Annotated in this window: 50 protein-coding genes and 3 pseudogenes (1 of these 53 running past the window's edge); 30 read left to right on the forward strand and 23 right to left on the reverse strand. The window is 64.2% G+C overall.

What is annotated here, in order from left to right; genetic code table 11:
* Positions 1-44: 44 nt before the first annotated feature.
* Positions 45-422 carry a sigma factor gene (locus P7F60_RS26645; protein ID WP_277920676.1) on the reverse strand — a complete coding sequence of 126 codons (378 nt, stop codon included), beginning with the start codon at positions 420-422 and terminating at the stop codon, positions 45-47.
* Positions 423-571: 149 nt separating this feature from the next.
* Here P7F60_RS26645 and P7F60_RS26650 point away from each other — a divergent pair, with 149 nt between their 5' ends.
* The gene (locus P7F60_RS26650; RefSeq protein WP_277920677.1) at positions 572-805 is read left to right on the forward strand and encodes a hypothetical protein; all 234 of its coding nucleotides are present in this window, start codon (positions 572-574) and stop codon (positions 803-805) included.
* Between the two features lie 11 nt (positions 806-816).
* On the opposite strand, the gene P7F60_RS26655 is transcribed toward P7F60_RS26650, so the two are convergent.
* The 5 genes and pseudogenes from P7F60_RS26655 to xsc all read right to left on the reverse strand — a co-directional run.
* The gene (locus P7F60_RS26655) at positions 817-2124 is read right to left on the reverse strand and encodes an Nramp family divalent metal transporter (RefSeq protein WP_277920732.1); all 1308 of its coding nucleotides are present in this window, start codon (positions 2122-2124) and stop codon (positions 817-819) included.
* Positions 2125-3291: 1167 nt separating this feature from the next.
* A pseudogene (locus P7F60_RS26660) lies at positions 3292-3426 on the reverse strand (IS3 family transposase); the annotation flags it as partial.
* Positions 3427-3439: 13 nt separating this feature from the next.
* Complete coding sequence (gene pta / locus P7F60_RS26665; protein ID WP_277920678.1) at positions 3440-4438, reverse strand: phosphate acetyltransferase; 999 nt, start codon at positions 4436-4438, stop codon at positions 3440-3442.
* Positions 4438-5475, reverse strand: coding sequence for a YeiH family protein (locus tag P7F60_RS26670; protein ID WP_277920679.1), 1038 nt, complete (start codon positions 5473-5475; stop codon positions 4438-4440). The genes pta and P7F60_RS26670 overlap by 1 nt, the downstream gene beginning before the upstream one ends.
* 71 nt (positions 5476-5546) lie before the next feature.
* A pseudogene (xsc, locus tag P7F60_RS26675) lies at positions 5547-6908 on the reverse strand (sulfoacetaldehyde acetyltransferase); the annotation flags it as partial.
* On the opposite strand from xsc, the pseudogene P7F60_RS26680 reads away from it, so the two are divergent.
* Positions 6908-8164: pseudogene (locus P7F60_RS26680) on the forward strand (PLP-dependent aminotransferase family protein); the annotation flags it as partial. The pseudogenes xsc and P7F60_RS26680 sit on opposite strands and share 1 nt — an antisense overlap.
* A gap of 235 nt (positions 8165-8399) precedes the next feature.
* On the opposite strand, the gene P7F60_RS26685 reads toward P7F60_RS26680, so the two are convergent.
* Positions 8400-10571 (reverse strand): alpha-ketoacid dehydrogenase subunit alpha/beta, encoded by a 2172-nt coding sequence (locus P7F60_RS26685; protein ID WP_277920681.1) that lies wholly within the window; start codon positions 10569-10571, stop codon positions 8400-8402.
* A 137-nt stretch (positions 10572-10708) separates the two neighbouring features.
* On the opposite strand from P7F60_RS26685, the gene P7F60_RS26690 reads away from it, so the two are divergent.
* Positions 10709-11848, forward strand: coding sequence for an acyl-CoA dehydrogenase family protein (locus tag P7F60_RS26690; RefSeq protein ID WP_277920682.1), 1140 nt, complete (start codon positions 10709-10711; stop codon positions 11846-11848).
* 2 nt (positions 11849-11850) lie between these two features.
* Here P7F60_RS26690 and P7F60_RS26695 read toward each other — a convergent pair whose 3' ends face one another.
* Positions 11851-12681 (reverse strand): IclR family transcriptional regulator, encoded by an 831-nt coding sequence (locus tag P7F60_RS26695; RefSeq protein WP_277920683.1) that lies wholly within the window; start codon positions 12679-12681, stop codon positions 11851-11853.
* A gap of 118 nt (positions 12682-12799) precedes the next feature.
* Here P7F60_RS26695 and P7F60_RS26700 point away from each other — a divergent pair, with 118 nt between their 5' ends.
* Positions 12800-14020 carry a CaiB/BaiF CoA-transferase family protein gene (locus P7F60_RS26700; protein WP_277920684.1) on the forward strand — a complete coding sequence of 407 codons (1221 nt, stop codon included), beginning with the start codon at positions 12800-12802 and terminating at the stop codon, positions 14018-14020.
* A gap of 77 nt (positions 14021-14097) precedes the next feature.
* Here the strand turns inward: P7F60_RS26700 and P7F60_RS26705 are convergent, their stop codons facing one another.
* A complete protein-coding gene (locus P7F60_RS26705; protein ID WP_277920685.1) occupies positions 14098-15216 on the reverse strand; it encodes a helix-turn-helix domain-containing protein in 1119 nt (372 codons plus the stop codon).
* Positions 15217-15313: 97 nt separating this feature from the next.
* On the opposite strand from P7F60_RS26705, the gene P7F60_RS26710 reads away from it, so the two are divergent.
* The 10 genes from P7F60_RS26710 (at position 15314) to P7F60_RS26755 (ending at position 25484) form a co-directional block, all read left to right on the forward strand.
* Entirely contained in the window at positions 15314-16942 is a 1629-nt protein-coding gene (locus tag P7F60_RS26710) for an ABC transporter substrate-binding protein (RefSeq protein ID WP_277920686.1), read from the forward strand.
* 80 nt (positions 16943-17022) lie between these two features.
* Positions 17023-17214, forward strand: coding sequence for a hypothetical protein (locus P7F60_RS26715; protein WP_277920687.1), 192 nt, complete (start codon positions 17023-17025; stop codon positions 17212-17214).
* Positions 17211-18224: an ABC transporter permease gene (locus tag P7F60_RS26720; protein ID WP_277920688.1), complete on the forward strand. Its 1014-nt coding sequence runs from the start codon at positions 17211-17213 to the stop codon at positions 18222-18224. Before P7F60_RS26715 ends, P7F60_RS26720 begins: the two co-directional genes overlap by 4 nt.
* Positions 18225-18228: 4 nt before the next feature.
* Entirely contained in the window at positions 18229-19071 is an 843-nt protein-coding gene (locus tag P7F60_RS26725) for an ABC transporter permease (RefSeq protein WP_277920689.1), read from the forward strand.
* 3 nt (positions 19072-19074) lie between these two features.
* Positions 19075-20085 (forward strand): ABC transporter ATP-binding protein, encoded by a 1011-nt coding sequence (locus P7F60_RS26730; protein WP_277920690.1) that lies wholly within the window; start codon positions 19075-19077, stop codon positions 20083-20085.
* Positions 20082-21140 (forward strand): ABC transporter ATP-binding protein, encoded by a 1059-nt coding sequence (locus P7F60_RS26735; protein ID WP_277920691.1) that lies wholly within the window; start codon positions 20082-20084, stop codon positions 21138-21140. The genes P7F60_RS26730 and P7F60_RS26735 overlap by 4 nt, the downstream gene beginning before the upstream one ends.
* On the forward strand, positions 21137-22465 hold the full coding sequence (otnK, locus tag P7F60_RS26740) for a 3-oxo-tetronate kinase (protein WP_277920692.1): 1329 nt from the start codon (positions 21137-21139) through the stop codon (positions 22463-22465). Before P7F60_RS26735 ends, otnK begins: the two co-directional genes overlap by 4 nt.
* A 37-nt stretch (positions 22466-22502) precedes the next feature.
* Positions 22503-23126, forward strand: a complete 624-nt coding sequence (locus P7F60_RS26745; protein ID WP_277920693.1) for a class II aldolase/adducin family protein — start codon at positions 22503-22505, stop codon at positions 23124-23126.
* Positions 23127-23141: 15 nt separating this feature from the next.
* Positions 23142-24377, forward strand: a complete 1236-nt coding sequence (locus P7F60_RS26750) for an aminotransferase class III-fold pyridoxal phosphate-dependent enzyme (protein WP_277920694.1) — start codon at positions 23142-23144, stop codon at positions 24375-24377.
* 96 nt (positions 24378-24473) lie between these two features.
* Positions 24474-25484, forward strand: a complete 1011-nt coding sequence (locus P7F60_RS26755) for a helix-turn-helix domain-containing protein (RefSeq protein ID WP_277920695.1) — start codon at positions 24474-24476, stop codon at positions 25482-25484.
* A 121-nt stretch (positions 25485-25605) separates the two neighbouring features.
* On the opposite strand, the gene P7F60_RS26760 is transcribed toward P7F60_RS26755, so the two are convergent.
* Genes P7F60_RS26760 through P7F60_RS26770 form a run of 3 tightly spaced genes read right to left on the reverse strand, consistent with a single transcriptional unit; the run spans position 25606 to position 27579 of the window.
* Complete coding sequence (locus tag P7F60_RS26760) at positions 25606-26892, reverse strand: cytochrome P450 (protein ID WP_277920696.1); 1287 nt, start codon at positions 26890-26892, stop codon at positions 25606-25608.
* Between the two features lie 29 nt (positions 26893-26921).
* Positions 26922-27242 carry a 2Fe-2S iron-sulfur cluster-binding protein gene (locus tag P7F60_RS26765; protein WP_277920697.1) on the reverse strand — a complete coding sequence of 107 codons (321 nt, stop codon included), beginning with the start codon at positions 27240-27242 and terminating at the stop codon, positions 26922-26924.
* A 55-nt stretch (positions 27243-27297) separates the two neighbouring features.
* Positions 27298-27579: a hypothetical protein gene (locus P7F60_RS26770; RefSeq protein WP_277920698.1), complete on the reverse strand. Its 282-nt coding sequence runs from the start codon at positions 27577-27579 to the stop codon at positions 27298-27300.
* Positions 27580-27939: 360 nt separating this feature from the next.
* On the opposite strand from P7F60_RS26770, the gene P7F60_RS26775 reads away from it, so the two are divergent.
* From P7F60_RS26775 to P7F60_RS26785, 3 genes are read left to right on the forward strand one after another with little or no spacing between them, the layout of a single operon-like run.
* A complete protein-coding gene (locus tag P7F60_RS26775) occupies positions 27940-28470 on the forward strand; it encodes a MarR family transcriptional regulator (protein WP_277920699.1) in 531 nt (176 codons plus the stop codon).
* Positions 28467-29243 carry a DNA alkylation repair protein gene (locus P7F60_RS26780; RefSeq protein ID WP_277920700.1) on the forward strand — a complete coding sequence of 259 codons (777 nt, stop codon included), beginning with the start codon at positions 28467-28469 and terminating at the stop codon, positions 29241-29243. The genes P7F60_RS26775 and P7F60_RS26780 overlap by 4 nt, the downstream gene beginning before the upstream one ends.
* A 20-nt stretch (positions 29244-29263) precedes the next feature.
* Entirely contained in the window at positions 29264-29602 is a 339-nt protein-coding gene (locus P7F60_RS26785; RefSeq protein WP_277920701.1) for a DUF6616 family protein, read from the forward strand.
* 137 nt (positions 29603-29739) lie between these two features.
* On the opposite strand, the gene P7F60_RS26790 is transcribed toward P7F60_RS26785, so the two are convergent.
* From P7F60_RS26790 to P7F60_RS26810, 5 genes are all read right to left on the reverse strand, one after another.
* Positions 29740-30663 carry a sensor domain-containing diguanylate cyclase gene (locus tag P7F60_RS26790; RefSeq protein WP_277920702.1) on the reverse strand — a complete coding sequence of 308 codons (924 nt, stop codon included), beginning with the start codon at positions 30661-30663 and terminating at the stop codon, positions 29740-29742.
* 11 nt (positions 30664-30674) lie between these two features.
* Positions 30675-32165 (reverse strand): globin-coupled sensor protein, encoded by a 1491-nt coding sequence (locus P7F60_RS26795; RefSeq protein ID WP_277920703.1) that lies wholly within the window; start codon positions 32163-32165, stop codon positions 30675-30677.
* Positions 32166-32295: 130 nt separating this feature from the next.
* Entirely contained in the window at positions 32296-33627 is a 1332-nt protein-coding gene (locus P7F60_RS26800; protein ID WP_277920704.1) for a GGDEF domain-containing protein, read from the reverse strand.
* A gap of 297 nt (positions 33628-33924) precedes the next feature.
* On the reverse strand, positions 33925-34866 hold the full coding sequence (locus tag P7F60_RS26805) for an HD-GYP domain-containing protein (RefSeq protein ID WP_277920705.1): 942 nt from the start codon (positions 34864-34866) through the stop codon (positions 33925-33927).
* Between the two features lie 342 nt (positions 34867-35208).
* Positions 35209-36117 carry a LysR family transcriptional regulator gene (locus tag P7F60_RS26810; protein WP_277920706.1) on the reverse strand — a complete coding sequence of 303 codons (909 nt, stop codon included), beginning with the start codon at positions 36115-36117 and terminating at the stop codon, positions 35209-35211.
* A gap of 117 nt (positions 36118-36234) precedes the next feature.
* On the opposite strand from P7F60_RS26810, the gene P7F60_RS26815 reads away from it, so the two are divergent.
* Entirely contained in the window at positions 36235-36735 is a 501-nt protein-coding gene (locus P7F60_RS26815) for a nucleoside deaminase (RefSeq protein WP_277920707.1), read from the forward strand.
* Between the two features lie 48 nt (positions 36736-36783).
* Positions 36784-38178 (forward strand): nucleobase:cation symporter-2 family protein, encoded by a 1395-nt coding sequence (locus P7F60_RS26820; protein ID WP_277920708.1) that lies wholly within the window; start codon positions 36784-36786, stop codon positions 38176-38178.
* 78 nt (positions 38179-38256) lie between these two features.
* On the opposite strand, the gene P7F60_RS26825 is transcribed toward P7F60_RS26820, so the two are convergent.
* Positions 38257-38949: a GntR family transcriptional regulator gene (locus tag P7F60_RS26825; RefSeq protein WP_277920709.1), complete on the reverse strand. Its 693-nt coding sequence runs from the start codon at positions 38947-38949 to the stop codon at positions 38257-38259.
* A gap of 223 nt (positions 38950-39172) precedes the next feature.
* On the opposite strand from P7F60_RS26825, the gene P7F60_RS26830 reads away from it, so the two are divergent.
* Genes P7F60_RS26830 through P7F60_RS26855 form a run of 6 tightly spaced genes read left to right on the forward strand, consistent with a single transcriptional unit; the run spans position 39173 to position 45084 of the window.
* Entirely contained in the window at positions 39173-40363 is a 1191-nt protein-coding gene (locus P7F60_RS26830) for an ABC transporter substrate-binding protein (protein ID WP_277920710.1), read from the forward strand.
* Positions 40364-40420: 57 nt separating this feature from the next.
* Positions 40421-41230, forward strand: a complete 810-nt coding sequence (locus tag P7F60_RS26835; RefSeq protein ID WP_277920711.1) for an ABC transporter ATP-binding protein — start codon at positions 40421-40423, stop codon at positions 41228-41230.
* Complete coding sequence (locus P7F60_RS26840; protein ID WP_277920712.1) at positions 41227-41937, forward strand: ABC transporter ATP-binding protein; 711 nt, start codon at positions 41227-41229, stop codon at positions 41935-41937. Before P7F60_RS26835 ends, P7F60_RS26840 begins: the two co-directional genes overlap by 4 nt.
* Complete coding sequence (locus P7F60_RS26845; protein WP_277920713.1) at positions 41934-42947, forward strand: branched-chain amino acid ABC transporter permease; 1014 nt, start codon at positions 41934-41936, stop codon at positions 42945-42947. Before P7F60_RS26840 ends, P7F60_RS26845 begins: the two co-directional genes overlap by 4 nt.
* Positions 42944-44263: a branched-chain amino acid ABC transporter permease gene (locus P7F60_RS26850; protein ID WP_277920714.1), complete on the forward strand. Its 1320-nt coding sequence runs from the start codon at positions 42944-42946 to the stop codon at positions 44261-44263. Before P7F60_RS26845 ends, P7F60_RS26850 begins: the two co-directional genes overlap by 4 nt.
* Positions 44260-45084 carry an SDR family oxidoreductase gene (locus P7F60_RS26855; RefSeq protein ID WP_277920715.1) on the forward strand — a complete coding sequence of 275 codons (825 nt, stop codon included), beginning with the start codon at positions 44260-44262 and terminating at the stop codon, positions 45082-45084. The genes P7F60_RS26850 and P7F60_RS26855 overlap by 4 nt, the downstream gene beginning before the upstream one ends.
* 157 nt (positions 45085-45241) lie before the next feature.
* On the opposite strand, the gene P7F60_RS26860 is transcribed toward P7F60_RS26855, so the two are convergent.
* The gene (locus tag P7F60_RS26860; RefSeq protein ID WP_277920716.1) at positions 45242-46240 is read right to left on the reverse strand and encodes an ABC transporter substrate-binding protein; all 999 of its coding nucleotides are present in this window, start codon (positions 46238-46240) and stop codon (positions 45242-45244) included.
* A 156-nt stretch (positions 46241-46396) separates the two neighbouring features.
* Positions 46397-47653, reverse strand: coding sequence for a Xaa-Pro peptidase family protein (locus P7F60_RS26865; protein WP_277920717.1), 1257 nt, complete (start codon positions 47651-47653; stop codon positions 46397-46399).
* Positions 47654-47769: 116 nt separating this feature from the next.
* Here P7F60_RS26865 and P7F60_RS26870 point away from each other — a divergent pair, with 116 nt between their 5' ends.
* From P7F60_RS26870 to P7F60_RS26890, 5 genes are all read left to right on the forward strand, one after another.
* Complete coding sequence (locus tag P7F60_RS26870) at positions 47770-48630, forward strand: LysR family transcriptional regulator (protein ID WP_277920718.1); 861 nt, start codon at positions 47770-47772, stop codon at positions 48628-48630.
* 346 nt (positions 48631-48976) lie between these two features.
* Entirely contained in the window at positions 48977-51394 is a 2418-nt protein-coding gene (locus P7F60_RS26875) for a glucan 1,4-alpha-glucosidase (protein ID WP_277920719.1), read from the forward strand.
* A 30-nt stretch (positions 51395-51424) separates the two neighbouring features.
* Positions 51425-52441, forward strand: coding sequence for a phosphogluconate dehydrogenase (NAD(+)-dependent, decarboxylating) (gnd, locus tag P7F60_RS26880; RefSeq protein ID WP_277920720.1), 1017 nt, complete (start codon positions 51425-51427; stop codon positions 52439-52441).
* A gap of 38 nt (positions 52442-52479) precedes the next feature.
* Positions 52480-53856: a glucose-6-phosphate dehydrogenase gene (gene zwf, locus P7F60_RS26885; RefSeq protein ID WP_277920721.1), complete on the forward strand. Its 1377-nt coding sequence runs from the start codon at positions 52480-52482 to the stop codon at positions 53854-53856.
* A 14-nt stretch (positions 53857-53870) separates the two neighbouring features.
* Positions 53871-54578 (forward strand): ROK family protein, encoded by a 708-nt coding sequence (locus P7F60_RS26890; protein ID WP_277920722.1) that lies wholly within the window; start codon positions 53871-53873, stop codon positions 54576-54578.
* Positions 54579-54635: 57 nt separating this feature from the next.
* Here P7F60_RS26890 and P7F60_RS26895 read toward each other — a convergent pair whose 3' ends face one another.
* The 3 genes from P7F60_RS26895 to P7F60_RS26905 form a co-directional block, all read right to left on the reverse strand.
* The gene (locus tag P7F60_RS26895; protein WP_277920723.1) at positions 54636-55040 is read right to left on the reverse strand and encodes a hypothetical protein; all 405 of its coding nucleotides are present in this window, start codon (positions 55038-55040) and stop codon (positions 54636-54638) included.
* 77 nt (positions 55041-55117) lie between these two features.
* Complete coding sequence (locus tag P7F60_RS26900) at positions 55118-56362, reverse strand: Zn-dependent hydrolase (RefSeq protein WP_277920724.1); 1245 nt, start codon at positions 56360-56362, stop codon at positions 55118-55120.
* Positions 56359-56597, reverse strand: partial view of a BtpA/SgcQ family protein gene (locus P7F60_RS26905; protein ID WP_277920725.1) — the 3' portion only. It continues 595 nt past the right edge of the window; the window shows 239 of its 834 coding nt (coding positions 596-834); its start codon lies off the right edge, out of view; the stop codon is at positions 56359-56361. Before P7F60_RS26905 ends, P7F60_RS26900 begins: the two co-directional genes overlap by 4 nt.

Genomic DNA, 56597 nt, shown 5'->3' on the forward strand with positions numbered 1-56597 from the left:
GACGGTAGAGCGGATCACGGTCTGTCATGCCTCTTCATCGCCTATCAAGCCCCAAGTTCCGTTAACTTTACGATGCCGTTGAGATACACGGCGAGCCGGGCAAGCTGGTGGCGGTGCTCATAGGCGGCGAGCGTGCCGTCGGCGAGATCGGCATCCGTCAAAGCATCGAAATCAACCCGGCGCGACCATTCCCGCTGGCGGCGCAAGGTAAAATCGATCGCTGCGTTGCGTGTGGCGGCAAAGAGATAAGTCTTGGGATGCTCAATGGGAGCCGCATTGTCTCGAGCGGATATCCGCAGCCAGGCGTTCTGCACGACCTCTTCACCGCTATCTCGATCGCCGACGAGACGCGCGGCGAACCGGACCGCATCACGATTGTGCCGCCGGAAGAGGTCGGCGAGCCAGATATTGAGTGTACGCATCGTCATTTTGCTCAAAGGCGCGCCGTCGTTATGCGCTCCATTCGTAGCGAGAGCGCTATCCGCGCACAGAATAAAACTTTCAGAGGAAAATCAAGTTTATTCGGTCGGGGCGCTGAAGTCTCATTTGGGTGACGAATTCTTGCCCTAAGATGCTGCTGGCTCCAGGCGATCATGTGGCAAATTCCCAATTTTACGATAGTGGTCGGCATTTTATGGGGGCGCTTCGCGCTGGATTTCCCTTCCGCAATCAGGGCCCGCCTGCTGGCGTCGGCATTTTCGTTGCGGTGACGCTGTTCATCGACCGGCTTCTGCTGATCAGCCGCCTCGACCTCATCGCGCTTGCCACCGTCGGTCTCCTGTTGATTTACCGCCCATCAGAATGAAACCCGGTCCCTCAGAATATCAGCATTGCGATCGCGGCGAGCGCCATGACCGCCGTGGCGCCCCAGCCGAACAGACGCATCGACATCGGCGCTGCAAATTCCTTCATCTGCTTTTTGCTGCTGACGATGATCATCATCGCTGCCATGATCGGCACCGCCACGAAACCGTTGATGACCGCACTCCAGAACAGCGCCTTCACGGGGTCGAGAGGAACGAACTCCAGGAGAAGGCCCAATGTCGTTGCTGCGGCGATCACACCGTAGAAGCCGACGGCTTCCCAGGGTTTATGATCGAGGCCGATCTTCCAATCCTGGGTTTCGGCGAAAGCATAAGCCGCCGAGCCGGCGAGAACCGGTATGGAAAGAAGCCCAGTTCCGACAATGCCGATACTGAACAGCGCGAAGGCAAAGTTTCCTGCGATCGGCTTCAGGGCTTCGGCGACATCGGCTGCGGAATTGATTTCGGTTTTTCCGCTGGCGTGTAGCGTTGCAGCCGTACACATCATGATGGCGATCGCAACGATATTGGACACCGCCATGCCCGCAAAGGTATCGAGTTCGATACGGCTGAGCTCTTTCGGCGCCTGGTGCGGTGCCTCCTCGAGAGGTTCGGCCTCGTCTTTCCGATCGATCTCCTCGACCTCCTGGCTTGACTGCCAGAAGAAAAGATAGGGGCTGATCGTCGTTCCCAGGATGGCGACGATCACCGTGAAGCTGTCACTCGTCAACGGAAACGATGGCCATACGAATCCTTTCAACGTCGCAGCCCAGTCGATCTTGACGACGAAGAGCACGGCGATATAGGCGAACAGAACGAGGGTCAGCCATTTCAGCAGATTGGCATAGCGCTCGTAGGGTACGAACATCTGGAGCAGCAGCGACACGATGGCAAAGCAGATGGTGATCGGCAGGCTCGGGATTCCGAGCGCCAATTCCACAGACGCGCCCATTGCCACAAGGTTGGCGCCGATATTGATGCAGTTGGCGACGAACAGCAGACAGACGAGCCCGACGACCAGCTGTTTTGGCAGGATGGCAGCCATGTTGACGGCAAGCCCGCTTCCCGTCACCCGACCGATCCTGGCGCTGACGAGTTGGATTGCGGACATCAACGGATATGTCAGCAGCATCGTCCATAGCATGTTCGGGCCGAATTGTGCTCCGGCCTGCGAATATGTCGCGATACCACTGGGGTCGTCGTCGGCCGCGCCGGTGATGAGCCCCGGTCCGAGCTTCTTGAGCACGGAGCCGGATGTCGGTCGCGGTGTCGGGTGCTCGGCGGATGCAGAGGAAAGAGGTTCGTTCGATGAGGCGCTCACGAAGGTTGTCCGTGTAGGAGGAAAGGGCACCAGCACTGCCGCCGCAATGGGGACACGACCGAGGCTTTGCCCTCGCTGATGGGTTTCGTTCCTCCGCGCATGCGCGAAAAATCAACTCGTTTGCGGGCTCCGGGTTCCACGTCGGCGAGCGAAATCCACAAATGGGAATCGAGATGAGAGCGCCTTGTTAGACATCGAGTTGATGTGCAACGGCGGGGGCGTCCACAGTAAGCCGACACACATTGAGAACAACCTATTCGCTACTTCCATGCGACAACTGGCGCAATCGCGCACACTTTTCTCCAAGGCGCTCGGCTTCCGCCTTGATCGTTGCCATAGCGGTATCATGCGTGGCTTCAAGCCGCTGATTTCTGTCGGCCTCGGAAATTTTCGCGGGGCCGGTTCACTTTGGCGTCTTGTTGCTGATCTATGGCGATGGATTTAGCGCTGGCTGACGAGCGGACGAGGCAGACAATCTTCTGGTCTAATCTGCAATATTCTATCGTTCATATACGCGGCAACAGTTCACCTCGGAGATGGGCCGCGAAGTCTACCCCTTATGCTGGTTGGAAGATTTGAAGCGGTTTTGGATGTCCTTGGCGTCCTGGACCTCAAGAGCGATTCTCTCACATCGAGAGGGCGTTCCTGCATTCATTCGGTTGTTCCAAGGATGAGGGTGACAGTTCAGCCCGATGTTGGTAGCTATTCTGGGTCAATTTTGGCGTTGCTGGCTCCAGTTTGAATGGAATGCTCACGTGAACTCTACATGCTTTGCCGTTCCATGGCCCGGAGGTGCCGGGTAAATATCTCCCTTGGCGTCTGGAACCCCCCAGACTCAACTGCATAAAGAGCGGCCCATTCCATCCTCCTTAAACCATGGCCTTAGTGTCTTCGTTGCATTTGAAAATGGAACCTACCCGCATCGAACTTTCCGAATGCGTAATCGATCTTATGGAACCGGCTCGATGGCGGGGCATACGGTTGTAAAAGCAGGTTCAAATTTCGCACAGCAAGAAAACATCCGCAAAATCGCAGCCCGAAATTGTTTTCCGGGGTAAAGAACGACGGTCGCGATTATTGGCGAAGATTGGGAATGCCGAGTTCGGGCCGCATCGCGGGATCGACGGGCGGGCACTGATGACTGGCAGTGCGCTAGGCATTGGGCTACGAACGGCACCGTGCCCGAGCGTTCCGGCGGACGATGGCATGCCGCTAGCCGCAGGTGGGCATGTCGGCGATGACGGAGTTGATATCTTTCATCTGTTTGCGATCAGGAAGTGGCGGGCGCCCTCTGGCAGATGCGCTCATCGTGGCGTTACACCGCGCCTGCCTGCACCACGGTCACCGCGATCATGTGAAAGACGTCATTCGCGTTGCAACCACGGGACAAATCGTTGGCCGGCTTGGCAAGCCCCTGCAAGATCGGACCGATCGCCGAAGCCCCACCGATCCGCTGGGCGATCTTGTAGCCGATATTGGCGGCATCGAGGTTCGGAAATACGAAGACATTCGCCTGGCCATGCAGCTCGGAATGCGGCGCCTTAGCCGCGCTGACGGCCTCGACAAAAGCAGTATCGAACTGCAATTCCCCATCGATGACCAGATCTGGCGCGGCCTCGTGGGCCAATCGCGTCGCCTCCGTCACCTTGGAGACGCGTTCGTGCACGGCGCTACCGGCCGTCGAAAAGGACAGCATCGCCACCTTTGCCGGCAGGCCGGCGAGCGCCTCGTAGGAACGCGCCGAGGCGATGGCGATATCGGCAAGGCCGGCCGCGTCGGGATCGACGACAAGACCGCAATCGGAAAAGACGAAGGCACCTTTCTTCACATGATGGGGCGCGCACAACATCATCAGGAAAAAACTCGACACGAGGCTGACGCCCGGTGCCCGGCCGATGGTCTGGAGGGCGGCGCGCACGGTGTCCGCGGTCGTCGCCACCGCGCCGGCGACCGTGCCGTCCGCCTCCCCCTCCCGCACCATCATGGCGGCGAAGACGAGCGGCGCGCGCAGTGCCTCGGCTGCCGCCTCCGCATCGATACCCTTGCCGGCGCGAAGCGTATGATAGGCTTGAGCAAGACGCGCCGTGAGCGCCGACGTGGCGGGGTCTTCGATACGGATCCTGCCAGACGTCTCTCCTGCTTCCGCGAGCCGGGCTTCGACCATCGCACGACGACCGACGAGAATGATCTCGGCCAGGCCCTCGCGGGCGGCGCGCACCGCTCCTTCGACGATGCGCGGATCCTCACCCTCGGCGAGAACGATGCGGCGCGGCGCGGCCTTTGCCGCTTCGAGGATGCGGTCGAGCGGTTTCATCAGGCGTGCCCCAGGTAGTGAATGCCGACGAGGATGAAGGCGGCGATGAACAGGGTTTCAGCGACGATGAGCGCGACGGCGTCCCCGCCGACGTCGAGCACGCGGCGCAGCGACGTGCGCATGCCGACTGCGACGATGCCCGCGAGCAGCGCCCAGCGCGAGGCCTCCGAACCCGCCTTCGCCGCGACCTCCGGAATAACGCCGAAAGAATTGAGGGCGGCGAAAATGAGGAAGGCGATGACAAAGCCCGGAAGCAGCGGCGGGCGCTTGCCCGTCTCGCCCTCGCCCTGCGGCACGTTGCGCAGCACGACCGAATAGCTCAGCACGACCGGCGCCAGCATGGTGACGCGGATGAGCTTGACGAGCGTCGCCGTCTCCCCCGCCTCGGGCGACACCGAAAAGCCGGCGCCGACGACCTGCGCCACGTCATGGATGGTGCCGCCGAAAAAGATGCCGGTCGCCCGCGCGTCGAGCCCCATGGTCTGCGCAAGGATCGGATAGGCGATCATCGCCAGCGTGGAAAGCACGGTGACGGAGAGCACGGTGAAGATGAGGTTGCGCTCGGAAAACTCGTTCTTCGGCAGCACCGCGGCAATCGCCATCGCGGCCGACGCGCCGCAGATGGCGACGGAACCGCTGGTGATCAGCGCCAGCCGCCAGCCGCGCCCGAGCAGTTTCGCCGCCAGGAGGCCAAAGCCGATGGTCGCGGCGATGGCCGAGACGAGCAGCAGGATCGTGCTCGCACCGAGCCCGATCAGGAGGTCGACGCTGATGCGCATGCCGAGCAGCGCGACGCCGATCCTGAGCACATGCTTGGCGCAGAACTGGATGCCGGCGACGCACCGCCCCTCTTCGGACAGGAAGTGGAAGGCGATGCCGAGCAGCAGCGCCATCAACATGGCGGGCGCGCCGTAGTGATCGGAGAGGAACTGGGCGGCGACGGCCACTGCGGCGGTCACGGCAAAACCCGGCCAGTAGGCGGAAAATCCCGAGGGCAGAGCCCGGAAACGATCATGGACGGAGGCGGTGAGGCTCATGGTGTTGTTCCGTTCTCAGCGTAAGACTGCCCCGCCCGGCAGACGCCGGACGGGATGTTGCGAGAGGAGAATCAGGCGCGCTTCTGCGCGCGCATGTCGGCGCGGTCGATGCCGGCGACCGGCACGGGCTTCTTCATGGCGTCGCGGCGGAAGGGCTCGCCGAGTTCCTGGTTGAGGATGACTTCCACGAAGGTCGTCACACCGGCCTTCTGGTCCTCGATCGCCCTGGCCAGCGCTTCGGTCAGCGCCGCCGGCGTATCGACGGCGACGCCCTTGAGGCCGCAGCCCTCGGCCACCTTGGCATAGCTGAGATTGGGGTTCAGCTCGGTGCCGACGAAGTTGTTGGCGTACCACAGCGTCGTATTGCGCTTTTCCGCGCCCCACTGGTAGTTGCGGAAGATCACCATGGTGATCGCCGGCCAGCCTTCTCGACCGATCGCACCCATTTCGTTCATCGAGATGCCGAACGCGCCATCGCCGGCAAAACCGACCACCGGCACATCCGGGCAGCCGATCTTGGCGCCGACAATCGAGGGGAAGCCGTAGCCGCAGGGGCCGAACATGCCGGGCGCAAGGTATTTGCGACCCGTCTCGAAAGTCGGATAGGCGTTGCCGATGGCACAGTTGTTGCCGATGTCGGTGGAAACGATGGCCTCCTTGGGCAAGGCGGCCTGGATTGCCCGCCAGGCCTGGCGCGGCGACATGCGGTCCGGCTGGCGGCTACGGGCACCTTCGTTCCATTCCGTGCCCGGATCGTCGTCCTCATGGTCCATGGAGGAGAGTTGCTGCTGCCAGGCCGAGCGGGTGTGATGGATCGCCGCCTTGCGTTCCTCCCGGCCGGCATTGCCCGCCGCCGGCGAAAGCTGTTCGAGGATCCGGCTCGCCACCTGCCTGGCATCGCCGCAAATGCCGACGCTGACCTTCTTGGTGAGGCCGATGCGGTCGGGATTGATGTCGACCTGGATGATCGCGGCGTTCTTCGGCCAATAGTCGATGCCGTAGCCCGGAAGCGTCGAGAAGGGATTGAGCCGGGTGCCAAGCGCCAGAACCACGTCGGCCTTGGAGATCAGCTCCATCGCCGCCTTCGAGCCGTTATAGCCAAGCGGGCCGACGGACAGGCGATGGCTGCCGGGAAAGGCGTCGTTGTGCTGGTAACCGCAGCAGACCGGCGCATCGAGCCGCTCGGCGAGCGCCATGGACTCGCCGATGGCGCCGCCGATGACGACACCGGCGCCGTTGAGGATGACCGGGAACTTCGCTTCCGAGAGAAGCCTGGCGGCCTCCGTGATCGCCTGCGGGCCGCCGGCCGGGCGCTCGAAGCGCACGATGGATGGCAGGTCGACGTCGATCACCTGGGTCCAGTAGTCGCGCGGGATGTTGATCTGCGCGGGAGCGCAGCCGCGCCACGCCTTTTCGATGACCCGGTTCAACACTGGAGGCGGCCGGCCGCAGCGCCTATCGCATCGCCGGCAATCCGCCGGGCCGCGCCATGGAAAACATGCGCCTGCCGGCGGGCGCCCAACCGGTGGACTGGGACAGCAAGGTGACGATGGATTTCAATGTGGTCCGCCAGGTGGAAAAGCCGCTCGACTGGCGGCGCTATCCCTATCCGTTTCTCTATGGCCAGATGGATCCGTCCCTCTTCGATCTCAACGCGTGGCGTGACTGCGCCCGGCGCGCGCTCGCCCGTGAGGATTTCATCCTCATGGCAAGCGATTTCGCCGCTGCTGATGACGTCCGGCTCGTCAATTACATTTGTTCGCGCACCCTGCCCCGGCGCGGCATCCATGCGAACCCGGACGAGATTCTCGTTACCGTCGGCGCGCAGAATGCGCTCTGGATCGTCACACGGCTGATCCTTCAAAACGGTTCCAGCGCGGTCTGCGAGAACCCCTGCCATCCCGATATCAGCGCCTCGCTGCTCCTGAGCGGCGCGAGGGTGACGACCATCGACGTGGATGCGGAGGGCCTGCCGCCGGACAGCTTGCCCGAGGATGTCGACGCCGTCGTCGTCACGCCCAGCCACCATTCGCCGACCGGCGCCACCATGCCGATCGACCGCCGGGTCCGGCTGTTGCAGGCGGCGACTGAACGGGATTTCGTTATCGTGGAAGACGATTACGAATTCGAGATCAGCTTTCTGGCCCCGCCCTCCCCGGCGCTGAAGTCTTTCGATACGACCGGCCGCGTCCTCTATATCGGCAGTTTTTCCAAGTCGTTGTTTCCGGGCCTCAGGCTGGGCTATCTCGTCGCTCCGGCGCCATTCATCCGCAAGGCGCGCGCCCTGCGCTCGCTGATGCTGCGCCATCCGCCCGGCCATCTGCAGCGCACGGCGGCGTATTTCCTGGCGCTGGGCCATTACGATGCCGTGCTGCATCGCATGCGCACCGAATATCACGCCCGCCATATTGCGATGGCCGAGACGTTTCATCGCGAAGGCCTGACGATCGCCGGCGCCTCAGCCTTTGGCGGGACGTCCTTCTGGATGGAAGGTCCAAAAGGGCTTGATGCGGACCGGCTGGTGCAAATCCTGCGTCAGGATGGCGTACTCGTCGAACCCGGCTCTCCGTTTTTCCCAAGAAGCCGCGCCCCCTGCCGCTTCTTCCGCATGGGCTATTCCTCCATACCCAGAAGCAGTATTTCGGAAGGCGTCGCTCGCGTACGCGCGGCCATCGACGCGCATTTTTGACTGGATACAGGCTCGATTGCGGCCCATGGCCGCGCCGGGGCCTGCGGATAACGACCCGTCTCTGGCGGAAGCCAAGACGATCCTCGTCGACTATGTCGAGAAGGGCTCGGACCGTCGGTCGTGCGACGTGGTCGCGCCAAACTGAAGAATGCGCAAACACAAGAAGGAGCGGGCCGCGATGAAAGATGCCCGGCGTTGATGGAAACGGAACCGGGGCCCTACGAAAGGCCTGCTCTCAAGAACACATTTTCATCATGGTGTCGCGGATACCTTCCCTGGCGCCGAGGGCGGCGCGATTGAGGGGGGCGGAGACCGTCGGGGCCGCCAGACCGCCCGATACCCGGAGGATTTCGTGGTCGAGATAGTCGAAGAACCGTTCCTGGATCTCGGCGCACCACGTCGCGCCCATCGATAGCCGGCGCGCGGTTTGCTCAGCGATGAGCACCCGGTTCGTCTTTTTGATCGAGCGGCCAATGGTCTCCCAGTCCATGCCGTGATGGTCGAGATTGCGGAGATCGATGACCTCGGCATCGATGCCGCATTCTTCGGCAGCCTCAAGAGCGTGCTGGACCATGACCGATGTCGCAAGCACGGTGCAGGCCCCGCCCTCTCGCACCACGCGGGCGGAGCCGAATGGAATGCAGAATTCCCGATCCCCCGCGGGCACTTCGAATTCCCGCTGGTAGAAGGCGACATGTTCGAACACGACGACCGGATCGTCGCAACGCAGCGCCGAATTCATCAGGCCGATATAATCGAACGCCGTGGTCGGCATCACGATGCGCCAGCCGGGAAACATGCCGAAGAGCGCCGATGGATCGCCCGAATGCTGGGAGCCGTAGCCCGTATGCGGCGAAATGCGCACCCGAAGCACCAGCGGCACCGGAAAACCGCCACCGAACATGTGCCGCACCTTGCCGACACCATTGACGATCTGATCCGCGGCGGTGAAGCAGAAATCGCCGAACATGATCTCGACGATCGGCCGAAGACCGTTGAGCGCGGCGCCGAGCGCGACCCCGGTGAACCCGTTTTCGGCGATCGGCATCGGCAGAATGCGCTGCGGCCAGCGTTCCAGTGCGCCTTTGGTAAATCCGCTGACGCCGCCGCGCATCTGGTGCGCGTCCTCGCCCATGACGACGATGGTGGGGTCGCGATCCATTGCGGCTGCAATGGTTTCGGACGCGGCGGTGACGTATTTGAGTGTCTCGACCGCGCCCTCACGCATCCTGTCATGATCGAGGAAGCGGGCGTCCCGCAATTCGGCGAGCGTGCCGACGATCCCTTCATCCACGGTCGCAGGATCGGGATAGAGGCGAGCGGGGATCTGGAGCGTATTGCCGCCGGCCACGGGCTCGGTCAGGCGTGCGGCGGCCGCCGCGACGCGTTCGGTCACCAGACTGTCGATGCGGGCGAACTCCTCCTTGCTCGCAAAGCCGAGCGAGGTCAGCCGGGCATGCGCGAGATGAATGGGATCGCGCTTTTTCCACTCCGCTTCCTCTTCGCGCGAGCGATAGCCGAAATCGCTTCCCGCGCGGCCGCCGGACTGATGCAGATGGCGGTAGCAGAGCGCCTCCACCACGACGGGACCGCCGGTCTCCCGGATCATGCGGCGTGCTTCCATCATCGCCTTGCGAACGGCCACGACATCCATTCCGTCGCACTCGATCGACGCGATGCCGAGCATGGCCCCGCGGGACGCGAGCCGTATCTCGCGGGTCACCTCGGAGATGTGGGTGGAAACGCCGTAGAGATTGTTCTCGATGAAGAAAACCACGGGCAGGTTCTGCGCGGCGGCGATGTTCATTGATTCGTAGGTGGTGCCCGAAAGCGTTGCGCCGTCGCCGAAGAAGGTCACGGATATGGCGTCGCGACCGAGCATGCGATCCGCCAGCGCATAGCCTACGGCGTGCGGCGGATTTCCGCCGATAATCGCGGACGTCCCGACAATGCCGGCGGCGGCGTGGCGCATGTGCATCGAGCCGCCACGGCCGCCGCAATAGCCAGGCATCAGCCCCATGATCTCGGCCATGAGACGATAAATTGCGTCATTCATGCCTTCCGCGAAGGCGTCGCGGCCGATGTCGAAATCCGCGGGCAATGCGGCATTCAGGAGCTTGGTCAGCACCTGGTGGTGGGCCCGGTGCGTGCCGTTGATCTTGTCGTCCGTGCCGAGAACGGACATGGCGCCGACGCCGCAGGCCTCCTGCCCGATGCTCGCATGCGCCGGGCCATGGATCAGGCCGGCCTTTTCGAGATCGAGCAACTTTTCCTCGAACCGCCGGACGAGCAGCATCTGCCCATACCAGTTCACGAGGTCGCGCGCGCCTTCGTCGCGCCAGTCCGCCTCGTTCACCTCGATGCGGAACCACGGCGCCTTCGGCGAAATCGACAACTGGCTGACCATGGATTTCCTTTCAAGAGACTGCCGGAGCTTTGCGAATTCCATTTCTGGAAATTAATTCCGATTTTGATTGATTGTCAAACGATGCCGTGCCAGCCTTGTGTCCCAACAAGCTCTCTTCATCTCGCGAAAGTTCAGCTATGATCAGGGACCGCGATCTCTTGAACGCACTTACGGAAACGGTGCGCCGTTTCGTCCGCGCGCGGCTGATGCCCGCCGAGGCGCAGGTCGAGGAGGACAATGCGATCCCGCAGGGCATCGTCGACGACATGCGGTCCCTGGGCCTGTTCGGGATGTCGATACCCGAGACCCATGGCGGACTGGGCCTGACCATGGAGGAAGAGGTGCTCGTGGCTCTCGAACTCGGTTACACCTCCCCGGCGTTCCGCTCGGTCATCGGCACGAATAACGGCATCGGCGCGCAGGGCATCATCCTCGACGGAACCGACGCGCAGAAGAACCGCTGGCTGCCGCGCATGGCGAGCGGCGAGGTGATCGGCTCCTTCGCGCTGACGGAGCCCGACATCGGTTCGGACGCCGCCTCGGTCAAGACGACGGCAACGAAGGATGGCGATTTCTACCTGCTCAACGGAACCAAGCGTTATATCACCAATGCGCCCGTGGCCGATGTCTTCACCGTGATGGCCCGTACCGGCGGGGCTGGCGCGGGAGGCGTGTCGGCCTTCATCGTTGCGAGCGACAGCCCGGGGCTTTCCCTTGGCCCCGTGGACAAGAAGATGGGCCAGCGCGGCACTCGCACCTGCGACGTCATATTCGACAATTGCCGTGTTCCCGCCGACGCGTTGATCGGCGGTCGGGAAGGCCAGGGCTTCAAGACGGCGATGAAAGTGCTCAACCGCGGCAGGCTGCACATCGCCGCTGTTTGCACCGGCACGGCGCAGAGGCTTTGCGACGAGAGCGTCGCCTTCGCCAGGACGCGTACCCAGTTCGGCAAGCCCATCGCGGAACACCAGTTGATTCAGGCGATGCTCGCCGACAGCGCGACCGAAACCTTCGCCGGTCGCTCGATGGTGCTGGAGGCGGCCCGGATGTTCGATGCCGGCGAACGCATCGTTCAGCAGGCCGCAAGCGCGAAACTCTTCTGCTCGGAAATGGTGGGCCGCGTCGCCGACCGTGCTGTGCAGATCCATGGCGGCGCTGGCTATATGCAAGCCTGTCCGGTGGAGCATTTCTACCGCGATGTCAGGCTGTTCCGCCTCTATGAGGGCACGTCGCAGATACAGCAACTCATCATCGCCGGTGAAATTCTGAAAGCCTGACGTCAGCGCGCCTTGTCGATCCGGCTGCCTTCGCCGCCGGCAAGCCTTTCGCGCATCTGTTCCACGAGCGCGACCAGTCTGGGGCCAACGACCTTGCGGCAATGGTCCTCAGGCAGGATATCGACGATCCCGCCACAGGTCAGGGCCACGGTCGGCGAACCGTCGGTTGGATGAAACGTGACGCCGACGGCGTTGATGTAACTGTGCCACGAGCCGAAGGCCGTGACGAAACCGAACTGGGCCTGATCCCGCAGCGCCTGGTCGAGATCGGTGACGAAGCGCTCGCTGCGCCGGGCATCCGCCTGCTTCAGCGCCGCGACGAGCGCACCCCGCCTTTCCTCATCGAGACCCGTGAGATAGGCGAGGCCCATGGCGGTTCGCGCCATGGGCACGCGCGATCCCACATTCAGTTGCAGCGTCACCGGCGACATCGACCGGCAATTGGCCAGATAGACCATTTCGAGCCCGTCGCAGGCGCCCAGCGCCACGGCGGCGCCCGTCCGGTCCGCGAGTTCCTGCATCAGGGGCCGCGCAATATGGATGATCGGATTGGAGCTGAGCGCCGAATAGCCCAGCGCGACGGTCGCTGCGCCGATGCTGTAACGGCCCAGCACCGCATCGTAATGCAGGTAGCCAAGGTTGACGAGCGTGGCGGTGAGCCGGGAAACGGTCGCCCCGGCCAGGCCGGTCCGGTCGATCAGTTCCTGGTTTCCCAGCGTGGCGTCATCGGGCGTGAAGGCGCGCAGGATATCCAGCCCGCGCGTGAGCGACGCGGCCGAATTCCCCGAACTTCCCGTGGCAGAACTCTCCGTCGGCTTGCTTCGCTTTCGCATCCTGCTCGACTATCACCTCATGCAGGCGAGATCAAAAATGGAAATTATTTTCAATTACGTTGACGACGAAAGCGGGGCTTGTCAATATTGGCGCAGGCCAGCCTTTGGAAAGACCGTCATGACAAAGCCGAAGATGCCGCTCGCGGGCATACGCATCCTGGATTTCAGCCGCGTGCTTGCAGGTCCCTGGGCGACGATGAGCCTTGCGGACCTCGGAGCGGACGTCTGGAAGATCGAGAACATCGCCGGCGGCGACGACACGCGCGCCTGGTCCGTCCCGAACTACAAGGGCGTGAGCACCTATTATCTTTGCGCCAATCGCGGCAAGCACAGCATCGCGCTCGATCTCAAGAACCCGCAGGCTTTGCGGATCGCGCTCGACCTTGCGGCGAAAGCGGATGTGATCGTCGAGAATTTCACCGCTGGCACCGCCGAACGCCTCGGCATCGGCTATGACGCGATCCGCGCCATCAATCCAGCCATCGTCTATTGCTCGATCTCCGGCTATGGCCAGACCGGGCCGGAACGGGACAGGCCGGGTTACGACTTCATCATGCAGGCCGAAAGCGGGCTGATGTCGATTACCGGCGAGGTGGACGGCCCGCCCAACCGGCTCGGCGTCGCATTCACCGATGTCGTTGCGGGCATGACGGCGACCCAGTCGATCCTCGCCGCGCTCTACCAGCGGCGGGAGACCGGCGAAGGCCAGTATATCGATGTCGCGCTTCTGGATTCGGCGCTCAACATGCTGATCAACGTCGGCACCGGCTATCTCAATGCCGGCGCCGAACCCAGGCGCTATGGCAACGCCCATCCGACAGTCGTTCCCTATCAGGTGTTCGATGCATCGGACGGCGTCTTCGCGCTGGCGGTCGGCAACGACCGGATCTTCCGGAGCTTCTGCGAGCAGGTGATCGACCGACCGGACATGGCCGTCGACCGGCGTTTTCTCACCGCGCATCTGCGCGCCGTCAATCGCAGCGCCTTGATCCCCGACCTGATCGACATCCTGAAGCAACAGACCTGCCAGCATTGGCTCGATGCCTGCACGAAGGCGAACGTGCCGGCAGGCCGCGTGAAGACTGTTTCCGAGGCGCTGCGGAGCCCAAGCGTGCTCGAACGCGGCGTCGTCCAGGAACTCGAGCATCATGAATTGGGGCCGATCCGGCTGATCCGCCCGGCCCACGGGCTCGCCTGCCAGGCCGGCCTCCGATCCAAGGCGCCGCCCCTGTTGGGCGAGGATACGAGCAGCGTGCTCGAAAGCGTGCTCGGGCTTTCCGCCGAAGAGATCGGCGCGCTTGCGGCGGCGGGCGCGATTGCCTGCCACGACCCCACCTGAGACCTGGCCGGGCATAGAATATCGACATGCGCGGCTATCCCCGATACGCGCCTCCGGCGCCCGAGATGCGGATGGCCTCAATAGAGGTTGCGGCCATACATCGTCGATTTCTTGGCGAAATCGCTCCGATATTCCTGCGGGCTCTTCCGGTACACGGCGCAAAAGGCCCGGTAGTAGGCGGAGGGCGTGGCGAAGCCGCAGGCAAGACCGGTCTCGCGGATGCTCATCGAACTGTAGAGCAGTAGCTCCTTGGCATGCTGGAGCCTCAGGGCCATGTAGATCTTCTTCGGGCTGGTATTGAGGTGCCGCCGGAAGAGATATTGCAATTCGCGAACGGAAACGCCGCAGCGGTCTGCGATCGCCTCCATTTCCAGTGGTTCCTCGACCGTTTCCTGCATGATCCGCCGCGCCCGGCTCAGTACAGGATTGACCAGGAAGGGCTGCCCGTTGACGATCTCGCGCTGCCTAACCTCGGCGGGGCGCGGCGCGGCATAGATCAGTTCGTTGCAGACGAGATTGTAGAGCGCAGCCCCGCACATCGAGCGCAGCATCGTCATCGAATAGTCGAGCGTCGCGGCCTGCCCGGCGCAGGTCGAGCGGTTGCGGTCGACGACATAGAGCTGCTCGACCACACGGCTGGTGGCCGAGAATTCCCGCAGCGACGCCATGCCGGTCCAATGACAGGTCGCCATATATCCATCCAGCAAGCCCGCCTCGGCAAGAAGCAACGGGCCGGCATCGACGCCGCAAAGATGCGCGCCGGCCGCCGACTGACGCCGCAGCCATTTGAACAGCCTGGCCTTCGCCGCCTCCGCTACGTCATAGGTGACGTGGAGAAAGACAAGGTCGTATTTCCTGGCGTCGTCGAAACCGGCGGTGACCGGTAGCGCGATGTCCATGCTCGTCGGCGCGGCCTCAGGATCGGCCGGCATGAAATCGATGCTGAACATGGCTTCCTCGCTCACCCGGTTGGCGGCGCGGAACGGCTCGATCGAGAGGAAGATGGTGTGCAGCGAGGGCTCCCGGCCGACGACGAGAGCAATCGAACGCTTCCGCTCGACCTCGAATTCCGATGATCGGCCCGCTGTCTGCAAACGTTCCAGGAACGCCCCTTTCCACCCGGTTGCCCGGGCAACGTCAAAAGCGACACTTATCTCGCTATTGGCACGATAATATTCGCTTTTGTCAATAATCATGGTTTTTTTCGATGCCATTATCCTCTCGTAGCAGCGAAGAGAAAATAAGGAACGTCGCTGCGAAGAGCCACGACATCAGTGGATGGGAGATAGAATAATGCAGCTTAGACAGTATCAGACCCGATTCGAGTCCGTACGCAGCCGCGCCGTTCTGGCAGCGGCAGCGACAATGCTTGCCTCGCTCGCTGCTTTTCCGACATTGGGACTTGCCGCGGACGAGAGCCGGCCTGTTGTCATCGCTCGCGACATGGATTTCAACTCGCTCGATCCGGCGCGCGCCTTTTGCGACACCTGTCAGATCTATCTGAGTTCGGTCTATGACCGCCTCGTCGATCTGTCGCCGGACAACACGTCGATCGTGCCGATGATCGCGAAGGAATGGAGCGCCAACGCCGACGCCACCGTGGTAACCTTCAAGCTCGATCCGGCCGCGAAATTTTCCGACGGTTCTCAGGTCGAAGCCAAGGACGTCAAGTGGACGCTCGAGCGGCTGAAGAACATCAAGGGCGGCATCGCCTATATCCTCGACAATGTGAAGTCGATCGAAACGCCGGATGCCGGCACCGTCGTGGTCACGCTGACGGCCCCCAATTCGGAATTCGTCGGATCGCTGACCGCGCCCTATGCCGGCATCGTCAACTCCGACGTGGTCGCGCAACACGGTGGCGACGCCGGTGCCGATGCGGCCACCAAGGACACGGCCGAGCAGTGGTTGCTGGCCAATTCCGCCGGCGCCGGGGCTTACGTGCTCGAAAGCTACAGCCCCAGCCATGAGCTGCGCCTGAAGCGGAACGACAAGTATTGGGGCAAGAAGCCGGCTGTCGGCCAGTTCATCTTCCTGCAGTCCAAGGATGCCGTCAGCCAGACGCAGCTGCTCGAAAGCGGCAGCGCCGACATCGCCATGCAGGTCGATCCGACGACCGCGAAGAACATCACCAACGAGAACGTCGTCGTCGAGACCAGGCCATCCTTCAACATGGTCTATGTCGCCATCAGCCCCGGCGCCAAGAACCTGCCGCATCCGCTCGATGCCAAGATCCGCGAGGCGATCGCCACCGCCATCGATTATGACGGCATCATCGACCTCACCGTCGATGGCAAGGCAATCCGGCTGCCTGCCCCGATCCCGAACGGCTTCCCCGGCGGCGGCGTCGGCGAGCCGATCAAATACGACGTTGAAAAGGCGAAGGCGCTGATGAAGGAGGCGGGAGCCGCCGATGGCTTCACGCTGAACGCGACCTACCCGAACGTCAACCAGTATGGCGTCGACTACACGCTGATGATGCAGAAGATCCAGCAGGATCTGGCCGAGATCAATATCAAGCTCGAACTGGCGCCGGTGGAATTCTCCGTCTGGCGTGAGAAAGTCAATGGCGACGGGATCCCGGTGACGGCGGTGTTCTTCGCGCCGGATTATTACGGCTCATCGCAATATGCCCAGTATTTCGCGATGATGGACGGCACCGTCTGGTACAAGCGCGCCGGCGGCAAGAACGACCCGACGCTCGCCAATCCCGAAACCGCCAAGCTGCTCGCGGATGCTCTCGCGGCGCCGGCCGGCAAGAGCGGCGAACTGTTCGGGAAGCTCGGCGGCATCATGGCCAGCGAGCATGTCATCCTGCCGATCCTGAGCCCCGATGCCGTGTTCGTATCCCGCAAGGGCGTCAGCGGCCTGCGTTTCAGCGCCTGCTGCAACGTGGTCCTGTCGGACATCAAAGCCGAGTAACATACCCGCCAGGACGCATGACAAAGACCGGAGGCAGTCGCTTCCGGTCCAAGGACTTGCACTGCCGGGAAACGACGGCGTTGAGCGCCCCCGGCGCGAAGCACCGGTTGATCAATGCCCTGTTCTCCGCAAAACTGGCCGGATGCCGGATCGCCGCGCCCTCCTGGGAAAAGGAGCGGCTGACGCGGCGGGAATCGCATTGCGGCTTTCGGATCTCGAAAGACCCGGCGCCGGACAGGAACCACCAAAAGCTGGACCCGAGAACATCATGACACAATACGTGTTGCGACGGTTGATCTCCATCCCCCTCCTTCTGCTGGGCGTGGCGACCGTGGCATTCTTCCTCTCCCACTTCACGCAGGCGGACCCGCTGTCCGCCCTCGTCAGCGAGCGGCAGATGAACAACCCGGAGGTGGTGGCGGCGGCCAAGCAGCGGTGGGGGCTGGATCGCAGCCTGCCTGAGCAATACCTGATCTATGTGAAAAACCTGGTGACCGGCGATCTCGGCGTTTCGTTCAGGACGCGCAGGCCAGTCATCACCGACATCGCCGAGCGGCTGCCGGCGACGCTCGAACTCGTCATCTTCGCCATGCTCTTCGGCACCGTCAGCGGCGTGGCGCTCGGCGTGCTCGCCTCGCGGTTCCAGGACCGACCCCTCGATTATTTCGCCCGCTTCGTGGCGCTCTTCGGCTCCACGGTGCCCGTGTTCTGGTCCGGCCTGCTGTTGCTCTATCTGTTCACCGTGAAATTCGGATGGATTCCCGGGCCCAGCCGGCTCGATGCGCGCGCCGAGCCGCCGCCGTTCATGACGGGAATGCTGACGATCGACGCCTTGGCCGCGGGGCAGTTCGGCACGTTCCTCAATGCGCTGCACCACCTCGTGCTGCCGTCCTTCGTGCTTGGCTGGACGGTGACCGGCATCATTTCGCGACTGGTGCGGGCGAGCATGCTCGACGCCCTCGGGCAGGACTACATCCTCGCCGCGCGCGCCAAGGGCGCGGGCGAGGCGCGCACGCTGCTGCGCCACGCGCTGCCGAACGCCATGATACCGACCCTGACGATCATCGGCTATTCCTTCGCCTACCTGATCACGGGCGCGGTGCTCACCGAGTCGGTTTTTGCCTGGCCCGGCATAGGCTCCTACGCCGTCGATTCCGCGCGCACCCTCGATTACCCGGCGATCATCGGCGTTTCCCTGATCGGCGCCTCGGCATTCCTGCTGGCGAACCTCGTCACCGATGTCGCCTATGCCTACGCCAATCCTCGCATCCGACTGGAGTGATCCCATGTCCACCGCTATGGGCGCGAGAGCGCATTGGATACACGGTCTTGCACTTCGGCCCGCCTTGGTCGCCGGCCTGCTGATCATCGGCTTCTGGATCGTCGTGGCGCTGACGATCGACGTCTGGACCGTCTACGACCCGCTCAAGATCGTGGCGCGAAAGCTGCAAGAGCCGTCGCTGCGGCACTGGCTCGGCACGGATGCGCTCGGACGCGACGTGATGACGCGCACGCTTTACGGCGTCCGCTATTCGCTGGCCATTTCCGTGGTGGTCGTGGTCTGTTCTGTCGTGATCGGCTCGCTGGTCGGTGCGATCGCCGGATTTTTCGGCGGCTGGACCGACGGTATCTTGATGCGCATCGTCGATGTCACGCTGGCCTTCCCGCCGGTTCTGCTGGCCATGGCCGTGGCCGCCTCCCTCGGGCCGGGGCTGCAGAATGCGGCGATCGCGGTCATCGTGGTCTGGTGGCCGGTCTATGCGCGCCTGATGCGCGGCCAGGTGCTGGACGTGATTTCGCGCGATCATATCGAAGCCGCTCGCGCGGGGGGCGCTTCCTCCTATCGCCTGCTCACCAAGCATATCCTGCCGCTGTCGTGGACGCCGACGATCATCAGCGCCACCATGGATTTCGGCCAGGTCGTCCTGCTTGCCGCCTCGCTCAGCTTCATCGGTCTGGGCGCTCAGCCGCCGGCTCCGGAATGGGGCGCGATGATCTCGGACGGCGCGGCGCATTTCTACTCGTGGTGGATCGCCTTCGGTCCCGGCATGGCCATCCTGATGCTCGGGCTCGGCTTCAATTTCGTCGGCGATGCGCTGCGCGACATCCTCGACCCGAGGGAGCACTGAGACATGGCGGAGACGGCCCCCCTGCTTCAAGCGAAAGACCTGCGCGTGACGCTGCGCAGCGGCATCGAAATCGTGCGCGGCGTGAGCTTCACCGCGAAGGCCGGCAAGGTTCTCGGCATCGTCGGCGAGTCCGGCTCCGGCAAGTCGATCACCATGCGCGCGGTCATGGGTCTCTCCCCACCGGGATCGGTGATTTCGGGCTCGATAAAATTGCGCGGCGAGGAACTGGTGCGCGCACCGGAACGGCGCATGCGGGCGCTGCGCGGCAGCAGGATCGGGCTGATCTTCCAGGATCCGATGACGGCGCTCAATCCCGTTGTTACCGTCGGCAAGCTGATCGCCGAGGCCGTCCGCCTGCACAATCCCGGCATGCCGGCCCAGAAGGCATGGCAACGGGCCGTCGAATTGCTGGAACTCGTTTCGGTGCCCGAGCCGGACGTTCGCGCCAATCAGTATGTCCACGAATTCTCGGGCGGCATGCGCCAGCGCGCCATGATCGCGATGGCGGTCGCCAACAATCCGGATGTGCTGATCGCCGACGAACCGACGACGGCGCTCGATGTCACCGTCCAGGCGCAGATCCTCGATGTCCTCAAGGGCTTGCAGGACAGGTTTTCCATGGGCCTCATCCTGATCACGCATGATCTGGGGGTCGTTGCCGGCGCGGCGGACGACGTGATCGTCATGTATGCCGGCAAGATCATGGAAAGCGGCAGCGTCCGGGATATCTTCTACCGCACGCGGCATCCCTACACGCACGGCCTGCTGTCCTGTCTGCCGAAGATCTCAGGCGAACAGTTGCGGCTCGAACCCATTCCCGGCAGCCCGCCCCTGCTCAGCGCCAGGCCGAAGGGCTGCCCGTTTCACCCGCGTTGTCCCATGGCGCGCGACGTCTGCCGCGTCGATGAACCCGCGCTGCGTCCGGTGGACAACGTGCTGACCGCCTGCCACTTCGCGGAGCAACTGCGCGATGGCCTTGCCGACGGGACGAATACGGAGGCGGAACGCGCATGACCCTAGAGAGATCAACGGGTTTCTCCGGCACCGAGCCGATCCTGACCGTGCGTAACGTCACCAAGGATTTCGACGTGAAGGGCGGCCTGCTCGGCTGGCGCTCGGTGCGCAAGGTCAAGGCCGTCGGCGGCGTCTCCTTCGATCTGGCAAAAGGCGAAACCCTCGGCCTGGTGGGGGAATCGGGCTGCGGAAAATCGACGCTCGGCCGCTGCCTCCTGCGGCTCGTCGAGCCGACCTCCGGCGAGGTGAGCTTCAAGGGCACCAACCTCTCCAGCCTGTCGGCCGAGGAGATGCGCAAGTTTCGCGGCAATCTGCAGATCGTGTTCCAGGATCCACTCGCATCGCTTCATCCACGCATGAAGATCCGCGACATCATCGCCGAGCCTCTCCGTCTCATCGGAGTGACCGGCAGGCCCGCGCTCGACAGGGCGTTCGAACTGCTCGACCTCGTTCGTCTCGCGCCTGAACATGGCGAACGCTATCCGCACGAACTGTCGGGCGGCCAGCGGCAGCGCGTCGGCATCGCACGCGCATTGGCGCTCGAGCCGGAGGTGCTGGTGCTCGACGAGCCGGTCTCGGCACTCGACGTCTCGGTGCAGGCGGGCGTGCTGAACCTGCTCGGGGAATTGCAGGAGAGGCTGGGCATCGCCTATGTGTTCATTGCCCATGATCTCGCGGTGGTCCGACATGTCTCGGACCGCGTCGCGGTGATGTATCTCGGCAAAATCGTCGAGATCGGCGCGGCATCGCAGATCTACGGAGCACCGGCCCATCCCTATACCAGGGCGCTGCTGTCCGCCGTGCCCCTGCCCGACCCCGACGCGGAGCGCGCACGTCGCCGGATCACGCTCAAGGGAGACGTGCCGAGCCCGCTCAACGTGCCGTCGGGCTGTCCCTTCCGCACCCGCTGCTGGAAAGCACAGGACGTGTGCGCGAATGTCGCCCCGGAACTCGACGCCATCGAGGCCGGACATCGCGCCGCATGCCACTTCCCGGAACGCGGAGGACAGACCGCCGGCATCATGGACACCACGACCGCGGAGGTAACGAGATGACGCCCCATGGCGCCGATCATACGCCGCTCGTTTTCGGCGCCATCGCCGACGATCTGACGGGCGGCCTCGAACTGGCCTCGATGCTGATCGCGCGGGGTGTTCCAACGACACTTTCAATCGGTCCCGGAGCGCCGGCCCGCTACGGCAGCGCCCATGTCTTCGCACTGAAATCCCGGGTCGCGCCCGCTTCCGAGGCGGTCGGAGCGACGCTCGAAGCGCTGGAGCGCCTCATCGAACAGGGTGCGCGACAAATCTTCTTCAAATACTGCGCCACCTTCGATTCCACTCCAGCCGGCAATATCGGCCCCTGCGCGGAGGCGATCCTGGACCGGCTCGGCGCGCGGCAGGCGCTTTTCGTTCCGGCGCTCTGCGAGACGCGGCGCACCGTCTATCTCGGTCATATGTTCGGGGGCGCCCAGCTCCTGGCGGAATCGCCGAAGCGGCTCGATCCGCTGACGCCGATGACGGACTCCAACCTCGTCCGCGTCCTGCAGGCCCAGAGCCAAAAGCAGGTCGGTCTCATCGACTATACGGTGGTCGACCAGGGCCCGGAGGCGATACGCAGCCGCCTGGAGGCGATAGCCGGAACGTCGTTCTTCCTGTGCGATACGCTCTATGAGCGTCATCTCGCCTCGCTCGCCGCGGCAGCCGTCGATGCGCCGCTGTTGACGGGCAACTCGTCCGTCGCAGCCCATCTGCCGCCCCTGTGGTTTGAGAACGGCCTGGCGCCCGCACCCGCGCCCGTGCGGCTCGATGGTGTGGATGGCCCCGGAGCGGTGCTGGTGGGCAGTCTGGCGGAGCAGACGGCCGCCCAGCTCGATCGCTTCGCGCAATCGCACGGGGTTTTCAGCATCGACATCGGTCAGGCCTATGCCGGCCGCGACGTCGTCTCCGATGCCAAGCGGTTCGCCGCGACCGAAACGGCCGCCGGCAGGGACTTCGCGATCAGCACCAGCCTGCCGCAAACCCGTGTCGAAGCCCTGCAGGCCGCCCACGGCCGGCTTGAAACCGGGGCCAAAGCCGAGGCCATCCTTTCGGAAATCGCCCGGTCGATCGTGCTCGACCATGGCGTGCGGCGGCTGGTCGTGGCGGGCGGCGAGACGTCAGGCGCGGTGGTGCGAGCGCTCGGCATAACCGATCTCGATGTTGGCCCCTATCGCGAACCGGGCTTTTCCCGGTCGGTCGCTGCGCAACCTTTTCCCATTGCCCTGATGCTGAAGTCCGGAAAGCTCGGCGACGTCGATATCTTCGCCTCGGCGCTCGACGACATGCGCCGCCCGATCTGCGAAGCGCCGGTTCTCGACCGTTGGCCTCCGAAAGTTTGACCCGATGAGCCTATCCTCCCAAGACCTCCGCCAATCCTTGATCGACGCTTCGATCGACGCCGAAATCCAGCGCATCAACGTCGGAACGACAGGCAATATGAGCGTGCGCACGGATCAAGGCATGCTCATCACCCCGAGCGGCATTCCGCCGCGCGAGCTTGCGCCGGACATGATCGTCGCGATGGATCTCGACGGCAACTGGTCAGGCAAAGTCAAGCCGTCCAGCGAGTGGGCGCTGCATTCTGCCCTCTACAGGAGGCGCCCGGAGATCCGGGCGGTGGTGCATGCCCATCCGGATCACTGTGTCGCGCTCTCCTGCGCGCGCATCGGGCTGCCCGCCTTCCACTACATGATCGCCGGCTTCGGCGGCGATGACGTGCGCTGCTCACGCTATGCCACGTTCGGATCGCCGGCGCTTGGGGAAGCCACCGTCGAGGCGATGGAAAATCGAACCGCCTGCCTGCTCGCCAACCACGGCATGGTCACGGCGGGATCCACTCTGGCGGACGCTTACGGCCGGGCGCTGAAGCTTGAGACGCTCGCACGCCAATACATGCTTTGCAGATCCTTCGCTGAACCTGTCCTGCTCAACAGGAACGAGCTGGTCGAAGTCGAGCAACGTTACAAGACCTACGGGCGGCAAGACGCGCTGAAGGCGTGAAAGGGAGAGACGAAGATGGAACACAAGCTCATCAACAGCCGCGACAATGCACTGCTGGCGCGGGCCGGCAAGGTGGTGCCGAACGGCGTTTGGGGACACATGGCCACGCGCGCGATCGGCCCGGGCTATCCGCAATTCTTTGCGAAATCCGACGGATGCCGCGTCTGGGACGTCGATGGCAATGAGTATATCGATTTCATGTGCGCCTGGGGGCCGAACATACTGGGCTACAAGCAGGCCGATGTCGATCGGGCCGCCATCGACCAGATCGCCATCGGCGATATCGGCAACGGACCGACCGAAGTGATGGTGGAACTGGCGGAGACGCTGGTCGACACGATCGACTATGCCGACTGGGCTCTCTTCCAAAAGAACGGCACCGACGCGACCACCACCTGCGTCTCGGTTGCGCGCGCCGCCACCGGCAAGCGCAAGATCCTGGTGGCCCGCGGCGCCTATCACGGCGCGGTTCCGTGGTGCTCGCCCTCGCTCATCGGCGTGACGGCGGAGGATCGCGCCCACCTGATCCAGTTCGATTACAACGACGTCGCCAGCCTCGACGAAGCCGTGGCGCAGGCCGGCGACGACCTGGCGGCGATCATGATGACGGCCTATCGCCACGATGTGAACCGCGATCAGGAAATGCCCGACGAAGCATTCCTCAGGCATGCGCGCGCCATCTGCGACCGGATGCAGGCGGCGCTGATCCTTGACGATGTCCGCGCCGGCTTCCGGCTGGACCTGCGCGGCAGCTGGGCGCGCTACGGTGTCAAGCCGGATCTCGGCGCCTATTCGAAATCCATCGCCAATGGCTGGCCGCTCGCCGCGGTGGCGGGCAGCCGGAGCATGCTGGAAGGCGCCTCCAGGATATTCGTGACCGGCTCCTTCTGGTACGGATCCGCCGCCATGGCCGCCGCGCTGAAGACCATTGAAATTCTCAGGACGACGGACGCTCTTGCTCATACAGAAGCCATGGGCCAGCGGCTTCGCGATGGGCTGGCGGAGATCGCCACCCGCCACGGCTTCGAATTGAGCCAGACCGGTCCGGTGCAGATGCCGATGGTCCGCTTCGTCGACGACCAGGATCTCGCGGTCGCCAACATATTCTGCGCGGCGGCCCTGCGCCACGGCATATACCTGCATCCGCGGCACAACATGTTCCTGTGCGCCGCTCACCAGCCCGCGGATATCGATCGCGCGCTCGAGGCGGCGGACGCCGCCATGAGGGACACGGCGAGAACGGCAAAATAGCACCTGGGCTGGACACGATGGCGGGCGGAGGGATTGAGGAACCCGTCGTTCGCGGCTTTACCGCAGCAATCGAGGGCAGAATGAAGGATCATGCCGATGCCGGCACGCGATAAAACTTGCTGCGATCCCCGCCGCACCTTTTCGATAGCACTCGCATCTCTCGAGCCCGCGCTGCATGCCGCATTGCTGTCCATCGAGCCCTTTCGGGCGGCGAACAGGCTGAGCCAATCGCCACTGTTCCAGATAGACTTCCTATCGGCCAGGAATGACCGGCGCCCGTCGATGGACATCGCCCTGCGCCCCACCGCCTCGCTCCATGACAGCAAGATCTATGATCTGATACTGCTGCACTCCTCCTATGAATTCAGCGACGACAGGAAGAGCGCGCTCTTCCGATGGCTGCGCCGGCAGGCGGCGTCCAGAGCGCATATCTGCGCGCTGGACGCGGCGCCCCTCCTGCTTGCGGAAGCCGGTCTCCTCAGGGGCTACCGGGCCACCAGCCACTGGAGCACAATCCCGTCCTTCAGAGAGCTTCATCCGGAAACGGATGTCGTCGAACAGCTATTCGTCGTGGATCGTGACCGCTCGACGTGTGCGGGGCAGCTGGCAAGCCTGGACTTGTCGTTGCATATGCTCGAGCGCTTTTGCGGAAGCGCCCTGGCGGAGCTTGTCGCCAACGAAATCGTCTATCCCGCCGCGAGAGCCGACCACTGCCCGCAGCGCCAGATCGTCAACCATACGGCATGGCAGACGAACCCCTTCCTGGCGCGGGCGCAGCAGCTGATGCAGGAGACCATAGAAGAGCCGCTGTCGATCGAGGCTCTGGCGGGGCGTTGCGGAATTTCCGTCCGGGAGCTGCAATACCTCTTCCGCAAATACCTCAAGGCCAGCCCGAAGAGCTATTATCTGACCTTCCGGCTGCAACGGGCCAAGGAGCTTCTTCTCTATAGCCCGATGAGCGTCGGCGAGACCGGACTGGCCTGCGGATTTTCTTCTCCGGGGACCTACTTCCGGGCCTTTCGCGCCCGCTACAAGTCAAGCCCGACCAGCTACCGGAAAGCCTTCCGGGAGAGTGGCGCGCGCCCGGACGGACGTCGACTTTACTAAAGGTCGTCAGGGAAAAGTCGGATCCGGTTTTCCGAAAAGACAAACAAGAACAAAAAGACTTTGAGTCTGCCTGGCTCAGAATGAAACTGGCGGGCTCCAAGCGTTCACACGAGAAAATCGATCAGCCGCCCGGCTCAGTGCGGTTTACCGTGACTGGAAACACCTTGAGCTGGTTCATGAAGTGGTCGGGGATCCATTCGGCCGGCGCCTCGGCATTGCGAAGCTCGACGCCCTGCGCGGCGAACTCCTCCAGCAACACCCTCGTCAGCATCACACCCACATAGCGCCCAGGGCAAATATGGATCCCTGACCCGAAGGTCGTGAGGCCGGTCTGCGGGCGACCCATGTCGAAACGCTCGGGCTCGGGGAAAACGGATGGATCGTGATTGCCTGCCGCCCACATCATGACGACCTTGTTCCCGGCGGGCAGGACCAATCCGTCGAAGTGGAAATCTCGCAGGATGTAGCGGTTGAGGGTGAGGACAGGGGGTTCGAGCCGAAGCGCTTCCGCGATTGCCCGTGGCAGGGTTTTCGGCGCCGCGAGCACACTCGCCAGCGCTTCCGGGTTCTGGAGCAAGGCGTGGAAGGTATTGGCCGCCGCCAGCGCCGCCGTGTGAAATCCATCGACGAGATTACCGGCGAGAACCGCTCCGACCGATTTCGGCACCAGACCCACTTCGTGGGGATCGTCGGGAAAGTCGAGCTCCTTCAATCTCGCAGCGATTTCCAGCATGGCGGGATCGCCCTCTTCCATTCCCCGTATCGAAGCCTGGTCGAGAATCCTTGCATATTCGGCGAAAGCCTGGTCGAGGACCTCCAGATCCTCACGACTGCGATGGGCATGGAAAAGCCTGGTCATTTCGTGGGCGCATCGGCCGATCGCCATCGTTTCCTCATCCGTCAGGCGAAGGAGCTTGCTCCAGAAGCCGACGACCACGGCATCCGCCACAGTATGGACCAAGTCGACGGTCTCGCCGTTCCTTATCCGGAAGATAATCTCGCGTGCGACCTCGCGCGCCGGTTCTTCCATCTGACTGACCTGCTTGGGACCGAGCCAGTTCAGCAATAGGCGGCGCGCCGGGCCGTGCAGAGGCGGATTGAAGGTAAAGACCTGGCTTGCAATGACCTCGCCGATTTCCCAGCCCGGCAGTCGCTCCGGGCTGGCATTCTCCTTGAAGCGATTGGGATACATCCTGCCGATGGGTACATTGCCGACTTCGGGCGCGGTCCCGAATAGCGTCAGGTCGGCATGGCGGAAGACCACGAGCTGGTTTTCCGGCGTACGAAGAAACCGCGGCTCTTTCGTGCTGAAGACTCGCCGGCAGAAGGCGCGAAAATTGTCTCTGCCGCCGGAAAAGCCGAAGTCGGCTGTGGTGGGGAGTAACTGGATATCGAGATGCTTCGCCATTCGTTTGTCCCTGTTCTGGATCGCCTTGATTACTCTTCCGGGGCCACTTCGACCCTGAGGCAATCGATGCCGGCGGCGATAGTCACTTGGCAGGCAAGGCGGGAGAGCGGCGTCTGTTGGAGCAGCGTATCGAGCATTTCACTCTCGTCGATACAGGGCTCGGGCAGCAAGCCTTCCGCCTCCACATAGACGTGACAGGTCGCACATGAACAGTTTCCACCGCACATCGCCGAAATCTCTTCGACGCCTGCATCCCGGAGTAATTCCAGGAGCGAACCGCCGATGCGACCATCACTTTCCCGGCTTTTTGCGTCACGCCCGGTAACATGGAGCCTGAATGTGTTCGTCATCGGCGCTTTCCTGTCGTTTGTCGTCGGTTTCAAATCTTGGCCCGCTTTGTCGACATCAGTCGCCTCCATGCCAGGCAATCGACGTGTTGCCCGCAATAAAGTCGGCGCCGATTTCGTCCTTCAGGAAGGCATTCGATAACAAGGGGCGCTGATGATTTGGCGCCGGCTCTGCGCCGAGCATCCATGCCGCACCTCCAGAGCCACTCGATCTCTTGACGGCGTCGACGCTCGATACGGCCTGGCCGCCGCCGATAATCGCAATTCTGTTCGCAAGCGAAGTCATCGATAGCTGATCTTGTTCAGTGTCGGTGCGGAAATGATGTGACCCGATAACCATAACTGCCTCTCCCAAAGGCACGCTCGCAGAATCCGCTAAGCTCAGTGCATGACGCGACAAAAGCAGTGACCACGCCACCAGACCAGGTTTGGACGGCCGGTTGGACACAACAGGCGAGCGCTGTGAGGCCTCATCGTTGGAAAGGAATACGCAACGCGATGGACGCCCTTGGCCTGGAGGTCGCGGCGAGGTTGACGTCCATTCCCTTCTTGAACTCAAGAGCTGCTCGCTCTGCGATTTGGTGTCTGTCCCCATGCATGCGGTGGGCGCCCAGCGGTCTCTACAGCGAGGGGAAGCTTTTTAAACGCCTCCACCGCAGGGCATTGACATATAATTAGGTGCCATATTATATGCCGCCGCATGACATTTCTTGAACAAAAGCACCTTGCCCTGCTCGACGAGGCGCAACGCCGTGGACAGACGGGCATTGGCAACATGCGGCTCTGCTTCGAGGTCCTGGCGCTGGCCTCGGGCATCGACCGGGCCTGCGCCTCGCGTCTTGCGCCGCATCACCTCTCGGAAGGGAAATTCGTTCTGGTGTTCCTGCTGCGCGACCGCCCGGAAGGGCTCGCGCCGCATGAGCTGGCGGAACGGGCCGGCGTCTCGCGCGCCACGATTACCGGCTTGGTTGACGGGTTGGAGCGGGATGGCTTCCTTGCACGCCATGACGTCAAGGGAGATCGGCGCAAGGTGTCGGTGCGCCTGACGGCCAAAGGACAGGCCATGGCGCTCGATCTGTTCAACGAACATAGCCGATGGATTGCGTCGCTGTTTGCGGGGCTCGACCGGCACGAATGCGAGACCCTTGGCGTCCTGCTGCGGCGCGTCTGGCGCAACGTCGACATGCCGGCGAAGGTCAGCGCGACCATGGCTGCCGGTGATGCGCGGTGAGCGCCGGCCGCTCGGGAAAACGTGTCGCGGATATCGAGCCGGCCCGGCTCGGTCTGCTCAATGCCGGCGCCGTCGAGGCCGCCACGCTGGCCGAGTGCCTGGCCACGGATTTCGCCGCCCTGATGCGCGCCGTTCTGCCAACGATCGGGGACGACGCCATAGCGACGATGGAGCGCGCGGCGAGAGAGGGCATTTCGCGGCGCATGGCGCTGGCGGCCCGCCTGATCCATGGGCGGCGCGGTCTCGTCACCCTGGGCGAACTGCGCGGCCATGCATCCGATATCGTGCGCGGCTGGGCCTGTTTCATGATCGGCACGGCCGAGGACATGTCCCTTGCCGCCCGGCTTTCCGCGATCCGGCCCTTTGCCGACGATCCCCATTTCGGCGTGCGGGAATGGTCGTGGATGGCGGTGCGCCCGCATATCGCCGCCGATCTCGACAACGCGATCGCGCTGCTGGCTGCCTGGACGGCCGAACCGTCCCCGCGACTGCGGCGCTTTGCCAGCGAGGCAACCCGGCCGCGTGGCGTGTGGTGCGCTCATCTTGGCCCCTTGCGGCAACAGCCGCACATGGCGCTGCCGATCCTCGAACCGCTCCGGGCCGACCCCGCTGCCTATGTGCAGGACTCCGTTGGCAACTGGCTGAACGACGCCGGCAAGGACCGCCCCGACTGGGTGCGGTCGCTGTGCGCAAAATGGTCTGCCGCATGCGCCACGCCCGCAACCGCCCGAATCTGCAAGCGCGCCCTGCGTTCCATCGACCGCAAGGGCTGACATAGGAAAGGACCGCGCGTATGGCGCACTATCTGGCCGAACTCTATTCTCCGAAACCCGCATGGCTGGCGCTCGACCAGGACGGCCGCCGCCGGTTTTTCGAGACGGTCGGCTCCGGCATGGCCACACTGTCGGCCCTTGGCGTCGAAGCGATCGCCCTGGGCGAGACGGATGCCGCGATCCTCCATGCTCCGTCGCAAAAATTCTTCGCGATCTGGCGTGCGCCCGATGCGACGGCGATGGCCGCCCTTGTGTCGGGCATCGCCGCGTCCCGATGGCATGACTATTTCGACACGATCAACGCGACCGGCCCCGGCGTCGATCTGGGCGGCCATCTGACGCAACTCGCGGCGCTGTAACGCGCCGCGATCTTTTGCAAACGGAGGGAGAGCGGAGAAGGCTCCCGATGCGGTCGGCGACTGTTTTCCCGCTCGGCGGCGAAACAGGCTATGGCCGCGGACCGGAACACGGCTTCGACAAGGATCGCCGGCCCCGTTCAACCGGAGCGAAAGACGACGCGGTTTCGTCCCTTCGCCTTCGCTTCATAAAGCGCCAGATCGGCGCGCCGGACGAAAGAATCGAGGCTTTCGCCGCCGCCCCGGGCGCCCACCAGGCCGATGCTCGCCGTCATGTTGATGACCGTGCCCGGCGCGACGGGAAAGCTCGCGGCGGCGATGCGCCCGCGCAACCGTTCCGCCACCAGAAGCGCTTCCTTTCGACCGTTCATCGGCAGGAGCGCGACGAATTCCTCCCCGCCCCAGCGCGCGACCAGGTCGTTCGCACGAAGGGCCTCGCGCATGACGGCGGCCAGGTTGCGGATCGCGGTATCGCCGGCATCGTGCCCATGCCGGTCGTTGACCTGCTTGAAGAAGTCGATGTCCAGCATCATGAGGAAGAAACGGCACCCTTCGCCAGGCCCCTCGCGGATCGCCCGTTCCGCCGCCTCCGTGAATCCCCGCCTGTTCTGCAGGCCGGAAAGCGGGTCGGTATTCGCCAGCCGCTCGAGCTCCCGGTTCTCCCGGACCCAATCCGAGAGGTCGCGGATTACCGCCATCATCATCGATCCGCTGCGCAAAATGGTGATGCCCAGGGAAACCTCGCTGCCGTCGTGCCGCCGGCCGAGGATGTGCGCCTGTCGGTTCCCCATGCGGCGCGACTGGGCCTCTCCTTGCGCGAAGGCGCGCACGCGAAACTGATGGCGGGCGCGATACTCCTCCGGCAGCAGGACCTCGATCGGCCGGCCGGCAAGCTGCCCGTCGGGCCAGCCGAACAGCCGCTCGACCGCGGGATTGCAATAGAGAATCGTCGAATGCTCGTCGATGACGACGATCCCGTCGGAGATGCTCTCGACGATCCTCCTGAAGAATTCGGGTTCCGGCGAACCATGGACCCTTTCCTGTTTCTGCAGCGCGCAACCCATGGATGGCCCCTTTATGCGCATCGCAGCCGGGTTACCCCGCCGGACGATGCCAGCGGATCCCGGCGGGCGGCGCCGGCCTTTTCCGTCACGAAGGCCTGAAGCATCGTGGCGATGCGGCCGACGTCGAGCGTGAGCGTCTGGGTCGCGGCATTCGCCTCCTCCACCATGGCGGCATTGCGCTGCGTGGTCCGGTCGAGGACACGAAAGGATCCGTTGATCTCCTGCAATGCGATGGACTGCTCGCGCATGGCGGTCACGATCGCATCGACATGGTGCTCGATTTCCTTGACGCGCCCGGACATGTCGGAAAGCACGGTCGCGGTCTCGCCGACCAGTGCGACGCCCCTGTTCACCTGATCGGCCGAAGCGCCGATCAGCGCCTTGATCTCCTTGGCGGACCGCGCGGAGCGTTGCGCAAGCTCGCGAACCTCCTGCGCGACGACGGCAAAGCCCTTGCCGGCGTCGCCGGCCCGCGCCGCCTCCACGCCGGCGTTCAGCGCCAGCAGGTTGGTCTGGAAGGCGATCTCGTCCATCGTGGCGATGATGTCGCCCATCTGCCGCGACGCCGCCTCGATCCCGCCCATGGCCTCGGCCGTCTTCGTCATCACCGCGCCGGATCGTTGCGCATCCGCCCGCGTGCGCTCGACGAGGTCGCCCGCCTCGCAGGCGCGCCGGCCGGTATCGGACACGGTGGCGGAAATCTGTCCCACGGCGGCGACCGCTTCCTCCAGCGTGGAGGCCTGTTGCTGCGTGCGTTGGGCGAGGTCGTCGGCCGACATGCTCAGCTCCCGGATGCTGGCGTTCATCTCCGCCGTGCCCGTGCTGATCTGCTCGATGGTTCCCGCGAGTTGCTCGAAGGCGGCATTGAAGTCGTTGCGCAGCGCGTGGTAGGCCTCCGGCAAGTCGGCGTCGATGCGATAGCCGAGATTGCCGGCCGCGACCTGCGCCATCGCGGCGCCGAACACCTTGGTCACCATCATGCGCTCTGCCGCGATGGCGGCCGCCTGCGCCTCCTGTTTTGCACGCTCGGCCTCGTCGATATAGACGGAGATGGCGAGATCCATGTCGAGAAAGACGGCCTTGGCGAGGCCGCCGAGCGCCCGTGCGAGGCTGTCGGCGTCGATGGCCGGCCGCGAGAGCAGCCTGCCCCTGGGAAAGAATTCACGGACTGCCGCCGCGATCAGGTGGTCGAGTATGATCGAATAGCCGCCGATATACCAGCGCGGCTCCAGTCCGAGCCGTGCATGGGTCGCGCCGATGCGCCGCACGTTGGCGGCGTATTCGTCGTTGAATTCGCCGTTGGCGATGTTCTTCCAGTGGCTCGTCTGTGCGCCCCTCGCGCGGCCGATATGGTCGTCGGTGGCGAACATGCGCGAAACCTCGGCGGTGAGGCGCACCTGTGCGTAGAGTTTGTCGAGGGCGACCGGAAGCTCTCTTTCCACCACCGTCTTCAACGAGCGGACGGCGGCGCAGGTCTCGGACGAGAGCTGCATGAAGGCCATGCGTTTCTCAAGTCCCCGGCTGTCCGACGCGCGGTGTGGGTTGGATAAGTTGCTCATAGGCTTCCTCTGCTTGGAAAACGATGGATGTGGAGAGCCGCTCCGGCGGGGACTGGCGGCGTCGGCGCCGGCCTCATGCGACGGATGCGCTGCCGCCGGGATTGCGCTCGCGCAACGCCCGCTCGGCGCGTATGATCGTGTGCCTGGGATCGGGATGGCCGTCATATTCCACCACCGCGAATGTCAGGCTGTTGTCGAAGAAGGGAGCGCCCTCCACCGTGAAATGCGTGGCGGCATAGCGTTCGGCGACGGAGGATGCGAAGGTCGAGGCCTTGCGCGCATCCGCTTCGACCCGGATGATGAGGAAAGTCCCCTGCCCCATCCGGAAGACGGAATCGCCGGTGCGGGCGACGTTGAAGAGCATGCTTGCCGTCTGCTGGATGACCGAATCGGCGCCCGCATGGCCGAGTTCGCGGGTGATCTGGTCGAGTTTGTTGATCTCGAACAGGACGAGCGAGAACGGCCGGCGCTGCGCCTTCTGGATCTCGATCTCGCGCAGCAGCACCGTCGTCAGGAAGCGCTTGTTGAGCAGACGGGTGAGCGGATCGCGTGTCCTGTCGGTCTCCGCGCTCTGGTCGAAGAGCATGGTCAGCAGACTGCCGATCCTGTCGACCATGACCTTGATCGACAGGATCGTCGAGACCCGCTCGGCCGGCGGCGGGTCCGCGCTCAGTCGCTCGATCAGGGAGTCCACCTTGTCGATGGCTGTCGCGATCGCCTCGTATTCGCCGGAATGGGAGAAGAAAAGGTTGGCGCGGTGAAGGAACCACAGGCCGAAATCCGACTGGCCGAGCGGAACGACGTTTGGCGCGCCGAACGAGGTCTGCATCTCGTAGAAGATCTGTTGCGCCCATTCGGCGAGTGCGGCGCGCTGGCGCTCCCGCTCGGCCGCCAGATCCTTGCCGAGCGCGAAGAGCCGGAAAACCTCGTCCGACCGCACGGAGCGCTCGGATGCCTGCATATAGGCAACCATCATCACCGCCAGGGCCAGGTCGATCAGGTTAGAGACAAAGCGGATGGCATCGGCGCCGTCGACCTGTTCGAGCCTGATCTGGCCGAGACGCTCGACGATGGCGGCCTTGATTTCCCGAAACCCCTTCATGATCAACAGCACGGGGATCTGGATTCGGGCATGAATCGCGCCGATGTCGAGAAGCGAGGCGAAAGTGCGCTCGATATCGAGAGGCTCGGCCGAAAAGATGCCGACCAGCCAGCTTGCGAGCGAGGCATGCAGCCGCCGGCTGACCGTTTCCTGGTCGAGATAGAACCGGGCGTTCGGCTGCTCCAGCATGACCGTGTAGAAACGGGCGGCATGCGCGCGTGCGGACACGCGGACGACTTCGGAGACCGCCCTGCGCGACTGCGGCGCAACGCTGGCGTTCAGCGCTATCAGTTCCTGCTTCAATGCAGCAATATATTCTTCGTCTAATGAATTGTTTCTAAGCATTTACCTAGTCCGCCAAATAATTTTGACAAATTCACTTATCTCATGTCGCGCTTAAAGCTGGCTTGTGGCAAATCTGAATTATAGTTCACAAGTCGTTAATCTTCATTGATTTATGTTAATAATACTCTTTGCCGGCCGTTTCTTCCGAGAACAAATTATCAATTGTGAAGTCCGGGATATGTGTACCCCCTCGGCAAAACCGAACAGGAAAGGCAGGTGCCGTCGTCTTGTGGGGCGAGCCGTCTTCGAAGGTCCCTAGACGGTCTCACCAGACAGGATCATGGACAAAAACCTGCGTAGGAGCGATGGGTCGAACTGGCCGTGCGATTGAAGCATCACACCGATTGCCTCCGTCGATGACCAGGCCGGCTTGTAGGGGCGGATCGTCGTCATGGCTTCGTATACATCGCAGATCGCCGCCAGCCTGGCGGCAAACGGAATGCCGTTGCCTTTGAGACCGAATGGATATCCCCTGCCGTCATGGCGTTCGTGATGATGCAGGCAGATCTCCAGCACGAGAGGCGGAACGTCGTCGAACTGCCGCAGCATTTCATGACCGCGCGCAGGATGGCTCCTGACGATCGCCAGTTCCTCGCCGCTGAGCTTTTTCCGGCTGGACAGGATCTCGACGGGCACGGCCATTTTGCCGATGTCATGAAGCAGCCCGCCGACGGCGAGCGTTCGAACGGATGCTTCCGTAAGCCCGAGGGCGCGTCCGAAGGAAACCATGAGCGCGCTGACGGCGAGGGAGTGAAGATAGGTCGATTCGTCCCTCGATTTGAGCCGGGAAACGCCGATTATCGCCACGACGCTGTCCTGCGCCGTTTCGACGATGTGGTCGGCCACCAGGTGGGCGCTGTCGAGGTCCGGCAGGCCCGACAGCCGGGCTTCGCTGAAAAGGTGGCGGATGACGGGTTTCGTTTCCTTTATGATCGCCTTGGCCGCATGAATCTCATTGGAGGAAAAACGGCTCAGCAGCGCTGTTTCATGGCTTGCCGCGGTCTCGTCGACGGCCAGATCGGCTCCGTTTTTCGTATTGATGACAAGGCTTATGATCTTGCTGTTGTGGATATCGGCCAGTTCTTCGGGCGAAGCGATGAGAAAGCCCTCCTTGTAAGTCTTGTCGTCTCCACGGCTTTCCACCTCTTCCACGTACATGCCCAATCGAGCCTGGTGCGTGCGGATGCGTTTTCTCATGTCGCCCCCCGGACGATGATCGAATTTGCTGGTCGCGGTTGATTGTTCGGTCCCGACTGCCCGTGACCCGGATCTGCGCCGGAACCGCCGCAGCGCGACAACCGAGCGCTGGCGTGACCCATCTTCACCGCTTCCCGTGGGCATTTCGATAAGTCGTCTCGAGAAATGCGGGCAGGATTTGTTCACAAAGCCTAATATCGGTTAAGTCTTTTTCGGGAACCGATCTCCTGGACCGGAACTTGCAGATGCGACCCTGAGAACGGCCGCGCCATCCGCCGCCGCCCGGGTACGAACCGGTGCGCCATCGCCATTTGGCTTCGCGCAACTGCGTCCCGAATAAAACTAACCGCCCTTCAACTCCGCTTGCGGCGACAAAGGAACACAGCGGAAGAGCGCACGGGTCCGCGCCACCTGGAACGGCCGCAGCGGGGCATTGGCCGCCGCGCAGAGATAGAGCTTTTCCGACAGGCGCCGGTTTTCCAGCTTGGCGAAGCGGAAGCGCCCCTCGGAAACGCCCGCCGCCGCATCCAGCCATGTGAGGAAGCTGATGCCCTTGCCCGCCGCGACATATTCCCTGATGAGCGCGATGGAGTTGCTGCGCAGCGCGATATGTGGCTCGGCATGGATGCGGTAGACCTCGGCATCGAGGCGCGGCCAGACCGACAGGCTCGTGTCGGGCAGGCAGAGCGGACGGCCGAGGCAGTTCTCGATGCGGAATGGCGGTTCGCCCGAAGGCGCCAGCGCCGGCGCATAGACCACGCCGAGATCGTAGCTTCGCTCGTCATAGACCCGAAGCTCCGGCAGGCGCGGCACGTTGAAGGCCAGAAGCGCGTCGATCTCGTTGCGGCAGAGCTGGCCGACGAGCGTGCCGGTATCGCCCACCGAAATCTTCAGCGCGGCCGGTTCCTCCTCCGCCTCCAGCCCCGGCAGAATATAGGGCACCAGGCATTCCATGACGCCCAGCCTGAGCGTGCCGGCCCCGCCGCCGCCGGCCTGCTGGAGGGCGGCCCGCAGCGCGCTCTCGTCGTCCAGCCAACGCTCGGCCTGCGCCAGCAGCACCTGCCCCTGCTCCGTCAGTTGCACGCCCTGCGGCATGCGCACGAACAGCCGTGCGCCAAAGGTCTGTTCGAGGATCTGTATCTGGCGGCTGAGGGCGGAAGCCGAGAGGTTGAGCTTTTCCGCCGCACGGCGGATGGAGCGTGCGCGCGCCACCTCGACGAAGGTGAAGAACTCCCGTGAGAATGCCGACACAACCGCCTCCCCTGTGCAGTTTTTTCGCACACTATGCGCAATTCATTCTAATTGGCGCAAGCCCCCTTCTCGCGCACTCTGAATGCGGGAGTTTCAAGCGTTCAGGAGGAGTGACGAATGCTCGACAGGCAGAACAGGGGACAGGCAACGGAGATCGATCTGCGCAATCTGCGCGAGACGATGAAGATCGCGCAGGAAAGCCGGGCGGCGGGCAACCATCCCTTCGGCGCGCTGCTGGCGGGGCCGGACGGGGCGGTGCTGCTCTCCTCCGGCAACACCTTCAAGGACGACAAGGGCGTCGGCCATGCCGAGATGAATGTCGCACGCGACGCCGCCAAGGCCTATTCGCCGGAATTCCTGGCCGAATGCACGCTCGTCACGTCGGTGGAGCCGTGCTGCATGTGCGCCGGCGGCACCTATTGGGCCGGCATCGGCCGCCTCGTCTACGGCATGACGGAAAAGCGGCTCGCGGAACTGACCGGCGACAACCCCGAAAATCTGACCATGGACATGCCCTGCGAGCATATTTTCGATGCCGGGCAGCGCAAGGTGGAGGTCGTCGGCCCCGTTCCCGCGCTCGAAGGGGAAATTGCGAAAGCGCATGAGGGCTTCTGGTGAGAACCGGAAGCCGGAGCCCTTTCCATTTTCCTTTCAGGAGTTCAGCCCATGTCCCGACAAGCGGACCCAGGCGCGGCTGTAGCCGGCGTCAACGAGACTGCACGACATCATGTCCACCCCGTCGATGAGATTCTGCCGCCGGCCCGCATGGCGGTGCTCGCCCTTCAGCACGTTCTCGTCATGTATACCGGCGCCATCGCCGTTCCCTTCATCATCGGCAGCGCCCTCGGCCTGACACAGGCGCAGATCGCCTATCTCATCCAGGCCGACCTCATCACCTGCGGCCTCGCCACGCTGATCCAGACGGTCGGCTTCTGGCGCTTCGGCGTGCGCATGCCGCTGATGCAGGGCATCACCTTCGCCGCCATCTCGCCGGTCATCGCCATCGGCAGCAACCCCGCGATCCTGGCGGGCGGACCGACCGCCGGCCTGCAGGCGGTCTACGGCGCGGTGATCGCGGCGGGGCTCTTCGCCATCGTCATGGCCCCGCTCGGCCGCTATATCGTCAGGGCCTTTCCCCCGGTCGTCGTCGGCGCCGTGCTGACGGTGATGGGCCTCAGCCTGCTGCCGGTCGCGATCCAGTATGCCGCCGGCGGCTTCGTGCCGGATGCGGGCAAGCCCGCCTATATCGGCCTTGCCTTCCTCGTGCTCGGCGTCATCGTTTTGCTGAACGTGTTGGGACGCGGCTTCGTGAAGAACATCGCGGTCTTCCTCGGGCTCCTCGTCGGCGTCGTCTTTGCCGGACTGATGGGCATGCTGGATTTCAGCGCGGTCAAGGATGCGGCACCGCTCGCCATCGTGACGCCCTTCCATTTCGGCCTGCCCACCTTCCATCCGGTCCCGGTGCTGACCATGTGCCTCGTCGTCGCCATCACCTGGGTGGAATCGGTCGGCGACACCATCGTCGTCGGCGAGATGGTCGGCCGGCCCGCGACGGAACGCACCATCGCCGATCTGCTGCGGGCGGACGGGCTTTCGACCATGCTGGGCGGCATGCTCAACTCGTTCCCCTATACGGCCTTCTCGGAAAACGTGGCGCTGGTGAACATCACAGGCGTGCGCAGCCGCTGGACGGTGGCGCTGGCCGGCGGTTTCCTCGTCGTTCTCGGCCTGTCGCCGGTGCTGGCGACCGCTATCGCCTCGCTGCCCAAGCCCGTGGTCGGCGGCGCCGGTTTCGTCATGTTCGGCACGCTGGTCGTCGTCGGCATGAAGACCCTGCAGAAGATCGACTTCGACACGACCTTCAACAATTTCATGGTGGTGGGCTTAAGCGTCGCCATGGCGATGATCACCATCGTCAAGCCGGACTTCTTCCAGTTCATGCCGGAATGGTCCCAGGTGATCTTCCACTCGCCCGTGATCATGGGTGCGATCACCGCCATCGCCATGAACGCCGCCCTCAACGGGCTGCGCCTGCACGGGCAGGTCGCCATGGCGCATTGACGCCCGGGCGAGCGACTGCCGAAGGCCGGGGCCGCAAGGTTCCCGGCCTTTCGCATGGGTGGCCGAAACGCAGAGGGCTCATGGCGCATTCGGCACATCGGGCAAGAAAGTGATGCCGATATGCTCGTGCAGCAGTTTGACGGCGTGGTCTTCGTCCCGGTCGAGCGCGGCGTCCATCAACAGGGTGTGATGATCGATCGCCGAGGTCGAATGAAGTATGGCCATCAATGCCGCATCCGTGCGGGTGTCCGACAGAACACCCTGGCGCAGCACGATCAGACGTTGATAGCGCCGGACCTGTCCATGCAGTTGTTCCAGGAATCGGCGCAGCCAGCCGCTATGGCTTCCGCCGACAAGGCGAAGATGGAAATCCTGGTGAGCGATCTCGAATGCCTCGTAAGCCGCCTCGGGCATGCCCTGTTCGAGGGCAGGCGCGCGAGACAGGGCCCGGTGCGCCAGCAGGACGCCCTTTTGCCATTCGTCGTCACCGACCCTGATGGATTCCCGCAGGAGCTGCGCCTCTATGACCAGGCGTGCGTTCTGAATGTCCTGAAGCTCGGCATAGCTGGCACCGGAAACCCGATATCCGCGATTGCGCGCCGAGGTTACGAGATTCTCGCCCTCAAGCCGTGAAAGCGAGTCCCGCAAGGGCGTCCAGCCGAAGCCATACCGCGCTTCAAGCGCCGAAACGGTCAGAGGATCCCCCGGCAGGAGCACTCCCGCCAGAATGTCGCGCTTCAACGCCTCATAAGCCTGATCTGTCTTGGACATCTTCCCACTGCCTTCCCTGGCCGGCCGCCGATGATCGGCGCGGACGGCTGAGAATCGCACGTTATCATCATATATAGCCAGCGATAAAGTGACAGGATTATATTTTATATTGACAGATAGCGCATGATTATATTTTCTTATGGGGCGCTCGCAGGGGAAAGCCTGAGCGCCGGCGGCATGTGCCGAAGGACGAGCATAAGAAACTCAACAGCGGGAACTCGACATGACATCAATTCTCAGGGCGCTTTTGCTGGGATCCGCCGTCGCGGCGGCTGCACCGGCCATGGCCGAAAACATCAAGATCGGCATTCTTTTCGGCTTCACCGGGCCGATCGAGTCACTCACGCCGCCGATGGCGGACGGTGCCGAACTGGCGATGAAGGAGGTGTCCGACAGCCATCTCCTGCGCGGCGGCGACACCGTCACGGCGGTGCGCGGCGACAGCACCTGCACCGATGCGTCGGCGGCAACGGCCGCCGCGGAACGGCTGGTGACGGTCGACAAGATCGTGGCGCTTGTCGGGGCCGACTGCTCGGGCGTCACCACCGCCGTGCTGAACAATGTGGCGGTCCCGAACAATCTTCTGATGATTTCGCCGTCCGCGACATCTCCGGCGCTTGCGGCCGACACCGACAGGGGCCTGTTCTTCCGGACCGCGCCTTCGGATGCGCGCCAGGGCGAACTGCTGTCCAAGGTGCTGATCGATCGCGGCATCAAGACCGCGGCCGTGACCTATACCAACAACGACTACGGCAAGGGCTTCGCCGATTCTTTCGTCGCCGCCTACAAGGCGGCGGGCGGCAAGGCGACGCTGGTTATCCCGCATGAGGACGGCAAGGCGGACTACTCCGCGGAGGTCTCGGCGTTGTCGGTGGCCGGCGGCGAAACGCTGGTGGTTCTGGGCTATGCCGACCAGGGCGGCCACGGCATCATCAAGGCGTCGCTCGACAGCGGCGCATTCGACAGCTTCGCCGTCGGTGACGGAATGCATTCCGAAAAGCTGACCGCCGATTTCGGCCCCGGCCTGAAGATCTTCGGCACCGTGCCATGGACGGTGGGCGACGGCGCCACGAAGTTCGCGGCCTTGGCCAAAGCCGCCGGAAAGAAAGCCGACAGCTCCTTCGTGCGCGAATCCTATGACGCGGCGGCGCTGATCCTGCTGGCCATCCAGAAGGCCGGCGACCCGGCCAAGGCGGCACAGCACGTCATGGACGTCGCCAATGGTCCCGGCGAGAAGATCTATCCCGGCGAACTGGCCAAGGCGCTCAAGATTCTCAAGGACGGCGGCAACGTCGATTATGTCGGCGCCTCCGACGTGCAGATGATCGGCACCGGCGAAAGCGCCGGCAGCTACCGCGAATTCGAAAACAAGGGCGGCAAGTTCGAAACCGTGCGCATGCTGACGGCCGAATAAGGCCGGGGGGCGGGCCGCGCCCGTGCGGACCCGCACCCTTTTGGGGGGAAACCAGTCATGGGGAAAAACGAGACGCCGCCGGACTTGCTGGCGGTCGAGGACCTCTGCATTGCCTTCGGCGGCCTGAAGGCTGTCGATCGGATGTCGATGACCATCGCCAAAGGCAGAATCGCCGGGCTGATCGGTCCGAACGGGGCGGGAAAATCCACCCTCTTCAATCTGATCGCCGGATATCATCGCCCCGATTCCGGGCGGGTCCTGCTGGACGGCGACGACATCACGGGCAAGCCGCCCCATATCCTGTTCGGCAGGGGGGTGCTGCGTACGTTCCAGATCGCGCGCGAGTTTTCGACGCTTAGCGTGCGGGAAAACCTGATGATGGTGCCGGCGGGCCAAGCCGGAGAAACCTTTCTCGGGGCCTGGCTGCGTCCGGCCAGGGTGCGCGCGCAGGAGCGCGCCTTGCGGGAGAAAGCCGACGAGATCCTCGAATTTCTGGAGATAACCCATGTCGCCGACCTGCCGGCGGGCAGCCTTTCCGGCGGGCAGAAAAAGCTTCTGGAACTCGGCCGCACGATGATGGCGGAGCCGAAGATCGTCTTTCTCGACGAGGTCGGCGCCGGCGTGAACCGGACGCTGCTCTACAACATCGCGACGGCGATCCGCCGCCTCAATCGCGAGCGCGGCTACACCTTCTGTCTTGTCGAGCACGACATGCAGTTCATCGCCGAACTTTGCGACGACGTGACCTGCATGGCCGAGGGCCGGGCGCTGGCCCGCGGCTCGGTCGCGGACATCCTGTCAAACGAGCGGGTGATCGAAGCCTATCTTGGACGCGGGCGCGCCGCGAAAGGCACAGGTGCGGCATGAGCTATCTGAAGGCGGAGGCGCTCGTGGGCGGCTATGGCGGCGCGATGATCCTCAACAGTTGCACCATCGCGGTGGACCGTGGGCGGATCGCGGTCATCGTCGGTCCGAACGGGGCGGGAAAGTCCACCGCAATGAAGGCGATACTGGGGCTGCTCTGGCTGACATCGGGCCGGGTCTTGCTGGACGGGCGCGACATCACGGCCCTGCCGACCCAGGCGCGCATCAGCGCCGGCATGGCTTTCGTGCCGCAGACGGACAATGTCTTTCCCTCCCTCAGCGTGTTCGAAAACCTTCAGATGGGAGCGCTGCTGCGCAGGGATCCGATCGGGGAGACGCTGGAGGAGATATTTGCCCTCTTCCCGATCCTCGCCGAGAAAAGACAGCAGCTCGCCGGCCAGCTTTCCGGCGGCCAGCGCCAGCAGCTTGCCGTCGGGCGGGCCCTCATGACGCGTCCTTCCGTCCTCCTGCTCGACGAACCCACGGCCGGGGTGAGCCCGAACGTGATGGACGAGCTTTTCGACAGGATCACCCGCATCGCCGCCCAGGGCCTTGCCGTTGTGATGGTGGAGCAGAACGCGGCCGGTGCCCTGGAAATCGCCGATACGGGTTTCGTGCTGGTGCAGGGCGCGAACCGCTTTACCGGGGCCGGGCGGGATCTGCTGAACGATCCCGACATCCGCCGCAGCTTTCTGGGTGGACGCAAATGACCGACCTTCTGAGCGGCCTGATCCACCTGACGAGCATGCTTGTGCTTCCCGGTCTCGCCTATGGCAGCCAGCTTGCGTTCGGCGCGCTCGGCGTGACCCTGATTTTCGGCGTGCTGCGATTTTCGAATTTCGCGCATGCCGAGGGCATGTCGCTCGGCACGGCGGTCTGCATCCTCCTCACCCTGTGGCTGCAGGGCAAAGGCATCGCGCTCGGTCCCTTGCCGACGGCGCTGATCGGCATGTGTCTGGCCGTTCCGGTCATGGCGCTGGTCTTCATCGGCACCGATCGGGCCCTCTACCAACACTTTCGCCGCATCAATGCCCGGCCTGAAGTGTTCATGATCGTCTCGGCCGGCGTCATGCTGATCATGAACGGCGCGATCCGTCTGATCGTCGGTCCGGACGGGCGCGAATTCGAGGATGGCGAACGCTTTATCGTCACGGCCGGGGGATTTCGCGCCTGGTCGGGGCTCGCCGAGCCTCTGGTCCTGAAAACGTCGCAGGCGATGACCATCGGGCTGGCGCTGTCGGTCGGGTTCGCGTTGTTCCTGTTCCTCAACAGGACGCGGTCGGGACGGTCGATGCGCGCCTATGCCGACAATCGCAACCTCGCCCTGCTGTCGGGGGTCGATCCCGACCGCATCGTACGGCTGACCTGGGTTCTCGTCGCCGTGCTCTCGGTCACCGGCGGCGTTCTGTTCGGCCTGGACAAGGGCTATCGCCCCTTCGTCTATCAGCAGCTTCTGCTGCCGATGTTCGCCGCCGCCGTCGTGGGCGGACTCGGCAGCCCCCTCGGCGCCATCGCCGGCTCGATGATCGTCGCCTTTTCGGAACTGGCGCTCACCTTCGCCTGGAAGAAGGCGCTCGGCTATCTGCTGCCGGCGGCATGGGCGCCCGAGGGAATGATGCAGTTTCTCTCGACGGACTACAAGTTCGCCATCTCCTTCCTGATCCTCGTCGTCGTCCTGCTCGTCCGGCCTGCGGGACTGTTTGGAAAGCCCGTGAAATGAACCGCCGCACGACGCTTCTCTACGCCGCCATGGCGGCGGTGCTCCTGTCGGTCGCCCTGCTGCAAAGCTGGCAACTGGCGCTGACCATCGTCAACCTCTGCCTGATCTCCGCGGTGATGGCGCTGGGCGTCAACGTGCAATGGGGCGTCGCCGGCATGTTCAATGTCGGCACGATGGGCTCGGCCGCCATCGGCGGGCTGGCGGTGGTGCTGGTTTCGGCGCCGCCGGTGCGCGCCGCATGGGCGGCGGGGGGCGCGGGCCTGCTCGCAAGCGCCGCGATCCTGGTTCTGACGGCCGGCGTCGCCCTGGCGTTCTGGCGATGGCTCGGTTCCCGGCCGCTGCTGCGCGGCGGCGCGGTGGCGGCGGTCCTGTTTTCCGGCTTCCTGCTGGCGCAGCAATGGTTCCTGCCCGCGACGGCGGCGATCGAGGCGGTGGATGCGGCAAGCGCCGGCTATCTCGGCGGCCTCGGCCTGCCGGTGGCGCTGTCCTGGCTGATCGGCGGGGTATTCGCCGGGCTGCTCGCATGGCCGGTCGGCCGGCTGACCGCCGGGCTGCGCTCCGATTATCTTGCCGTGGCGACCTTCGGCATTTCCGAGATCGTTCTGGCGGTCGTGCGCAACGAGGAGTGGCTGGCGCGCGGCGTGAAGAACGTGACCGGCCTGCCGCGTCCGGTGCCCTATGAAAGCGATCTTCAGAGCGCCGACTGGGTCCAGACCCTCGCCCTGTGGCTGGGATTGCCGCTGCGCGACCTGGCGTCGATCCTGGTGAAACTGGCTTACACGGCGTGGTTCCTCGCCGTCCTCGGAATCATTTTCTGGCTCCTGGAACGCCTTGGCCGCGCGCCGTGGGGCCGAATGATGCGCGCCATCCGCGACAATGAAGAGGCCGCCCGCGCAATGGGCAAGGATGTCGCCCGCCGTCATCTTCAGGCCTTCGTGCTCGGTTCGGCGATCGTCGGCATCGGCGGCGCCATGCTGGTCACGCTGGACGGCCAGTTCACCGCCGGGGCCTATCAGCCGCTCCGCTATACGTTCCTGATCTGGGTGATGGTGATCATCGGCGGCGCCGGCAACCATCGGGGTGCGGTCTATGGCGCGTTCCTGATCTGGTTCGTATGGGTTCAGGCGGAAACGGCGGGCCTGTGGCTCGCCAGCGCCGCAACGGCCCTGCTTGCCCCCGGCAACCCCCTTCGCGCAGCGTTCGAACAAAGCCCGGCCCAGCTTCGCTACGTGGTGATGGGGCTTATCCTGGTCTTCGTGATGCGTTTCGCGCCGCGTGGACTGATCCCTGAAGCAACTCCGGAGCACCAGAAATGACAGCCATCGATCTTCTCGCCCCTTTCGATCTCAAGGGCCGCATCGCCCTCGTCACCGGCGGCACCGGGGGAATCGGCCGCGCCTGCGTCGAGCGCTTGCAGGCCTATGGCGCGACCGTCGCGATGACCTGCGTCGCCGGCGTCGAGGATCCCGCCACCGTCCTGGCGGCATTCGAAGGGCCGGGCGGCCTGACCGCCCATGCGCTCGACCTGCGCGATGTCGCTTCGATCCGGCGCTGCATCGCCTCGGTGCTCGATGCGCATGGTCGCATCGACATCCTGGTGAACAACGCCGCGGTCGGCTCGGCCACGGTCGCCAACTGGTCCGGCGACGCCGACGAGCAGGACAGCCTCATGCTGGCGATCAATGCGGACGGCACGCTGAAAATGTGCCGGGAATTCCTGAGCGCCCCCGGCGGGCCCGACCGCAAGCTGATCAACATCAGCTCGGTCGGCGGCGGCATCACGGCCTTTCCCGGCTTTCGCCTGTCGGACGGGATGAGCAAGGCGGCGGTCGCCTTCCTGACGCGCCAGCTTGCCGCCGAGACCGTGCATCGGGACGTGGATGTGTTCGCCGTCTGCCCGGGCGCCACGGATACGCCGATGTTCCAGGCCAGCACGCTGTCGAAACTCACGCCGGGAGAACGCGCGGCCTTCCTTGCCCGCCTGCCGAAAGGGCGGCTGATCGCACCAAAGGAGATCGCCGCCATCGTGCATTTCCTCGCAAGCCCGCCCGCCCGCGTCCTGCACGGCGCTGTCCTCGACGCCTCCATGGGCCTCGGCGTGCGCCCCGGCCTGATGTCCGAGCATGGCGACCATTGAGCGCGGTGGGACGCACGCGGTTAGATCGCTGACGCTCCAGACATTTCCATTGCCCGTCGCCTTCGGCCAGATTTCGGCGGCTTGCGCCGCTCCCTTGCGAAGCCCGGATCCGTCGGCCCAAAGCAGCGCGCCAGCCGGCGCGCCGCTCTCTTTCCTTTTACAGCGCGGCCTTGATTTTCCCGGCCGCCTCGGGAGATACCCATTTTTCCCAGATCGCCGCGTTTTCCTTCAGAAAATGCCTGGCGCCCTCCTTGCCGGTGGCCTGATTGTCCGTCATCCAGGCCATCAGTTTCCCGACGGTGTCGTTCGACCAGCCGCGCGTGTTCAGATAGTCGAGCACCGCCGGATCGGCGGTTTCGGAAAACTTGGTGGAGATCAGCGTGACGACGTGGTCGACCGGCCATGCGCTCGGCTTCGGATCCGGGCATTCGGGGACCGTGATGCATTTCCAGGCGGCGGCGTCGAAAGGCACGCCCCAGTCGAGCTTGACCATCTCGTATTTTCCAAGAAGAGCCGTCGGCGACCAGTAGAAGCCGAGCCACCCCTTCTTCTGCTCGTAGGCTTTGGCGATGGCGCCGTCGAGTCCGGCGGCGGAGCCGGGGTCGACGAGGGTGAAGCCGGCCTTCTCGGCATCGTATGCCTTGTAGAACTGCGCCGTGATTCCGGCCGCGCCCCACCCTTGCGGGCCGGTATAGACCGCGCCCCTGGCGGGATCCTCCGGGTCGGGAAAGAGGTCGGGATGCTGCAAGGCATCCTGGATCGTTTTGATATCCGGATGGGCGTCGGCTATGTATTTCGGGATCCACCAGCCGTTGATGCCGCCATCGGGCAAGGCCGTCGCGGCAATGACGATCTTCTTCTGGTCCACGCCCTTTTTGACGATATCGGGAAGAGCGTCGATCCAGGCTTCCGGCGCGATGTCGGGCTGCCCTTTTTCCGCCATGGCGGTAATTGTCGGAACCGTATCGCCGGTGGTCATTTCGACCTCGCAGCCATAACCCTCGGTGAGGATCATCTCGTCGACGCTGGAAAGGACCTCGGCACTCTGCCAGTTCATGGTCGCGATGGTGACCGTTCCGCATTCTGCCGCCTGCCCTGCGGCGGCGCCAGCGAGGAGGCCGAATGCGAGACAGGTGGACGCAAGCAAGCTTTTCATTTCCGTTCCCTTTTGGCGGCTCCGTTGAACGATGCTGGATGGCCGCACGGTCCAGCGTCGCCTCGTCGTCAACCGGCCCCCCCGCGCCGACGAAGGGTGCGGTGGATGCATGTCATTGGGCTGGGGCGCGGGTCTTTGCCGGTGTCTTCGGCCAGGTCAGTCCAGCATCGATTCCTCGAAGGGGAACCGGGAGAGCAGTTCGATGCCCGTATCGGTGACCAATACCTGCTGCTCGAGCTTCACGCCCTGCGTGCCGCCCTCCTCGCCGATATAGCTTTCCACGCAGAGCGTCATGCCGGGCTCGACGATCCCGTCGTAACCGGCATCGGGAAAATCGCCATGGTGGTAGAGGTAGGGATATTCGCCCGTCATCCCGCAGCCATGGGCCGATAGATAGTAGCGGTTGGCGTAGTATCTTTCCGGGATGTTCCATGCCCGGTCGGCATAGTCGCGGAAGCTCATTCCCGGTTTCAGGATGTCCATGTTGTAATGGACCTGCTCATGCGCGACCTTGTAGAGTTGTTTCTGATCGCGGGTGGGACGACCCGGGCCGGAATGGAATGTCCGCGAGAAGTCCGAATAATATCCATGGCAGCCGACGACATCGGTATCGAGCGCGATGAGTTCGTTTTCGCCGATGACGTAGCCGGCGGTTTCCTGGAACCATGGATTCGTCCGCTGCCCGGCGCTGAGCAGGCGCGTTTCGCAATAGTCGCCATTCTGCTCGATGATCGACTGATGCAGCACCGACCAGAGCTGGTTCTCGGTCAGGCCGGGGCGGATGGCCTCGCGCAGCTTGCCGACACCGGTTTCGGTTGCCCGCAGCGATGCATTGATACATTTCATTTCCTCGGCCGACTTGATGGCCCTTGCCATCTCCACCGGTTTCTGGGCGTCGACGATCCTGAAACCGAGCGCCTTCAGAGCGATGGCGACACCCGCGTTGAGCCGTTCGAGGCCAAGCGTCGCGCCCTTGCCTGCAAGTTCGGTGACGAGATCGCCCATCTCGATCGCCCATGCCTGTTCCCGGTCACCGATGCCGGGGCCGGCCGCGACGAAGCTGGCGGTCTTTGCGGGGCGAACCTCGTCGACCGTTTCGTATCCTTCACCCAGGTGAAGACAGCCGGTGAACTCGAAAAGGATCGAGCGGTTCGCGGTGAGCAGCAGGTAGCGCGACGGCGCATTGCGCATGCTGAACACCTGCATGTTGCGCGTGCCGGTGGCATAACGGATGTTGACCGGATCGCAGAGGATGACGGCATCGACGCCGTATTCCGCCATCTTCTGGCGAACCCGGCCCAGGCGATAGAGCCGGACCGCCCGCAGATCGATACCCTCGCTCTCCGGCGCCCGATCCAGAAGTGCGATGTTGGAGAGGTCGCTCCTCTCGGCATGCCAGTCGAAATTCGCCATGATTGCCCCTGTGGATTTTGCTGCAACAAGAAAATAAGTTTATGGCGATGACAGTAAAGACCGGAAAATTTCGCTTGAATGGATAACCAGGGGTTATGAAAAGATATCGCACCCGCTTGCCGCCGCTCGACACGCTCGTCTTCTTCGAATGCGCATTCCGCCTGAGGAGCTTCACGAAGGCGGCCGATGAACTCCTTGTCAGCCAAGCGGCCGTGAGCAAGCGCATTCGCCAATTGGAGGACTGGCTCGAGACGCCGTTGTTCAGCCGCGATCGGCAGCGCCTGGCGCCGACGGAGACCGGTGCGAAGCTTGGGGAGCGGGTGAACAGCGCGCTGGATTTCATTGACCAGACGCTCGGCAATCTGCGCATGCCGCATGATCCCGTCGTGCGGATCGCGTCGATGTCGGCAATCGGCATGTTCTGGCTGCAGCCACGCCTTCGCGCCTTCGCCTTTGGCGATGACGCATGCCCCTACAGCCTGACGCTCGCCGACACCTCGCGCGATGTCTTGACCGACGATTTCGATCTGGTGGTGACCTATGGCGATGGCGACATCCCCGGCTGGACGACCCATCGCCTGTTCGATGAGGAACTCGTGCCCGTTGCCAGCCCGGCGGTCGCCGAAGCGCTCCTCATCGGCGCGCACGACGGACGGTATGCCCGGCTGGATTACCGCCGGGTCTCCCCGAACTGGGTCAACTGGCCTGTCTGGAGCCAGTCCCGACAATCGTCCCTCCTTGAGGAACTGCCGCGGAAGATCTGCGCCAGCTATTCGCAATCGATCGGGCTGGCGTTGGAAGGCAAAGGGGTGGCGCTGGGCACGTTGCCGATGCTGGCGGACGAGATCGCTTCGGGCCGGCTGGTGCCGCTGCCCGTCGAGGGCGTGCGGACAGGGCGCGCCTACTGGCTGGCGCGCCTCGACACGACGCCCTCGCACCGGGGCGTGACCGACGCGTGGAATGCGCTTACCGGATGAGGAATGGCATGCGGGCTGGCCATCGTCATGGCGCTGCGGCAGCGCAAAGGCCGGCGTTCACGCTTCCGGCGACGGCGCGCACGGAAGCGACCGGTCGTCTCCTCCTGCCGGGGGGAACCGAAGGCCTCCTGCCCCGTGCTGGAAATCCTGCCCCTTCGGCTGCTGATGGTTCCCGTGGCTCAGGCGCGCGCCCGTGCGACGCCTCGGCGAAAACCGCGGCCGCATGATGTTTCCGCGTCACGCCGGGATCGGCCGCGACAACATCGATATGTCGCAATCGTCAAACAGATTTCGGCGAATATCGCCCGCCGCAATGCCGAAAATCCAGCCGCCAGGAGGAACCGCAATGACCGATGAAGGGGTGTCGACCTACCCCCGGGGGATACCTGCGCGCTGGACGTCGAGCGCCAAAAGCGGCGTCGGCACCGCTCTTTCGCCGGCAAGCCGTGTCTGGTTCACCGTCAGCCACGGCATTCTCAACGAAATCTATTACCCACGGGTGGACCGCGCCTGCACGCGCGATCTCGGGCTGGTCGTCACAGGTCCGGGAGACTACTTCTCCGAGGAGAAGCGCCACACGCGGCATCTGATAGAACCCGTCAAAAGCGGCGTTCCGGCCTACCGCCTGACCAACACCGCGGCGGACGGCGCATACCGGATCGAAAAGCGCATCCTGACCGATCCGTCGCGCCCCTCCGTGCTGCAGGACATCGTCTTCACGCCTCTCAAAGGCCAGCCTTGCGACTATCGTGTCTATGCGTTGCTCTCCCCGCATCTTTTCAACTGCGGCATGGGCAACACGGCCTGGATCGGCGACTACAAGGAATGGCAGATGCTGTTTGCGACCGGCCGCGACGGGGTTTCGCTGGCGCTCGCCTCGTCCCTGCCCTGGCTGTCCTCGTCGGCCGGCTATGTCGGGGTGTGCGACGGCTGGCGGCAGCTTCTGCATCGCGGCGCGCTCGAGCCCGGCAAGCTGCGCGCCGATGACGGCAATGTTTCGCTCACGGGCCAGATCGGCTTCTCGGCGGAAAGCAACCGGGCGTTACTTTCGCTTGGGCTCGCCGGCGGGCCGGATGAGGCAGGCTACAACGCGCTCGCCAGTTTGATGGCCGGCTTCGACGCCGCGGCCAAGCCCTATGTATTGGGCTGGCGGACCTGGCAAAGCGGCTTGCAGCCGCTCGACCGGATCGCCGCAAGCGGGCGGAACATCTATCGCATCAGCACCGCCGTTCTCGCCGCCCACCGCTCCGCCGCCTTTCCGGGGCCGGTCGTCGCCAGCCTGTCCGTCCCCTGGGGTTTCGACAAGGGAGACGACGATCTCGGCGGATATCACCTCGTCTGGCCGCGCGACCTCGTCGAGACGGCGGGCGGCTTCCTCGCGGCGGGGGCGGGCCAGGAAGCGCTCGAAATCCTCGCCTATCTGCGCGCCATCCAGGAGAGCGACGGACACTGGCCGCAAAACGCCTGGCTGGATGGCATGGCCTACTGGAGCGGTATCCAGATGGACGAATGCGGTTTTCCGATCCTGCTTGCCGATGCCCTGCGCCGCAACGGAGCGCTGCCGCACAACCTCTTCCCCGCCTTCCTGCCGATGATCGAGCGGGCGGCGGCCTACCTCGTCGGCAACGGTCCCGTCACCGGCGAGGACCGGTGGGAAGAGGATGCGGGATATTCGCCCTTCACGCTGGCGGTCGAGGTCGCGGCGCTGCTGGCGGCCGCCGATTTCCTCGAGGATTGCGGCAAATCCGCCATGGCGGTCTATCTGCGAGAGACCGCCGATGCCTGGAACGACCAGATCGAGCGCTGGACCTATGTGACGGGCACGGGCACCGCGACCGCCCTCGGCATCGACGGCTATTATGTGCGTATCGCACCGCCGGATATCGCCGACGCCTCGTCCGCTTCGCTTGGATATGTGCCGATCAAGAACCGGCCGCCCGGCGACACGGACAGGGCAGCCGAGCTGATCGTCAGCCCCGATGCGCTGGCGCTGGTCCGCTTCGGCCTTCGGGCGGCGGACGATCCGCGCATCGTCAACACGGTCAGGGCCATCGACGCGCATCTGTGCTGCGACCTGCCGCAAGGCCCGGTCTGGTATCGCTACACCGACGACGGCTACGGAGAGCATGAAGACGGCGCGCCCTTCGACGGCACCGGAAAAGGCCGCCCCTGGCCGCTGCTGGTCGGCGAGCGCGCCCATTACGAGCTGGCGGCGGGGCGCATGCAAAGCGCCGAAAACCTGCTTGCCACGTTCGAGGCCTGCGCGGGGCACGGCGGGCTCCTGCCCGAGCAGGTCTGGGACGGCGACGACCTGGCGGACCGCGAACTGTTGCGCGGCGGCCCGACGGGCAGCGCCATGCCGCTTGTCTGGGCGCATGCGGAATATATCAAGCTCCTGCGCTCGCTGCGCGACGGCGTCGTTTTCGATATGCCGCCGCAAGGCCCGAAGCGCTACATCGTCGACAAGACCGTTTCGACGCTGCGGGCCTGGCGCTTCAACAACAAGATCCGCTCCCTGCCGGCGGGAAAGGTGCTGCGGCTGGAGCTGCCGGCCCCGGCCATGGTGCATTGGAGCACCGACGGCTGGGCGACCAGCCGTGACGATTTCACCCGGGCCAACGACTTTTCCGTGCATCTGCTCGACCTGCCGGTTGCGAACCTGGAGCGCGGGCAGACCATCGTCTTCACCTTCTTCTGGCCAGACGGCGGCAATTGGGAAAATATCGACTTTTCGGTCGCGGTCGGCGCGCCGGACATGGCTTGAAGAATGCCAGCTTTATCGAAAGGACATGCTATGCAGATCGGAATGATGGGACTGGGCAGGATGGGCGCGAACATGGTGCGACGCCTGTTGCGGGGCGGCCATGACTGCGTCGTCTACGATATCAACCCTGCCAGCGTCGCGGCCCTGGTCGCCGAGGGCGCCACCGGCGCCGCCTCGTTGGAGGAATTCGTCGCCAAGCTCGAAAAGCCGGCCTGCGCCTGGCTGATGCTGCCGGCGGCGATCACCGGCGCCAATGTCGACAAGCTCGCCGCCTTGATGTCGCCCGGCGACATGATCATCGACGGCGGCAATTCCCACTACCACGACGACGTCGACAAGGCCGAACAGCTCCGCGCCAGGGGTATCGATTATGTCGATGTCGGCACGAGCGGCGGCGTCTGGGGGCTGGAGCGTGGCTATTGCCTGATGATCGGCGGTCCGGACAAGGCGGTGCGCCATCTCGATCCGGTGTTTGCAACCCTCGCGCCCGGCAATGCCGCGACGGCGCCAGCCGCCGGCGAAGGCATGCGCACGGCGCATCTGGGTTATCTCCATTGCGGCCCGAGCGGCTCCGGCCATTTCGTCAAGATGGTCCATAACGGCATCGAATACGGCATGATGGCAGCCTATGCCGAAGGCATGAGCATCCTGAAGGCCGCCAATGCGGGCAACAGGCCGCGTGACGCGGATGCGGAAACCAGCCCGCTGCCAACCCCGCAATATTACAGGTTCGACATCGACCTGGCGGCGGTATCGGAAGTCTGGCGGCACGGCAGCGTCATCAGTTCCTGGCTCCTCGACCTGACGGCGGATGCCCTGAAGCAGGATCCGGCGCTTTCGGCCTATGGCGGGCGCGTTTCCGATTCCGGCGAAGGGCGCTGGACGCTGAAGGCGGCGATCGATACCGGCACGCCCGCGCCCGTCCTGTCCTCGGCGCTGTTCCAGCGCTTCAATTCGCAGGGCGAGTCCCTCTACGCCGACAAGCTCCTGTCGGCCATGCGCTTTGCCTTCGGCGGCCATCATGAAAAGCCCGGGGGCGACGCCTGATCGAGATCGAAGACCGCCTTGAAACGAGGAACGCCATCATGACCGAAACGAGATCCGACACGCTGGTGCTGTTCGGCGCCACCGGCGACCTTGCCCACAAGAAGATATTTCCGGCGCTCTATGCGCTGGTGGCGCGGGGATTGCTGAACGAACCCGTCATCGGTGTCGCGCTCGACGACTGGGACGTCGCCGCGTTGCAGGCCCGCGCCCGGGACGGCGTCACCCGGGCGCTCGGCGCCGTCGACGAGGAGGTGTTTGCAAAGCTCGCCGGGCTGCTGCGCTATGTCAGCGGCGATTATCGCAACCAGTCCACCTTCGACGCGTTGAAGGAGGCGATAGGACCGGGCCGGCACCCTCTCTATTATCTCGCCGTCCCGCCCAGCATGTTCGAGCCCGTGGTCCAGGGGCTGGAGCAGTCGGGCGGGGCTGCGGGGGCGCGGCTGATGGTGGAAAAGCCCTTCGGCCGCGACCTGCAATCGGCCCGCTGGCTCAACCGCGTGCTGCATATCGTGTTCGAAGAAAAGGCGATCTTCCGCATCGATCACTATCTCGGCAAGGAAGCGATCCAGAACCTGCTCTACTTCCGGTTCGCGAATTCGTTCCTGGAGCCGATCTGGAACCGCGATCACGTCGAGAGCGTGCAGATCACCATGGCGGAGGATTTCGGCGTCGCGGGACGCGGGCGTTTCTATGACGAGGTCGGCTGCATTCGCGACGTCATCCAGAACCACCTGCTGAACGTCCTGCTGCTTCTCGCCATGGAGCCGCCATCCGGACGCTCTGCGGACGATCTGATCGACGAGAAGGTGCAGGTGCTGAGAGCGATCCGGACCTTGACCAGGGACGACGTGGTGCGCGGGCAGTTCGACGGTTATCTCCAGGAGCCGGGTGTGCGGCCGGGTTCGCCGGTGGAGACTTTCGCCGCCGTCCGCTTCTTCGTCGATACATGGCGCTGGAAGGGGGTGCCCTTTTTCGTTCGCGCCGGCAAGAACCTGCCGGTCCACCTGACCGAAGTCGTCGTTCGCCTGAAGCCGCCGCCGCTCGACGTTTTCGACGAAATCCGGCCTGAAGACGCCAATTACATCCGCTTTCGCATCGCTCCGGAAGTGGCGGTCGCCATCGGCGTGCGGCGCAAGGCGGCGGGCGACGCCATGGCCGGCGAGAAGGTGGAGCTTTCCGCCGTCGATGACGCGACGGGCGACATGGAGCCCTATGAGCGGCTGATCAACGATGCGATGAACGGCAACGGCCAGCTCTTCACCCGGCAGGACGCCAGCGAAATCGCCTGGCGCATCGTCGCCCCGGTGCTCGACGATCCGTCTGCGCCGCATATCTACCAGCCGGGCACCTGGGGGCCGGACGAGGCGATGACGCGGTTTGCACCGCCGAACGGTTGGGTCGGGCCGTCCCCATGAGCAATGAAGAGCCCATGACAGTGACGAACCCAGACGCTGCGCCTGAAAACCCGCCCGTCGTGCTGGCCGTGGATATCGGCGGCTCCCATGTAAAGATCCTGACGAGCGCGCCGGGCGCGACGCCGCTTCGGATGGATTCCGGACCGAAGATGACCGCGGGCCAGATGGTCGATGCCGTCAAGACGCTTGCATCGGGCCTTCGCTACGACGTCGTGTCGATCGGCTATCCGGGGCCGACCCGGGCCAACAGGGTGCTGCTCGAACCGCGCCATCTGGGCGGCGGCTGGCTGGGTACCGATTTCGCGGCAAGCTTCGGCAAGCCCACCAAACTCGTCAACGACGCGCTCATGCAGGCCATCGGCAGTTACGATGGCGGGCGCATGCTTTTTCTCGGTCTCGGAACGGGCCTCGGGGCCGCCATGATCCTGGAAAACGTCGCCCATCCGCTTGAAATCGCCCACCTGCCCTATCGCAAGCGCAACAGCTTCGAGGACTATGTCGGCGAGGCCGGACGAAAGCGTCGCGGCAGGAAAAAGTGGCGCGCAAGCGTGTTCGACGTCGTGGAAAGGCTGCAGGCCGCCCTGCTGCCGGACTATTGCGTCATCGGCGGCGGCAATGTCGAAAAGCTCGACGCATTGCCGGAGAATTGCCGGCGCGGCGACAACCTCCACGCCTTCGATGGCGGCTTCCGCCTCTGGCAGGATCGGTTTATCGTCGCCTGAAGCAAAGGCGTCATCCTGCATGCCGCGCGCTTCGGGCGGCAGCTTCGCCCGGCAGATCTACACTTTGAACACGTCGTCCTGACAGAACACGATGACATAGCGACCGCGCCGCTCGGCTTCGCCCGCCCATGTCCGCAACTGCGATAGATAAGGTTCGCTCTTCCAGATTTCGGGATGCTCCGGCGCGACCAGCACGGTGATCTGTGGCCCCTGCTCATAAAGCATCATTCCCGACCTGCCTGGCTCCCATTCGTCGCCGAGGGCGTTGTCGGTCATCCAGAGGCAGAGAAAATCCCGGCAGACCGATGGCCTGTCGGGATAGATCGAACAGCCGCTGCCTTCGACACAATGCGCGCACCAGTCGTTGGCGGGCTTGTCGAACAGGTCGATGTCCGGAAGCCGGCAGCATAATGTGCAGGTGCCGCAGGACCGGCCGTCAACGATCGTGGTGGTTGGCTGCATCGGAGTTCGGCCGATCAATCGCTATTGCTTTCGCCCTATAAAGCCGGAGTCTCCCCTGCAGACAAGGGCCGATTTCGTCACCGGCGCGACAGGGAGGCCGCCACGGCCAGCAGCACGCGGGCGCCCGCCACGATATGGTCGTCCGACACGAACTCCGCTTCGTTATGGCTGATGCCGTTGCGGCAGGGGATGAAGATCATCGCGGCGGGGGCGATCCGGTTGACGAACAGGGCGTCGTGAAAGGCGCCGGAGACCATGGGGCGGCTGCGGATGCCGAGGGTGCGGCAGGCCGCCTCGATTTCCGCCGTGACGGCGGGGGCGAAGCGGCCGGGCGACATGTCGACACGCTGGCCGATGGTGACGGCGCAGGCCCAGCGTTCGCCCGCGACCGCGCATTCCTGCCGTACACGCCGCTCCATCGCCGCAAGCGCATCGGCATCGGGGTGGCGGATATCGACGGTAAAGGAGACGCGGCTCGGGATGACGTTGATCGAGCCCGGTTCGGCGGCGATGCGGCCGACCGTCAGCCGCGCCTGCGGATCGGCGGGCATGATGTCGCCCTGGATGCGGGTAATGGCGGCAGCAGCCGCGCCCATCGGATCCTTGCGGAATTCGAGCGGCGTCGTGCCGGCATGGGCCGCCTCGCCGGAAAAGGCGATTTCCAGCCATTTCGTACCCTGGACGGCCGTGACGACGCCGATCGGCACCGCCTCGCGTTCGAGGATCGGGCCTTGCTCGATATGCAGCTCGACAAAGGCGGAAATGGCATGACCGGCCGGGCGCACTTCGGCCTCCGGTAGGGCTGCGAGCGTTGCCGTGAGTTCGTCGGCCAGCAGCGCGCCGTCCGTGGCCCGCGCGGCACGCCAATCCGCGATGCTGCCCGCCCCGGCAAAGGCCATGGAGCCCATGCAGCCCGGCGAAAAGCGGCTGCCCTCCTCATTGGTGAAGGCGACGACCTCGACGGCGCGATCCGTCTCGATGCCGGCATCGGCCAGCGCCTCCAGCGACTCGAAGGCGCTGAGCGTGCCGAGCGCGCCATCGAAACGGCCGCCGGTCGGCTGGCTGTCGAGATGGCTGCCGATGAGCAGCGGCGGAAGTTCCGGATCCCGGCCTTCGCGGCGCAGGAAAAGATTGGCCGCCTCGTCCTGGAAGACGCTGAAGCCGCGCGCCAGCGCACGCCCGGCCAGCAGCCGGCGGGCGGCGCGGTCTTCGACGCCCATGGCCTGGCGGTTGACGCCGCCGGCGGGCGTCGCGCCGATCGCCGCGAAATCGGCGACGGATTTCAGGAGGCGCGCGGCGTTGACCTCCGGCGCCTTGGTCATCGGCCGAGGCCCGCGATGAACCGCTTGACCCGGTCCGGGTCGACCGCATTCCACCAGACGCCGTCATATTTGAGGGCGCTGGCGATGATGACGCCATCGGCGACGGAGAGGATATCGTTGGCATTGTCGTGGGTGACGCCGCTGCCGACCAGCGTCGGCAAGGAGGCGGCCTCCTTGATCATGCGGATATAGCCGAGATCGGCGGCGTGGCCGGTGCGCTGGCCGGTGGCGATGA

This window comes from Rhizobium sp. YJ-22 (assembly GCF_029601685.1).
GTDB lineage: Bacteria > Pseudomonadota > Alphaproteobacteria > Rhizobiales > Rhizobiaceae > Metarhizobium.

Bases quoted from the DNA above. Each gene is read 5' to 3' on its own strand.
- P7F60_RS26645 (WP_277920676.1), bottom strand. From the start codon at position 422: ATGCGTACACTCAATATCTGGCTCGCCGACCTCTTCCGGCGGCACAAT.
- P7F60_RS26650 (WP_277920677.1), top strand. From the start codon at position 572: ATGCTGCTGGCTCCAGGCGATCATGTGGCAAATTCCCAATTTTACGAT.
- pta (WP_277920678.1), bottom strand. From the start codon at position 4,438: ATGAAACCGCTCGACCGCATCCTCGAAGCGGCAAAGGCCGCGCCGCGC.
- P7F60_RS26670 (WP_277920679.1), bottom strand. From the start codon at position 5,475: ATGAGCCTCACCGCCTCCGTCCATGATCGTTTCCGGGCTCTGCCCTCG.
- P7F60_RS26685 (WP_277920681.1), bottom strand. From the start codon at position 10,571: ATGGTCAGCCAGTTGTCGATTTCGCCGAAGGCGCCGTGGTTCCGCATC.
- P7F60_RS26690 (WP_277920682.1), top strand. From the start codon at position 10,709: ATGATCAGGGACCGCGATCTCTTGAACGCACTTACGGAAACGGTGCGC.
- P7F60_RS26695 (WP_277920683.1), bottom strand. From the start codon at position 12,681: ATGCGAAAGCGAAGCAAGCCGACGGAGAGTTCTGCCACGGGAAGTTCG.
- P7F60_RS26700 (WP_277920684.1), top strand. From the start codon at position 12,800: ATGACAAAGCCGAAGATGCCGCTCGCGGGCATACGCATCCTGGATTTC.
- P7F60_RS26705 (WP_277920685.1), bottom strand. From the start codon at position 15,216: ATGATTATTGACAAAAGCGAATATTATCGTGCCAATAGCGAGATAAGT.
- P7F60_RS26710 (WP_277920686.1), top strand. From the start codon at position 15,314: ATGCAGCTTAGACAGTATCAGACCCGATTCGAGTCCGTACGCAGCCGC.
- P7F60_RS26720 (WP_277920688.1), top strand. From the start codon at position 17,211: ATGACACAATACGTGTTGCGACGGTTGATCTCCATCCCCCTCCTTCTG.
- P7F60_RS26725 (WP_277920689.1), top strand. From the start codon at position 18,229: ATGTCCACCGCTATGGGCGCGAGAGCGCATTGGATACACGGTCTTGCA.
- P7F60_RS26730 (WP_277920690.1), top strand. From the start codon at position 19,075: ATGGCGGAGACGGCCCCCCTGCTTCAAGCGAAAGACCTGCGCGTGACG.
- P7F60_RS26735 (WP_277920691.1), top strand. From the start codon at position 20,082: ATGACCCTAGAGAGATCAACGGGTTTCTCCGGCACCGAGCCGATCCTG.
- otnK (WP_277920692.1), top strand. From the start codon at position 21,137: ATGACGCCCCATGGCGCCGATCATACGCCGCTCGTTTTCGGCGCCATC.
- P7F60_RS26750 (WP_277920694.1), top strand. From the start codon at position 23,142: ATGGAACACAAGCTCATCAACAGCCGCGACAATGCACTGCTGGCGCGG.
- P7F60_RS26755 (WP_277920695.1), top strand. From the start codon at position 24,474: ATGCCGGCACGCGATAAAACTTGCTGCGATCCCCGCCGCACCTTTTCG.
- P7F60_RS26760 (WP_277920696.1), bottom strand. From the start codon at position 26,892: ATGGCGAAGCATCTCGATATCCAGTTACTCCCCACCACAGCCGACTTC.
- P7F60_RS26765 (WP_277920697.1), bottom strand. From the start codon at position 27,242: ATGACGAACACATTCAGGCTCCATGTTACCGGGCGTGACGCAAAAAGC.
- P7F60_RS26770 (WP_277920698.1), bottom strand. From the start codon at position 27,579: ATGGTTATCGGGTCACATCATTTCCGCACCGACACTGAACAAGATCAG.
- P7F60_RS26775 (WP_277920699.1), top strand. From the start codon at position 27,940: ATGACATTTCTTGAACAAAAGCACCTTGCCCTGCTCGACGAGGCGCAA.
- P7F60_RS26785 (WP_277920701.1), top strand. From the start codon at position 29,264: ATGGCGCACTATCTGGCCGAACTCTATTCTCCGAAACCCGCATGGCTG.
- P7F60_RS26790 (WP_277920702.1), bottom strand. From the start codon at position 30,663: ATGGGTTGCGCGCTGCAGAAACAGGAAAGGGTCCATGGTTCGCCGGAA.
- P7F60_RS26795 (WP_277920703.1), bottom strand. From the start codon at position 32,165: ATGGCCTTCATGCAGCTCTCGTCCGAGACCTGCGCCGCCGTCCGCTCG.
- P7F60_RS26805 (WP_277920705.1), bottom strand. From the start codon at position 34,866: ATGAGAAAACGCATCCGCACGCACCAGGCTCGATTGGGCATGTACGTG.
- P7F60_RS26815 (WP_277920707.1), top strand. From the start codon at position 36,235: ATGCTCGACAGGCAGAACAGGGGACAGGCAACGGAGATCGATCTGCGC.
- P7F60_RS26820 (WP_277920708.1), top strand. From the start codon at position 36,784: ATGTCCCGACAAGCGGACCCAGGCGCGGCTGTAGCCGGCGTCAACGAG.
- P7F60_RS26825 (WP_277920709.1), bottom strand. From the start codon at position 38,949: ATGTCCAAGACAGATCAGGCTTATGAGGCGTTGAAGCGCGACATTCTG.
- P7F60_RS26830 (WP_277920710.1), top strand. From the start codon at position 39,173: ATGACATCAATTCTCAGGGCGCTTTTGCTGGGATCCGCCGTCGCGGCG.
- P7F60_RS26835 (WP_277920711.1), top strand. From the start codon at position 40,421: ATGGGGAAAAACGAGACGCCGCCGGACTTGCTGGCGGTCGAGGACCTC.
- P7F60_RS26840 (WP_277920712.1), top strand. From the start codon at position 41,227: ATGAGCTATCTGAAGGCGGAGGCGCTCGTGGGCGGCTATGGCGGCGCG.
- P7F60_RS26845 (WP_277920713.1), top strand. From the start codon at position 41,934: ATGACCGACCTTCTGAGCGGCCTGATCCACCTGACGAGCATGCTTGTG.
- P7F60_RS26850 (WP_277920714.1), top strand. From the start codon at position 42,944: ATGAACCGCCGCACGACGCTTCTCTACGCCGCCATGGCGGCGGTGCTC.
- P7F60_RS26855 (WP_277920715.1), top strand. From the start codon at position 44,260: ATGACAGCCATCGATCTTCTCGCCCCTTTCGATCTCAAGGGCCGCATC.
- P7F60_RS26860 (WP_277920716.1), bottom strand. From the start codon at position 46,240: ATGAAAAGCTTGCTTGCGTCCACCTGTCTCGCATTCGGCCTCCTCGCT.
- P7F60_RS26865 (WP_277920717.1), bottom strand. From the start codon at position 47,653: ATGGCGAATTTCGACTGGCATGCCGAGAGGAGCGACCTCTCCAACATC.
- P7F60_RS26875 (WP_277920719.1), top strand. From the start codon at position 48,977: ATGACCGATGAAGGGGTGTCGACCTACCCCCGGGGGATACCTGCGCGC.
- gnd (WP_277920720.1), top strand. From the start codon at position 51,425: ATGCAGATCGGAATGATGGGACTGGGCAGGATGGGCGCGAACATGGTG.
- zwf (WP_277920721.1), top strand. From the start codon at position 52,480: ATGACCGAAACGAGATCCGACACGCTGGTGCTGTTCGGCGCCACCGGC.
- P7F60_RS26890 (WP_277920722.1), top strand. From the start codon at position 53,871: ATGACAGTGACGAACCCAGACGCTGCGCCTGAAAACCCGCCCGTCGTG.
- P7F60_RS26895 (WP_277920723.1), bottom strand. From the start codon at position 55,040: ATGCAGCCAACCACCACGATCGTTGACGGCCGGTCCTGCGGCACCTGC.
- P7F60_RS26900 (WP_277920724.1), bottom strand. From the start codon at position 56,362: ATGACCAAGGCGCCGGAGGTCAACGCCGCGCGCCTCCTGAAATCCGTC.